General features: G+C 75.0%; 55 protein-coding genes (2 of these 55 running past the window's edge). 22 read left to right on the top strand and 33 right to left on the bottom strand.

Annotated features, from left to right (window positions below):
• The 7 genes from FJQ57_RS10280 to FJQ57_RS10250 all read left to right on the top strand — a co-directional run.
• On the top strand, positions 1-245 hold the 3' portion of the coding sequence (locus tag FJQ57_RS10280; RefSeq protein ID WP_139979854.1) for a nuclear transport factor 2 family protein. Its footprint begins 163 nt before the window's first position; 245 of the gene's 408 nt are visible here — the last part of the coding sequence; its start codon lies beyond the left edge, outside the window; its stop codon occupies positions 243-245.
• A gap of 4 nt (positions 246-249) precedes the next feature.
• A complete protein-coding gene (locus FJQ57_RS10275) occupies positions 250-1,158 on the top strand; it encodes an alpha/beta fold hydrolase (RefSeq protein WP_139979852.1) in 909 nt (302 codons plus the stop codon).
• A gap of 284 nt (positions 1,159-1,442) precedes the next feature.
• Positions 1,443-3,125, top strand: coding sequence for a potassium-transporting ATPase subunit KdpA (gene kdpA / locus FJQ57_RS10270; RefSeq protein ID WP_139979850.1), 1,683 nt, complete (start codon positions 1,443-1,445; stop codon positions 3,123-3,125).
• Positions 3,122-5,143: a potassium-transporting ATPase subunit KdpB gene (kdpB, locus tag FJQ57_RS10265; RefSeq protein WP_139979849.1), complete on the top strand. Its 2,022-nt coding sequence runs from the start codon at positions 3,122-3,124 to the stop codon at positions 5,141-5,143. The genes kdpA and kdpB overlap by 4 nt, the downstream gene beginning before the upstream one ends.
• A gap of 12 nt (positions 5,144-5,155) precedes the next feature.
• Entirely contained in the window at positions 5,156-5,773 is a 618-nt protein-coding gene (kdpC, locus tag FJQ57_RS10260; RefSeq protein ID WP_139979847.1) for a K(+)-transporting ATPase subunit C, read from the top strand.
• A gap of 5 nt (positions 5,774-5,778) precedes the next feature.
• Positions 5,779-8,325, top strand: coding sequence for a DUF4118 domain-containing protein (locus tag FJQ57_RS10255; RefSeq protein WP_246081732.1), 2,547 nt, complete (start codon positions 5,779-5,781; stop codon positions 8,323-8,325).
• Positions 8,322-9,014 carry a response regulator transcription factor gene (locus FJQ57_RS10250; RefSeq protein WP_139979844.1) on the top strand — a complete coding sequence of 231 codons (693 nt, stop codon included), beginning with the start codon at positions 8,322-8,324 and terminating at the stop codon, positions 9,012-9,014. The genes FJQ57_RS10255 and FJQ57_RS10250 overlap by 4 nt, the downstream gene beginning before the upstream one ends.
• A 37-nt stretch (positions 9,015-9,051) precedes the next feature.
• Here the strand turns inward: FJQ57_RS10250 and FJQ57_RS10245 are convergent, their stop codons facing one another.
• Together FJQ57_RS10245 and FJQ57_RS10240 are read right to left on the bottom strand one after the other, a co-directional pair.
• Entirely contained in the window at positions 9,052-10,821 is a 1,770-nt protein-coding gene (locus FJQ57_RS10245) for an MFS transporter (protein WP_139979842.1), read from the bottom strand.
• 65 nt (positions 10,822-10,886) lie between these two features.
• Positions 10,887-11,279, bottom strand: coding sequence for a DUF4446 family protein (locus tag FJQ57_RS10240; protein ID WP_139979840.1), 393 nt, complete (start codon positions 11,277-11,279; stop codon positions 10,887-10,889).
• 74 nt (positions 11,280-11,353) lie between these two features.
• Here FJQ57_RS10240 and FJQ57_RS10235 point away from each other — a divergent pair, with 74 nt between their 5' ends.
• Together FJQ57_RS10235 and FJQ57_RS10230 are read left to right on the top strand one after the other, a co-directional pair.
• Positions 11,354-11,950 carry a TMEM165/GDT1 family protein gene (locus tag FJQ57_RS10235; RefSeq protein WP_139979838.1) on the top strand — a complete coding sequence of 199 codons (597 nt, stop codon included), beginning with the start codon at positions 11,354-11,356 and terminating at the stop codon, positions 11,948-11,950.
• 51 nt (positions 11,951-12,001) lie between these two features.
• Positions 12,002-13,213, top strand: coding sequence for an arginine deiminase (locus tag FJQ57_RS10230; protein WP_139979836.1), 1,212 nt, complete (start codon positions 12,002-12,004; stop codon positions 13,211-13,213).
• Between the two features lie 15 nt (positions 13,214-13,228).
• On the opposite strand, the gene FJQ57_RS10225 is transcribed toward FJQ57_RS10230, so the two are convergent.
• Positions 13,229-13,717, bottom strand: coding sequence for a sigma factor-like helix-turn-helix DNA-binding protein (locus FJQ57_RS10225; protein WP_139979834.1), 489 nt, complete (start codon positions 13,715-13,717; stop codon positions 13,229-13,231).
• Positions 13,718-14,086: 369 nt separating this feature from the next.
• Here FJQ57_RS10225 and FJQ57_RS10220 point away from each other — a divergent pair, with 369 nt between their 5' ends.
• On the top strand, positions 14,087-14,455 hold the full coding sequence (locus tag FJQ57_RS10220; RefSeq protein WP_139979832.1) for a Crp/Fnr family transcriptional regulator: 369 nt from the start codon (positions 14,087-14,089) through the stop codon (positions 14,453-14,455).
• 212 nt (positions 14,456-14,667) lie between these two features.
• On the top strand, positions 14,668-15,501 hold the full coding sequence (locus FJQ57_RS10215) for an adenylate/guanylate cyclase domain-containing protein (RefSeq protein WP_246081731.1): 834 nt from the start codon (positions 14,668-14,670) through the stop codon (positions 15,499-15,501).
• Positions 15,502-15,707: 206 nt separating this feature from the next.
• Here the strand turns inward: FJQ57_RS10215 and FJQ57_RS10210 are convergent, their stop codons facing one another.
• The 4 genes from FJQ57_RS10210 to FJQ57_RS10195 all read right to left on the bottom strand — a co-directional run bounded on the left by FJQ57_RS10210 (position 15,708) and on the right by FJQ57_RS10195 (position 18,351).
• On the bottom strand, positions 15,708-16,637 hold the full coding sequence (locus FJQ57_RS10210) for a DUF5926 family protein (protein ID WP_139979828.1): 930 nt from the start codon (positions 16,635-16,637) through the stop codon (positions 15,708-15,710).
• A gap of 9 nt (positions 16,638-16,646) precedes the next feature.
• Complete coding sequence (locus FJQ57_RS10205; RefSeq protein ID WP_139979826.1) at positions 16,647-17,426, bottom strand: glycerophosphodiester phosphodiesterase family protein; 780 nt, start codon at positions 17,424-17,426, stop codon at positions 16,647-16,649.
• An 88-nt stretch (positions 17,427-17,514) separates the two neighbouring features.
• Complete coding sequence (locus tag FJQ57_RS10200) at positions 17,515-18,012, bottom strand: FxLYD domain-containing protein (RefSeq protein WP_139979824.1); 498 nt, start codon at positions 18,010-18,012, stop codon at positions 17,515-17,517.
• 108 nt (positions 18,013-18,120) lie between these two features.
• A complete protein-coding gene (locus FJQ57_RS10195) occupies positions 18,121-18,351 on the bottom strand; it encodes a hypothetical protein (RefSeq protein ID WP_139979822.1) in 231 nt (76 codons plus the stop codon).
• A gap of 83 nt (positions 18,352-18,434) precedes the next feature.
• On the opposite strand from FJQ57_RS10195, the gene FJQ57_RS10190 reads away from it, so the two are divergent.
• Entirely contained in the window at positions 18,435-19,301 is an 867-nt protein-coding gene (locus FJQ57_RS10190) for an Fpg/Nei family DNA glycosylase (protein WP_139979820.1), read from the top strand.
• On the opposite strand, the gene FJQ57_RS10185 is transcribed toward FJQ57_RS10190, so the two are convergent.
• The 3 genes from FJQ57_RS10185 to FJQ57_RS10175 are packed head-to-tail and all read right to left on the bottom strand — an operon-like array spanning position 19,294 to position 21,220.
• Entirely contained in the window at positions 19,294-19,692 is a 399-nt protein-coding gene (locus FJQ57_RS10185) for an arsenate reductase ArsC (RefSeq protein WP_139979818.1), read from the bottom strand. The two genes, FJQ57_RS10190 and FJQ57_RS10185, sit on opposite strands and share 8 nt — an antisense overlap.
• Positions 19,689-20,813 carry an ACR3 family arsenite efflux transporter gene (gene arsB, locus FJQ57_RS10180; protein ID WP_139979816.1) on the bottom strand — a complete coding sequence of 375 codons (1,125 nt, stop codon included), beginning with the start codon at positions 20,811-20,813 and terminating at the stop codon, positions 19,689-19,691. Before arsB ends, FJQ57_RS10185 begins: the two co-directional genes overlap by 4 nt.
• Positions 20,810-21,220, bottom strand: coding sequence for a metalloregulator ArsR/SmtB family transcription factor (locus FJQ57_RS10175; protein ID WP_342775381.1), 411 nt, complete (start codon positions 21,218-21,220; stop codon positions 20,810-20,812). The genes arsB and FJQ57_RS10175 overlap by 4 nt, the downstream gene beginning before the upstream one ends.
• Positions 21,221-21,285: 65 nt before the next feature.
• Between FJQ57_RS10175 and FJQ57_RS10170 the strand changes: the two genes are divergently transcribed.
• Positions 21,286-21,753 carry a hypothetical protein gene (locus FJQ57_RS10170; RefSeq protein ID WP_139979814.1) on the top strand — a complete coding sequence of 156 codons (468 nt, stop codon included), beginning with the start codon at positions 21,286-21,288 and terminating at the stop codon, positions 21,751-21,753.
• 91 nt (positions 21,754-21,844) lie between these two features.
• Positions 21,845-22,492, top strand: a complete 648-nt coding sequence (locus FJQ57_RS10165) for a DUF305 domain-containing protein (protein ID WP_139979812.1) — start codon at positions 21,845-21,847, stop codon at positions 22,490-22,492.
• Between the two features lie 7 nt (positions 22,493-22,499).
• Here FJQ57_RS10165 and FJQ57_RS10160 read toward each other — a convergent pair whose 3' ends face one another.
• The gene (locus tag FJQ57_RS10160; protein WP_246081730.1) at positions 22,500-23,990 is read right to left on the bottom strand and encodes a SulP family inorganic anion transporter; all 1,491 of its coding nucleotides are present in this window, start codon (positions 23,988-23,990) and stop codon (positions 22,500-22,502) included.
• 166 nt (positions 23,991-24,156) lie between these two features.
• Between FJQ57_RS10160 and FJQ57_RS10155 the strand changes: the two genes are divergently transcribed.
• Together FJQ57_RS10155 and FJQ57_RS10150 are read left to right on the top strand one after the other, a co-directional pair.
• Positions 24,157-24,540, top strand: a complete 384-nt coding sequence (locus tag FJQ57_RS10155; RefSeq protein WP_211348845.1) for a MerR family transcriptional regulator — start codon at positions 24,157-24,159, stop codon at positions 24,538-24,540.
• A gap of 29 nt (positions 24,541-24,569) precedes the next feature.
• A complete protein-coding gene (locus FJQ57_RS10150) occupies positions 24,570-24,905 on the top strand; it encodes a rhodanese-like domain-containing protein (protein WP_246081729.1) in 336 nt (111 codons plus the stop codon).
• Between the two features lie 29 nt (positions 24,906-24,934).
• Here FJQ57_RS10150 and aat read toward each other — a convergent pair whose 3' ends face one another.
• Positions 24,935-25,648 (bottom strand): leucyl/phenylalanyl-tRNA--protein transferase, encoded by a 714-nt coding sequence (gene aat / locus FJQ57_RS10145; protein ID WP_139979811.1) that lies wholly within the window; start codon positions 25,646-25,648, stop codon positions 24,935-24,937.
• Positions 25,649-25,701: 53 nt separating this feature from the next.
• Between aat and FJQ57_RS10140 the strand changes: the two genes are divergently transcribed.
• Positions 25,702-26,394: an EcsC family protein gene (locus tag FJQ57_RS10140; protein ID WP_139979809.1), complete on the top strand. Its 693-nt coding sequence runs from the start codon at positions 25,702-25,704 to the stop codon at positions 26,392-26,394.
• Here the strand turns inward: FJQ57_RS10140 and FJQ57_RS10135 are convergent.
• From FJQ57_RS10135 to FJQ57_RS10105, 7 genes are all read right to left on the bottom strand, one after another.
• Positions 26,355-27,572: a hypothetical protein gene (locus FJQ57_RS10135; protein WP_139979807.1), complete on the bottom strand. Its 1,218-nt coding sequence runs from the start codon at positions 27,570-27,572 to the stop codon at positions 26,355-26,357. The two genes, FJQ57_RS10140 and FJQ57_RS10135, sit on opposite strands and share 40 nt — an antisense overlap.
• On the bottom strand, positions 27,569-28,720 hold the full coding sequence (locus FJQ57_RS10130; RefSeq protein ID WP_139979805.1) for a hypothetical protein: 1,152 nt from the start codon (positions 28,718-28,720) through the stop codon (positions 27,569-27,571). The genes FJQ57_RS10135 and FJQ57_RS10130 overlap by 4 nt, the downstream gene beginning before the upstream one ends.
• Positions 28,717-29,817, bottom strand: coding sequence for a hypothetical protein (locus FJQ57_RS10125; RefSeq protein ID WP_139979803.1), 1,101 nt, complete (start codon positions 29,815-29,817; stop codon positions 28,717-28,719). Before FJQ57_RS10125 ends, FJQ57_RS10130 begins: the two co-directional genes overlap by 4 nt.
• 38 nt (positions 29,818-29,855) lie before the next feature.
• Entirely contained in the window at positions 29,856-32,024 is a 2,169-nt protein-coding gene (locus FJQ57_RS10120; RefSeq protein WP_246081728.1) for an acyl-CoA dehydrogenase family protein, read from the bottom strand.
• A gap of 90 nt (positions 32,025-32,114) precedes the next feature.
• A complete protein-coding gene (locus FJQ57_RS10115; protein ID WP_246081727.1) occupies positions 32,115-33,071 on the bottom strand; it encodes a hydroxymethylglutaryl-CoA lyase in 957 nt (318 codons plus the stop codon).
• Positions 33,072-33,091: 20 nt separating this feature from the next.
• Positions 33,092-34,891: an acetyl/propionyl/methylcrotonyl-CoA carboxylase subunit alpha gene (locus tag FJQ57_RS10110; protein ID WP_139979801.1), complete on the bottom strand. Its 1,800-nt coding sequence runs from the start codon at positions 34,889-34,891 to the stop codon at positions 33,092-33,094.
• A gap of 7 nt (positions 34,892-34,898) precedes the next feature.
• The gene (locus tag FJQ57_RS10105) at positions 34,899-36,422 is read right to left on the bottom strand and encodes an acyl-CoA carboxylase subunit beta (RefSeq protein WP_139980594.1); all 1,524 of its coding nucleotides are present in this window, start codon (positions 36,420-36,422) and stop codon (positions 34,899-34,901) included.
• Between the two features lie 95 nt (positions 36,423-36,517).
• Between FJQ57_RS10105 and FJQ57_RS10100 the strand changes: the two genes are divergently transcribed.
• From FJQ57_RS10100 to FJQ57_RS10090, 3 genes are read left to right on the top strand one after another with little or no spacing between them, the layout of a single operon-like run.
• Positions 36,518-37,804: an O-acetylhomoserine aminocarboxypropyltransferase/cysteine synthase family protein gene (locus FJQ57_RS10100; protein ID WP_139979799.1), complete on the top strand. Its 1,287-nt coding sequence runs from the start codon at positions 36,518-36,520 to the stop codon at positions 37,802-37,804.
• The gene (metX, locus tag FJQ57_RS10095) at positions 37,801-38,898 is read left to right on the top strand and encodes a homoserine O-acetyltransferase MetX (RefSeq protein ID WP_139979797.1); all 1,098 of its coding nucleotides are present in this window, start codon (positions 37,801-37,803) and stop codon (positions 38,896-38,898) included. The genes FJQ57_RS10100 and metX overlap by 4 nt, the downstream gene beginning before the upstream one ends.
• Before the next feature lie 20 nt (positions 38,899-38,918).
• On the top strand, positions 38,919-39,488 hold the full coding sequence (locus FJQ57_RS10090; RefSeq protein WP_139979795.1) for an SACE_7040 family transcriptional regulator: 570 nt from the start codon (positions 38,919-38,921) through the stop codon (positions 39,486-39,488).
• 121 nt (positions 39,489-39,609) lie between these two features.
• Here the strand turns inward: FJQ57_RS10090 and FJQ57_RS10085 are convergent, their stop codons facing one another.
• The 6 genes from FJQ57_RS10085 to FJQ57_RS10065 all read right to left on the bottom strand — a co-directional run bounded on the left by FJQ57_RS10085 (position 39,610) and on the right by FJQ57_RS10065 (position 46,997).
• Entirely contained in the window at positions 39,610-40,308 is a 699-nt protein-coding gene (locus FJQ57_RS10085; RefSeq protein ID WP_139979793.1) for an SWIM zinc finger family protein, read from the bottom strand.
• A gap of 7 nt (positions 40,309-40,315) precedes the next feature.
• A complete protein-coding gene (locus tag FJQ57_RS10080; protein ID WP_139979791.1) occupies positions 40,316-43,060 on the bottom strand; it encodes a DEAD/DEAH box helicase in 2,745 nt (914 codons plus the stop codon).
• Between the two features lie 57 nt (positions 43,061-43,117).
• The gene (locus tag FJQ57_RS10075; protein ID WP_139979789.1) at positions 43,118-43,744 is read right to left on the bottom strand and encodes a hypothetical protein; all 627 of its coding nucleotides are present in this window, start codon (positions 43,742-43,744) and stop codon (positions 43,118-43,120) included.
• A gap of 43 nt (positions 43,745-43,787) precedes the next feature.
• Positions 43,788-44,645: an LLM class flavin-dependent oxidoreductase gene (locus tag FJQ57_RS10070; protein ID WP_139979787.1), complete on the bottom strand. Its 858-nt coding sequence runs from the start codon at positions 44,643-44,645 to the stop codon at positions 43,788-43,790.
• A 1-nt stretch (position 44,646) separates the two neighbouring features.
• Positions 44,647-44,769 (bottom strand): hypothetical protein, encoded by a 123-nt coding sequence (locus FJQ57_RS23580; RefSeq protein ID WP_281284253.1) that lies wholly within the window; start codon positions 44,767-44,769, stop codon positions 44,647-44,649.
• Positions 44,770-44,894: 125 nt separating this feature from the next.
• A complete protein-coding gene (locus tag FJQ57_RS10065; RefSeq protein ID WP_139979785.1) occupies positions 44,895-46,997 on the bottom strand; it encodes a RecQ family ATP-dependent DNA helicase in 2,103 nt (700 codons plus the stop codon).
• A gap of 103 nt (positions 46,998-47,100) precedes the next feature.
• Here FJQ57_RS10065 and FJQ57_RS10060 point away from each other — a divergent pair, with 103 nt between their 5' ends.
• Complete coding sequence (locus FJQ57_RS10060) at positions 47,101-47,355, top strand: hypothetical protein (protein WP_139979783.1); 255 nt, start codon at positions 47,101-47,103, stop codon at positions 47,353-47,355.
• Positions 47,356-47,364: 9 nt separating this feature from the next.
• Here FJQ57_RS10060 and FJQ57_RS10055 read toward each other — a convergent pair whose 3' ends face one another.
• From FJQ57_RS10055 to FJQ57_RS22445, 7 genes are read right to left on the bottom strand one after another with little or no spacing between them, the layout of a single operon-like run.
• Positions 47,365-47,661, bottom strand: coding sequence for a DUF2470 domain-containing protein (locus FJQ57_RS10055; protein WP_246081726.1), 297 nt, complete (start codon positions 47,659-47,661; stop codon positions 47,365-47,367).
• A gap of 7 nt (positions 47,662-47,668) precedes the next feature.
• A complete protein-coding gene (locus FJQ57_RS10050; RefSeq protein WP_139979781.1) occupies positions 47,669-49,192 on the bottom strand; it encodes a TerD family protein in 1,524 nt (507 codons plus the stop codon).
• A gap of 41 nt (positions 49,193-49,233) precedes the next feature.
• Complete coding sequence (locus tag FJQ57_RS10045) at positions 49,234-51,189, bottom strand: M13 family metallopeptidase (protein WP_139979779.1); 1,956 nt, start codon at positions 51,187-51,189, stop codon at positions 49,234-49,236.
• A 37-nt stretch (positions 51,190-51,226) separates the two neighbouring features.
• On the bottom strand, positions 51,227-52,225 hold the full coding sequence (locus FJQ57_RS10040; RefSeq protein WP_139979777.1) for a hypothetical protein: 999 nt from the start codon (positions 52,223-52,225) through the stop codon (positions 51,227-51,229).
• Between the two features lie 2 nt (positions 52,226-52,227).
• Positions 52,228-53,019 carry a 2-phosphosulfolactate phosphatase gene (locus FJQ57_RS10035; RefSeq protein WP_139979775.1) on the bottom strand — a complete coding sequence of 264 codons (792 nt, stop codon included), beginning with the start codon at positions 53,017-53,019 and terminating at the stop codon, positions 52,228-52,230.
• Positions 53,012-53,986, bottom strand: coding sequence for an NADPH:quinone oxidoreductase family protein (locus FJQ57_RS10030; RefSeq protein WP_139979773.1), 975 nt, complete (start codon positions 53,984-53,986; stop codon positions 53,012-53,014). Before FJQ57_RS10030 ends, FJQ57_RS10035 begins: the two co-directional genes overlap by 8 nt.
• A gap of 20 nt (positions 53,987-54,006) precedes the next feature.
• Positions 54,007-54,171, bottom strand: a complete 165-nt coding sequence (locus FJQ57_RS22445; protein WP_170219364.1) for a hypothetical protein — start codon at positions 54,169-54,171, stop codon at positions 54,007-54,009.
• Positions 54,172-54,236: 65 nt separating this feature from the next.
• Between FJQ57_RS22445 and FJQ57_RS10025 the strand changes: the two genes are divergently transcribed.
• Positions 54,237-55,088, top strand: a complete 852-nt coding sequence (locus FJQ57_RS10025) for an alpha/beta hydrolase (RefSeq protein WP_211348844.1) — start codon at positions 54,237-54,239, stop codon at positions 55,086-55,088.
• Positions 55,089-55,098: 10 nt separating this feature from the next.
• Here FJQ57_RS10025 and FJQ57_RS10020 read toward each other — a convergent pair whose 3' ends face one another.
• Positions 55,099-55,874, bottom strand: the 3' portion of a protein-coding gene (locus FJQ57_RS10020; protein ID WP_139979763.1) for a M15 family metallopeptidase. Its footprint extends 451 nt past the window's final position; the window shows 776 of its 1,227 coding nt (coding positions 452-1,227); the start codon falls outside the window, past its right edge; it ends in the stop codon at positions 55,099-55,101.

Genomic DNA, 55,874 nt, shown 5'->3' with positions numbered 1-55,874 from the left:
CCGCCTACCTGCGGGCCGCGATGGTCGTGCTCGGCCCGACCCTGCGCTACCTCGAGGAGTGGTACGGCGACGGGTCGGCCGTGCTGGAGTTCGAGGCCGAGGTGTCCGGCAAGGTCGTGCACGGCGTCGACATGCTGCGGTGGGGCGCCGACGGGCGGCTGACCTCGTTCACCGTCATGGTCCGGCCCGCGAAGGGGCTCGAGGTCGTCATCGCGGCCATGGGCGCCGAGCTGACGAGGGGCTGAGCCGGTGGCCGACCCGGTGCTCCCCGGGTTCGACGAGGTCGACGTCGCGGTCGACGGTGACGAGGGCAGCGTCCGCATCCACGCGCGGGTCGGCGGGTCGGGGCCGCCCGTGCTGCTGCTGCACGGCTACCCGCAGACCTCGGCCATGTGGCACTCGGTCGCGCCCGCGCTGGCCGGGACGCACACGGTCGTCGCGGCCGACCTGCGCGGCTACGGCCGCTCCGAGCGGCCCGCCTCGAGCGCCGACCACACGGCGTACGGCAAGCGGGCGATGGCCGCCGACCAGGTCGGGCTCATGCGGGCGCTGGGCCACGAGCGGTTCGCCGTCGTGGGGCACGACCGCGGCGCCCGGGTGACCCACCGGATGTGCCTCGACCACCCCGACGCCGTGACTCGGGCCGCGGTGCTCGACATCGCCCCCACCCGGCACGTGCTCGGCCACGTCGACCGGCTGCTGGCGCAGGTCTACGAGCACTGGTTCTTCCTGTCGCAGGAGACCGACGTGCCCGAGACCCTCGTCGGCGCCGCGCCCGAGCACTACCTGCGCGCCAAGCTCGCCGCCTGGTCGGGCGAGGGCGCGGTGTTCGACGAGGCGGCCCTGCAGGAGTACGTCGACTGCTTCGACGCCGCCTCGGTGCACGCCACGTGCGAGGACTACCGCGCCGGCGTCACCTGCGACCTGGCCCTCGACGACGCCGACCACGCCGCCGGGCTCCGGGTCACCTGCCCGCTGCTGGTGCTGTGGGGCGCGGCCGGGTTCGTCGGCCTCGCCTACGACGCGCTCGCGGTCTGGCGCGACCACCACGCCGACCCGGCGCTGGTCACCGGCCACGGCGTCCCCGGCGGCCACTTCGTGCCCGAGGAGGCACCCGCGGAGGTGCTCGCCGCGCTGCGGGCGTTCCTGGGCGACTGACCCGCGACCGGACCGCCGGGCTCTGCGGCCCGACCCACGGTGGTCCCGGGCCGCCTGCGGCCTGTCTCGAGACCACGCCGGCCGACCGCGGTGGCGGCGTGACCGGCGCCACCGGGGCGTTCGGGACACGTCAAGGCCGGTGGCCACGCCGTCAGGGAACCATCAAGACGGTCCGCAGCCACCTCGCCGAGGCGCTGCGATGGCCGACGTGAACGACCTCATCTACCTGCTGGTCACGGTGGCGGCCTTCGTGCTGCTCACGCTGCTGGCCCGAGCCCTCGACTGTGAGTGAGACCGGCACGGCGCTGGGCCAGGTCGCCCTGCTCGCCGCCCTCCTCGTCCTGACGGTCCCCTTCCTGGGCCGCGGCCTCGCCGCGACCTACTCCCCCGGCGGCCGCCACCTCGGCGCGGAGCGGGTCGCCTACCGCGTGCTGCGGGTGGACCCCGACGCCGACCAGCACTGGCGCTCGTACGTCGGCGCGGTGCTCGGCTTCTCGCTCGTCGGCGTCCTGGCCCTGTACGCCCTGGGTCGGCTCCAGCAGCACCTGCCGTACTCGCTCGGCTTCCCGGCCCTGCCGGCCGACGGGGCGTGGAACACCGCCGTCTCGTTCGTGACCAACACCAACTGGCAGTGGTACTCCGGCGAGGCGGCCACCGGCCACCTCTACCAGGCCACCGGCCTGGCCGTGCAGAACTTCCTCTCCGCCGCCGTCGGCATGGCCGTCGCGGCCGCGTTCGTGCGCGGCCTGGCCCGCCGGAGGACGGGCGAGGGCGACGGCGCCGGCCGGGTCGGCAACTTCTGGGCCGACCTGGTGCGCACGACGGTGCGGGTGCTGCTGCCGATGGCCCTGCTGCTCGCCGTGGTCTTGGCCGTCCTCGGCGTCGTGCAGAACCTGCACGACCCGCAGGCCGTCACGACGCTCACCGGCGGGCAGCAGTCCATCGCCGGCGGCCCGGTGGCCTCCCAGGAGGCGATCAAGCAGCTCGGGACCAACGGCGGCGGGTTCTACAACGCCAACTCCGCCCACCCCTTCGAGAACCCCGGCCCGATCAGCAACCTGCTGGCGACGTACGCGATGCTCGTCATCCCGTTCGCGCTGGCCTGGGCCTTCGGGATCATGGCCGGCGACCGCCGCCAGGGCGGGGCCGTGCTCGCCGTCATGGCCGTCCTGTTCGCCACCTCGGTGGCCCTGCTGACCTGGGCCGAGATGGCCGGCCCCGGCCAGGCCCCGCAGCTGGCGGGCGGCGCGATGGAGGGCAAGGAGCAGCGCTTCGGCCTCGCCGCGACCGCGCTCTGGGCGGCCACGACCACCGGCACCTCCACCGGCGCCGTCAACGGCATGCACGACTCGCTGACCGCGCCCGGCGGCGGCATCGCGATGTTCAACATGATGCTCGGCGAGGTCATCCCCGGCGGCGTCGGCTCCGGCCTGTACGGGATGCTCGTGCTCGCCGTCGTCACGGTCTTCATCTCCGGCCTCATGGTGGGCCGCACCCCGGAGTACCTCGGCAAGCGCATCGGCCAGCGCGAGATCGTCCTCGTCGCCGGCTACGTGCTCACCACGCCCACCCTCGTGCTCGTCGGTGGCGCGCTGGCCCTGACCACGGCCGACGGCCTGGCCGGGCTGCAGGCCAGCGGCCCCCACGGCCTGTCCGAGGCGGTGTACGCCGTCGCCTCGGCGTCGAACAACAACGGCTCGGCCTTCGCCGGGCTCACCTCGGGCACCCCGTTCTGGAACTCCCTGCTCGGCACCTGCATGCTGCTCGGCCGGTTCGTGCCCATCGTCCTGGTCCTGGCCCTGGCCGGCCGGTTCGCCCGCCAGGGCGTGCGGCCGCCGAGCAGCGGCACCCTGCCCACCCACCGTCCCCTGTTCGTCGTCCTGCTCGCCGGCGTGACGCTGGTGCTGGTCGGCCTGACCTACGTGCCGGTGCTCGCGCTCGGCCCGATCGCGGAGTCCCTGTCATGAGCGCCTCGACCCCCGGTGCGGGCACCGGCGTCCTCACCGTCCCCCAGCTCACCGAGGCCCTGCCCGGCGCGCTGCGCAAGCTCGACCCACGCGAGCTGCTGGCCACCCCGGTGATGCTCGTGGTCGAGGTCGGCGCGGCGGTCACCACCGTGCTCGCGGTCCTCGACCCCAGCACCCTCGGCTGGACGGTCACGGTGTGGCTGTGGCTGACCGTCGTCTTCGGCACGTTGGCCGAGTCGGTCGCCGAGGGCCGGGGCAAGGCGCAGGCCGCGAGCCTGCGCGAGCTGCAGACCGAGACGCCCGCCCGTCGTCGTGTGCCGGACGGGGGCACCGAGGAGGTCTCCTCGACCGCCCTGCGGGCCGGCGACGTGGTCGTGGTCGCCGCCGGCGAGCGGATCCCCGGTGACGGCGACGTCGTCGAGGGCGTCGCCTCGGTCGACGAGTCGGCGGTCACGGGCGAGTCGGCCCCGGTCATCCGCGAGTCCGGTGGCGACCGCAGCGCGGTCACCGGCGGCACCGTGGTGCTCTCCGACGAGATCGTCGTGCGCATCTCCTCCGAGCCCGGCCACTCCTTCGTCGACCGGATGATCGCGCTGGTCGAGGGGTCCGAGCGCCAGCGCACGCCCAACGAGGTCGCGCTCAACGTGCTGCTCAGCGCGCTCACGGTCGTCTTCATCGTCGTGGTCGGCACCCTGTGGGCCTTCGCCGACTACAGCGACGTCGACCTGTCGCCGACCGTCCTGGTCGCCCTGCTCGTCTGCCTCATCCCGACCACCATCGGCGCCCTGCTCTCCGCCATCGGCATCGCCGGCATGGACCGGCTCGTGCGCCGCAACGTGCTCGCGATGTCGGGCCGCGCGGTCGAGGCCGCGGGTGACGTCGACGTGCTCCTGCTCGACAAGACCGGCACCATCACGCACGGCAACCGCCGCGCCTCGGAGCTGCTGGCCCTCGACGGCGTGGGCGCCGAGGAGCTGGAGCGGGCCGCGTTGCTGGCCTCCCTGGCCGACGAGACCCCCGAGGGTCGCAGCATCGTCGACCTCGTCGGGCTCGTCGGTGGTGAGCGACGGGTGCCCGACGGCGCCGCGTTCGTCGAGTTCTCCGCCACCACGCGGATGAGCGGCGTCGACGTCGGTGACCGCGAGGTCCGCAAGGGGGCCGCCTCGGCCGTCACGGAGTGGGTCGGCGAGCGCTCCGCCCAGCTCGACGCCCTGGTGGAGCGGATCAGCGCCTCGGGCGGCACGCCGCTCGTCGTGGCCGAGAAGGTCGGCGGCCGGGCCCGGCTGCTGGGCGTCGTCCACCTCAAGGACGTCGTCAAGGACGGCATCCGCGAGCGGTTCGAGGAGATGCGGGCCATGGGCATCCGCACCGTGATGATCACCGGCGACAACCGCGTCACCGCCGAGGCCATCGCCCGCGAGGCCGGTGTCGACGACGTGCTGGCCGAGGCCACGCCGGAGGACAAGCTGGCCCTGATCCGCCGCGAGCAGGAGGGCGGCCGGATGGTCGCCATGTGCGGCGACGGCACCAACGACGCCCCCGCGCTGGCCCAGGCCGACGTCGGCGTCGCCATGAACACCGGGACGACCGCGGCCAAAGAGGCCGGCAACATGGTCGACCTCGACTCCGACCCGACCAAGCTCATCGACGTCGTCGAGATCGGCAAGCAGCTGCTCATCACCCGCGGCGCGCTGACCACGTTCTCGGTGGCCAACGACGTCGCGAAGTACTTCGCGATCCTGCCGGCACTGTTCCTCGGCACGTTCCCGCAGCTCGACGTCCTCAACGTCATGCGGCTCTCGACCCCGGAGTCGGCGATCGCCTCGGCCGTCATCTTCAACGCCCTCGTCATCGTGCTGCTGATCCCGCTGTCGCTGCGCGGCGTGGCCTGGACGCCGTCGACGGCCTCGGCCCTGCTGCAGCGCAACCTGCTCGTCTACGGGCTCGGGGGGCTGGTCGCGCCGTTCGTCGGCATCAAGCTCATCGACCTCGTCGTCTCGCTCGTCCCGGGTCTCTAGGAGGGACCGACCATGCTCCAGGACCTCTACTCCCTCGCCCGCTACGCCCTCGCCGGGCTGCGGGTGCTCGTCGCCCTGACGCTGCTGCTCGGCGTCCTCTACCCGCTGGCGGTGCTCGGCTTCGCCCAGGCCGCCGTGCCGTGGCGCGCCGACGGCTCGCTCCTCACCGCGACCGGTGGGCACACCACCGACCCCGGCGACGCCGTCGGCTCCGCCCTGCTCGGCCAGCTCGTCGACGACCCGACCCTCTTCCAGCCCCGGCCGTCGGCCGCCGGCGACGGGTACGACCCGCTGTCGTCGTACGGCTCCAACCTGGGGCCTGACGACCCGCGGCTCGTCGACCTCGTGCGCGAGCGTCAGGCCGAGGTCGCCGAGCGGGAGGGCGTGGCCGTCGCACAGGTGCCGCCGGACGCCGTCACCGCGTCGGGCTCGGGCCTGGACCCCGCCATCTCGCCGGCGTACGCCGCGCTGCAGGTGCCGCGGGTGGCCCGCGAGAACGGCCTGGGCGAGGACGAGGTGCGCGACCTGGTCGCGGAGCACACCACCGGCCGGGCGCTGGGCACCCTGGGCGAGCCGGCGGTCGACGTGCTCGAGCTCAACATCGCCGTCCGCGCCGCTGCGGGACAATGACTGGTGTGGAGGACCAGCCGGGGCGTCGCGGGCGGTTGAGCGTCTACCTGGGTGCGGCCCCCGGGGTCGGCAAGACCTACGCCATGCTCGGCGAGGGCTGCCGGCGCCGGGAGCGGGGCACCGACGTCGTCGTCGGGTACGTCGAGACGCACGGGCGGCCCGCGACCGAGCGGATGATCGGCGGCCTGGAGGTCGTGCCGCGCCGCGAGGTGCACCACCGCGGAGCCGTGCTGACCGAGATGGACGTCGACGCGGTGCTCGCCCGCAGGCCCGCGGTGGTGCTGGTCGACGAGCTCGCCCACACCAACGCCCCGGGCAGCAGGCACGCCAAGCGCGCCGGTGACGTCGAGGAGCTGCGCGCGGCCGGGATCGACGTCGTCACCACGGTCAACATCCAGCACCTCGAGTCGCTCAACGACGAGGTCGAGCGGATCACCGGCGTGCGCCAGCGCGAGACGGTGCCCGACGAGGTCGTCCGCACCGCCGACCAGATCCAGCTGGTCGACATGGCGCCCGAGGCGCTGCGGCGCCGGATGGCGCACGGCAACGTCTACCGGGCCGACCGCATCGACGCCTCCCTCACGTCGTTCTTCCGGGTCGGCAACCTCACCGCGCTGCGCGAGCTGGCGCTGCTGTGGGTGGCCGACCGGGTCGACGACGCGCTCGGCGACTACCGCCGCGCGCACGACATCGAGCACCCCTGGCCGACCAAGGAGCGCATCGTCGTCGCTGTCACCGGCGGCCCCGAGAGCGAGACCCTGCTGCGCCGCGGGGCCCGGCTCGCCCAGCGGGCGGCGGGCTCGGAGCTGCTGGCCGTGCACGTCATCGCCTCCGACGGCCTGCTCGACGGCGGCACGTCCGACCCCACCCGGATCGCCCGGGCCCAGCAGCTGGTCGCCTCCCTCGGCGGCACCTGGCACCCCGTGGTCGGCGAGGACGTCGCGGCCGCCGTGGTCGACTTCGCCACCGGCGCCAACGCGACGATGGTCGTCGTCGGCGTCTCGCGGCACTCGCGGCTGCGGCGCCTGTTCGCCGGCACCACCGGCGACCGGATCGCCTCCCTGGCCGGGTCGATCGACGTCCACCTCGTCACCCACGACCAGGTCGCCCGGGGCGCACGGCGCCGGGGCACGGTCTCCCCGCTCAGCCCCCGCCGCCAGGTCGCGGGCTGGGTGCTGGCCCTCGCCCTGCCCGCGGTGCTGACCTTCGTGCTCCAGGCCTTCGACGACACCGACCAGCTGCCGCTGGCCGAGATGCTGCTGCTCGCCGGCGCGGTGGTGGTCGCCCTGGTCGGCGGCCTGCTGCCGGCCCTGCTGGCCGCCCTGGTCAGCTTCCTCGCCCTCAACTGGATCTTCACCCCGCCCACCGGCACCCTCACCGTCGCCGAGCCGGCCAACCTCCTCTCCCTCCTCGTGTACGTCGCCGTGGCGGCCGGCGTGGCCACGGTCGTCGACCGGGCCTCCCGGCGGGCCGGGGAGTTCGTCCGGGCCCGGACCGAGGCCGCCACCCTGGGCTCGCTGTCGCGCTCGGTGCTCACCGGCCAGGACACCGCCGAGGCCATCGTGGAGCGGGTGCGCGAGACGTTCGGCCAGGACGCGGTCTCCCTGCTCGCCCGCTCCCCCGCCGGCTGGGACCTCCTCGCCTCCTGCGGGCCCGACCCGGCCCGCGACCCCGCCGAGGCCGACACCCGCGTCACCGTCGACGACGACCGTGCCCTGTGCCTGCGCGGCGAGCCGCTGCGCGCCTCCGACCAGCGGGTCGTCGAGGGGTTCGCGGTGCAGACCAGCCTGGTCCTGGAGTACCGCCGGCTGCGCGAGCGCGAGCAGCGCGCGGCCGCACTGGAGTCGGCCGAGGCCACCAGCACCGCCCTGCTCCGCGCCGTCTCCCACGACCTGCGCACGCCGCTGGCCACCATGCGGGCCTCGGTCGACGGGCTCGTGCACGGCGGCGACCTCGACGACGGCGACCGGGCCGCGCTCCACGACTCCCTCGACTCCTCCACCGACCAGCTCGAGTCGCTCATCGACAACCTGCTCGACCTCTCCCGGCTGCAGACCGGCCTGCTCGTGCCCCGGCTGGCCGACCGCAGCCTCGACGAGGTGCTGCCGCTGGCCGTCTCCGGCCACGCCCCCGGCGCGGTCGAGCTCGACGTCGACGAGCCCGCCCCCGTCGTCCGCACCGACGCGGGGCTGCTCGAGCGGGTCGTGGCCAACCTGGTCGCCAACGCCGTCCGCGTCTCCGGCGGCTCCGGCGGCTCCGGCGGCTCCGGTGCGGCCGAGGGGACGCCGGTGCGGGTGCTGGCCCACGAGCTGCCCGACCGCGTCGAGGTGATGGTCGTCGACCGCGGCCCCGGCGTGCCCGAGGCGCAGCGCGAGCGGATGTTCGCACCGTTCCAGCGCCTCGACGACACCAGCCCCGGCGGCCTGGGGCTCGGGCTCGCCGTGGCGCGCGGCCTGGCCGAGGCCGTCGGCGGCGACCTCAGCGCCGAGGACACCCCCGGCGGGGGCCTGACCATGGTGCTCTCGCTGCCGCGGGCTGCGCGGACCCCGTGAACGCCGTCGCCGCCCACACCGTGCTCGTCGTCGACGACGAGCCGGCCCTGGCCCGCGCCCTGGCCATCAACCTGCGCGCCCACGGCTGGGAGGTCGTCACCGCCGCCGACGGGCGCTCCGCGCTCGAGGCCGCGGCCAGCACCCACCCCGACGTCGTGGTGCTCGACCTCGGGCTGCCCGACATGGACGGCACCGAGGTCATCGCCGGCCTGCGCGGCTGGACGTCGGTGCCGATCGTGGTGCTCTCGGCCCGCCAGCACGGCGAGGACAAGGTCGAGGCCCTCGACCTCGGCGCCGACGACTACGTCACCAAGCCGTTCGCCATGAACGAGCTCATGGCCCGCCTGCGCGCCGCCGTACGCCGCTCGCAGGACGCCCCGCCCACCGAGAGCGTCGTGGCCGTCGGCGACCTGAGCATCGACCTGGCCCGCAAGCGGGTCGCCAAGGCCGGCGCCGACGTGCGGCTCACGCCCACCGAGTGGGCGTTCCTCGAGCTGCTCGCCCGCCACCTCGGACGTCTCGTGCCCCGCGAGCAGGTGCTGCGCGAGGTGTGGGGCCCGGGCTACGAGCACGAGACGCACTACCTGCGGGTCTACGCCGCCCAGCTGCGCCGCAAGCTGGAGGACGACCCCTCCCACCCGCGGCACCTGCGCACCAGCGCCGGCCTCGGCTACACCCTCGAGCCCTGAGCCACCCCGACCCCGCCCGCGCTGACCCGTCGGGGCCCTACGACGGCTCGGTGGCCCGGGGGGCGGCGTGGGTGCCCGCAGCGTGCGACCCGCCCTCGATCGGGGCCTCGTGGGCCTCGGGGTCGACGTGCCGGGCGTGGCCCGGCCCCTGCTCGTCCGCTTGCTCCGCGCCCGGCTGCTCCGCGCCCGGCTGCTCCGCGGGCGGCTGCTGGGGGCCGCCCCGGCTGGCGAAGTCGCGCTGCCGGATGAGCACCACGCTGACGACGGCGCAGGCCAGGCAGAGGACGGCACCGATGAGGAGCACGGTGTTGAGGCCGTCGACGTAGGCCATGACCCCGACGCGGGTCACGGCCTCCTCGGCCGCCCGGGCCGCCTGGTCGCCGCCGCCCTGGCCGGCCTGCTCGGACGCCGCCGACGCCGCGGCCTGCACCTGGCCGCTGGTCAGGGCCTCGGTCAGCCCGCCCAGGGCCTGGTCGGGCACCTGGCCGCCGAGGCCGCGCTCGACGTCGCGGGTGACCTGCTGGGCCAGGATCGAGCCGAGGGCGGCGATGCCGGTGGCGATGCCGACCTGCCGGAAGGTCGAGTTGGCCCCGGACGCCATGCCGGACTGGGCGGGCGAGACGACGCCGACCGCGGTCGAGGCCAGCGCGGGGTTGATCATGCCGACCCCGAAGCCGGCGACGAGCAGGCCGGGCACCAGGTGGGTCCACTCGCCGCGTGCCGTGGAGTAGTCGACGCCGAGCATCAGCAGCAGGCCCACGCCGGCGACGACGAAGCCGGGCGCGATGAGCCACTTGACCGGCACACGCTCGGTGAGCCGGCCCGCGACGATCGCGGCGACGAGGGACGTGCCCGACAGGCACAGGAAGACCAGGCCGGCCTCGATGGCGTCGAAGCCGAGCACGCCCTGGAGGTAGAGGACGAGGTAGGTGAAGAGGGCGAAGACGCCCGCGGAGATGCCGAAGGCGGCGACCAGGCCGCCGACGAAGGTCGGCTTGCGCAGCAGCCCCAGGTCGAACATCGGGTCGCGGCGCAGGCGCTGGGACACCACGAAGGCGACCAGCAGGACCACCGAGGCCACGAAGCAGGCCACGACCCGGGTCTCGCCCCAGCCGAGCTGCCCGGCCTCGATGAGGCCGTAGACCAGGGCCCCCAGGGCGCCCGAGAAGGTGACGAACCCGATCCAGTCGGGCCGCCCGGCCCGCGGGTCGTGCGACTCCTGGACCTTGGTCAGGGTGACGAGGAGGGCGATGGCGCAGATGGGGATGTTGACGAAGAAGATCCACCGCCACGACAGGCCGGTGGTGAGCACGCCGCCCAGGACCGGCCCGACGGCCACCGACACGCCGGTGGTGGCCCCGAAGACGGCGAACGCCGTGCCGCGGTCCTTGCCGGTGAAGGCCGAGGCCAGCAGGGCCAGCGCGGTGGCGAACATCGCCGCCCCGCCGATGCCCTGGGCCGCGCGGGCCAGGGACAGGAACAGGACGTCGCCGGCCAGGCCGCACAGCGTCGACCCCGCGGTGAACAGCAGCAGGCCGATGACGAACACCCGCTTGCGGCCGAACAGGTCGGCCAGCGACCCCGCCGTCAGGAGCAGCGCGGCCAGGCTGAGGGCGTAGGCGTCGATCACCCACTGGACGTCGGACAGCGTGGCGTCGAGGTCGGCCTGGATGTCGAAGAGGGCGACGTTGACGATGGTGACGTCGAGCAGCAGCATGAAGACGCCGGTGCAGACCGCGACGAGGGTCCACCACTTGGCGTCGGCGGCGGGGCGGGTGCCCGGGCGCTCGACCTGGTCCTGGCTCATGGCTCCACTATGGAGCCGACCGGGGACAGTGCCCCCGCCCCTTCCGGGTGGGGGTCGGCCGGGCGTCAGGGCTTGGCGCGGCCCACGGCCTCGGTCTCCTCCGGGGAGAGCTGCTGGTCGCTGGTCCAGGCGGCGACGTTCTTGGCGTAGGTGCGGGCCTCGCTGCGCCCGTGGATCGAGCTGAGGACGACCCCGTCCCCGCGGTCGTCGAGCAGGGCCAGGCTCCACGACAGCTGCCCGCCCGAGTCGCCGAACGCGTCGTACCGGACGACCGCGACGTGCCGCAGGCCGTCGCCCGCCTCGGCCCGCAGCGCCGCCACCTCGCGCCGGAGCCCCAGCAGGTCCGACGGCAGGTCGGACCCGTCGCTGCGCCGCTGGGTGCGGCGCACGGCGACCGCGGCCGCGCCCAGGGACGCGAGCGCGACCAGCAGGGCGACGACGGCCAAGACGGTGGGCATGGGGGAACGCTAGGCGGGTACGCGGCCGGACCCGCGGGGACGCGCCGGACGGACCGGGTGGACCATGGACCCTCGTGGACCTGACCGCCCTCGTGCTCACCTTCGGCGCGATCTTCGTCGTCGAGCTGCCGGACAAGACGTTCCTGGCGACGCTCGTGCTCGCCACCCGCTACCGCCCGGTGCTGGTGTGGATCGGCGTCGGGCTCGCCTTCACGGTGCAGACCGGCATCGCGGTCGCGCTCGGCCACGCCGCGTCGCTGCTGCCGACCGAGGTGGTCCGGGGCGCGGCCATCGTGATGTTCGTGCTGGGCGCGGTCATCCTGGTCCGCGAGGGCCGCTCCCACCAGGCGGCCCAGGACGAGGACGAGGAGGTGCAGGACAGGTCCCCCGGCGCGACCGGGTGGCGTGCGGTGCTGGCGTCGTTCCTGGTGCTCTTCGCCGCCGAGTGGGGCGACCTGTCGCAGCTGCTGACCCTCTCGCTGGTCGCCCGCTACGAGGCGCCGCTCGCGGTGTTCATCGGCGCCCTGGGCGCGCTGCTGACGGTGAGCGCGCTGGCCGTCGTCGTGGGTCGGAGCCTGCTGCGCTTCGTGCCCGTGCACGTCCTGCACTACGTCGGGGCCGGCGTCTGCGCCGTGCTCGCGGTGCTGACCGCGGTCGAGCTGGCCCGCTGACCGACGCCGCGAGAATTGTCTGACAATCCTCGCGGCCCTAGGCTCGCGGGCATGGTGCACGGAGCGGACAGCGAGGTCGGACGACTGCGGACGGTGATGTTGCACCGCCCCGGGCCGGAGCTCAGCCGGCTGACCCCCCGCAACAACGACCGGCTGCTCTTCGACGGCATCCCGTGGGTCGCCCGGGCGCAGGAGGAGCACGACGCCTTCGCGCAGGCCCTGCGCGACCGCGACGTCGAGGTCCTCTACCTGACCGAGCTGCTCACCGAGACCCTCGCCGACGACGAGGCGCGCGCCGCGGCGGTCGAGACCGTGCTCGGCGGCCTCGAGCTGGGCGACACCATGCGCCACCACCTGCGCGGGTTCCTCGGCGAGGCGGCACCGGCCGACCTGACGACGTACCTCACCGCGGGCATCCGCAACGACGAGGTGCGCGGCGGCTTCGGGCTGGTGACCTCGTTGCTGGCCGGCGACGCGTTCCTCGTCGACCCGCTGCCCAACCTGCTCTTCACCCGCGACTCCTCGGTGTGGGTGCGCGACCGCGTGGCCATCACCAGCCTGGCCATGCCGGCCCGCAAGCGGGAGACCGAGCTGACCGAGCTCATCTACACCCGGCACCCGCGCTTCGCCGGCACCCCGCGCATCCACGGCTCGCACTACGAGCACGTCGAGGGCGGCGACGTGCTGCTCCTCGGGCCCGGCGTCGTCGCGGTCGGCGTGGGCGAGCGGACGACCCCGGCGGGCGCGGAGCGGCTGGCCCGCCAGGTCTTCGACGACGGCCTGGCCCACACCGTGCTGGCCGTGCCCATCGCCCAGGAGCGGGCGACCATGCACCTCGACACCATCTGCACGATGGTCGACGTCGACCTCATGGTCGTCTACGAGAACGTCGCCGACTCCCTCGTCGCCCACACCGTCACCGCGGCCGGGCAGGACGACTCCGGCTCGCTGCTGCTCGACGTGTCGGGCCCGCGCCCGTTCCTCGAGGCGGCCGCCGACGCGATGGGCCTGGAGAAGGTGCACCGCATCGCCACCGGCCTCGACCCGGTCGAGGCCGAGCGCGAGCAGTGGGACGACGGCAACAACACCCTCGCCCTCGGGCCGCGCATCGCGGTCGCCTACGAGCGCAACGACGGCACCAACGCCCGCCTCGAGGACGCCGGCATCGAGGTCGTCCGGATCGCCGGCTCCGAGCTCGGCTCCGGCCGCGGTGGCCCCCGCTGCATGAGCTGCCCGGTCGAGCGCGACCCCCTGCCGGCCTGAGGGCGCCCGGCCGGCTCAGCCCTCCGGCACCCGCTCGCAGCGCTCGGCGACCACGTCGCACCGTGCCAGGACCGGGTCGTCGGGGCTGAGGTCGGCCCACCCGAGCACCAAGACCTCGGTGTCGGACTCCCAGCCGTGGACCGACCGCTCGTACAGCGGCGCGGGCAGCGCCACGTCGGCCTCGCCGCCGCCGGTGGGCCACGGGCAGCACGTCGCGGTCGCCGGCGCTGTGCGTGTAGCGCGTGCTGTCGGGCGACCAGCGACGGTCCAGGAAGGTGCCGGCGTCGAGACGTCCTCGGCGATCTCGGCCTCGCTGTGGTCACCGAGGTAGCGCAGCACCACCACGGCCCGCTGCCGGGGTGGCAGCTCGCGCACCAGCGGCCACAGGGTCAGGCCGAGGTCGGGGTCGCCGGCGGCACCGGCCCGCTCCGGCGCCGCCTCCACCAGCTGCTCCCGGGTGAACCGGGCCGGGCGCCGGCCCGAGACGAACGCGTTGACCAGCACCCGGTGGGCGTAGGCCTCGACGGACCGCGCCCGCCGGGCCCCGCCGCCAGCCGACGTACAGCTTGACGAGGGTGACCTGCACGAGGTTCCTCCGCGTCGTGGCGGGTGCCGGTCAGCAGGTACGCCGTCCGGTACAGCGCGCCCGAGCGCGCCCGGACGAACTCCTCGTAGGTCGCCGGGGGCTCAGCCACGGGCGCCTCCTGCAGTGTGCTCACACCCCGACGACGCCGCGACCGGGCGAGGTGGTCCAGTCGAGGTCACAGCGGGTTCCCTGGACACCCGGACCGCGGCTCCGCGAGGATCGTCCCGCTCCCTCCCGCTGCCTGCGCAGCACCACCGGCCCGTCGACGGCCACGAAAGGCTGACCCCATGGCGACGTTCTACGACTCCTTCTCCCCGCGCGAGGTCGCGCAGATCAGCGCGCACGGGCGCCGGGTCAGGCTGCCGGAGGGCTGGTCGCCGATCTGGGAGGACACCCCGGCCGACAAGGCCTACATCATCCTCGAGGGCACCGTCTCGGTCCGCCGCGACGGCAAGGAGATCGCCCAGCTCGGCTCGGGCGACATCGTCGGCGAGGCCGCCATCGTCGGCCACACGCTGCGCACCGCGTCGGTGGTCGCGCTGACGCCGCTGGTCGCCATCCACTTCACCGACTCCGACATCAACGAGCTGATCAAGGACATGCCGTCCTTCAAGGAGAAGCTGACCGCGGTCGTCGAGTCCCGGGTCAAGGGCTGACCCTGGCCGAGGACACGCCCGCCGACCCGCCGCGGCCCGAGGCGCCCGACCAGGACCGGCTCGACCGGCTGGACCGGCTGGACGCCTACCTGCTCGGCGGGCCCCCCGCACTGACCCGTCAGCAGGTCGCCGAGCGCGCCGGCGTACCGCCGGAGGAGGCTGCCCGGCTGTGGTCGCTGCTCGGCTTCGCACAGGTCGAGGACGACGAGGTCGTGTTCACCGACGCCGACGTCGAGGCGCTGCGGGGCGCCCGCGAGCTGGAGGACCTCGGCATCCTCTCCCCCGAGCGCCAGGCCGCCCTGGTGCGCACCTGGGGCCGCAGCTTCGCCCGGCTCGCCGACTGGCAGTCCAGCCTGCTGGCCACGGTGGCCGTCGAGAGCGGCGCCGACCCCGACGAGACCGTCGCCGCGCTGGCCGCCGAGGTGGTGCCGCGCGTCGAGGCCCTGCAGTCCTACGTCTGGCGCCGCCACCTGGTCAGCGCCGGCGGACGCCGCCTGGCCTCCGCCGACCCCGGCCGCCCGTCGGCGCCGCTGAGCGTGGTGTTCGTCGACATCGTCGGCTACACCTCCCGCAGCCGCACCCTCGGCGAGGACGAGCTGGTCTCGTGGCTGGAGGGCTTCGAGGACACCACGACCGCGCTCGTCGTCGAGCGCGGCGGCCGGATCATCAAGAACATCGGCGACGAGGTGCTCTTCGTCGCCGACGACCCCCGCGCGGCCGTCGACGTCGCCCTCGAGCTGTGCCGCCGCGGGGCGTCGGAGGACGACGACTTCCCCGAGGTGCGGGCCGGCGTCGCCCACGGCGAGACCGTGCGACGCCTCGGCGACGTGTACGGCGAGACCGTCAACATCGCCGCCCGCCTCACCTCCGTCGCCCGCGCCGGCTCCGTGCTCGTCGACCGCGGCGCCTACGAGGCCCTGACCGGCCGCGACGGCGACGGCGAGCACGAGGACGACGACGCGGCCGAGCTGACCTTCCGCCGGCTGCGCCGCGTGTCGGTCAAGGGCTACTCGCGGCTCGCTGCCTGGGCGGTCCGGCAGCGCTGACCAGGGAGAATCTCCGGTTAACCGGAGAATCTCCCACTCCTGGTGGGGAACTACCGCCCAGGAGTGGGAGTTCCGTGCCAGGAGTGTGCGGCACCGGCAGATTCTCCGCTTGACCGGAGAATCTCCCACTCCTGGCGGGGAACTACCGCCCACGGGCAGGAGCCCCGGGGCCCGACGGCCACCCGCGACCGGGTTGCCGCACGCCGTCAGCGGATGGTGACCTGGCGGGTGGCGAGGCCCTGGCGGGCCGAGCGCTGCTCGGGGGTGAGGTCGGAGGTGTCGGCGAGGGCCTCGTCGAGCTTGGCCTTGAACGCGGCCGCGGGGTCGTCGAGCACGTCGCCGCCGGTGCCGAGGGGCAGGTCCCAGACGGGGGCGAGCAGGCCGTGGGCGCGGAACATGCCGACGAACCGCGCGTCGGGCACGATCACGTCGTCGCCGGTGACGTGCAGCCGGGCGAGCGCGGTGAGCAGCTGGTCCTCGGGCTCGGGCATCACCCAGCGCAGGTGCTCCTTGGTGCCGACGTCGGTCCAGTACGCCGCCTCGACCGAGGTCAGGCGGGTCGTGGGCGTGTGGGCCTCGTTGGCGCGGGCGAGGGCGTCGGCCATCATCTCGCTGTCGGCCAGCCAGTAGTCGAAGCCGTCGTGGACGGTGACGTCGAGGGTCTCGTCGAGCACGAGGTCCTGCAGGCGCGGGCCGGGGCCGGGCGGGTCGGTGAGGCCGACGACGTCGGGCTCCTCGAGGGCCAGGGCGCGGGTGAGCGCCTCGGCCAGGTCACGGGACGGGTCGCCGAAGTGGTGCTGCACCTGCAGGCCGAGCCAGACCTGGCCGCTCTCGCGCGACATCGCGGGCACGGCGCCGGGCAGCAGGGTGCACAGCTGCACGGTGCGGTCCTCGGAGCCCTTGATCCGCAGCGGCGCGGTCGCGGCCGGCACGAGCTCGCGCATCGCCACGACGTCGCACTCGCCGGGCAGGCCCTCGAACGGCCGCGCGACGTATACGTCACCGCCGCCGGGGGCGCCGTGGCAGGCCTTGTAGCGCTTGCCGGACCCGCACGGGCAGGGCTGCCGGGGGCCGACCTCGCCGGGCGCCGGGGTGGTGGCCTGCTCGCGGGACCGCTGCCGGGACTTCTTCGCCATGGGGCGAACCTATCGACCGAGCGTCTCCAGCAGGTACGCCGGCCGGTCGGTGATGACCGCCTTGACGCCCGCGTCGAGGCACAGCTGCAGGTCGCGCTCGGTGTTGACGGTCCACACGTGGATGTCGTGGCCGCCGGCCGTGATGCGGCGGGCCATCTTCTTGTGCTCGCGCAGCAGCTCGATGCCGGGGCCCACGATCCAGTCGGGGCCGATGACGCGGCGCAGCATCTTCCAGTACTGGTAGCGGTCGACCAGCTGCACCAGCTGGATGCCGGGCGCGATCCGCTCGACGCGCTGCAGGGCGGTGAAGGAGAAGCTCATGACCCGCACGGGCGCGCCGGGCTGGTCCCAGCCGAAGTCGGTGAGCATCTCGACGAGCCGGCGCTCCACCAGCCCGCCGTACCGGGTGGGGTGCTTGGTCTCGATGGCCACCTCGACGCGGCGGTCGTAGTCGGCGACGGTCTCGAGGAGGCGGCGCAGCGTCAGCACGCCGTCGAGCGACTCGTCGCGCTCGGGCGCCTCGTCGTCGAGGTCGGCCCACGGGTTCTTCCAGGAGGCGAAGTCGAGCTCGTTGAGCTGGGCCAGCTCCATCGTGGAGACCAGGCCGCGCCGCTGCGCCGTACGACGCAGGTCGCGGTCGTGCACGCAGACCAGGTGCCCGTCGGCGGTGAGCCGGACGTCGCACTCGAGGCCGTCGGCTCCGGCCTCGAGGGCCGCGACGTAGGCGCCCAGGGTGTGCTCGGCGTTGTCGTGACTGGCCCCCCGGTGGGCCACGACCTGTGGGGTCACGAGGCCCAGTGTGCCGCAGCGGCCTCGATCCACGTGGATCGAGGCCGCTGCGCTGGGGTCAGGTCTCGGGGTCAGGACCGGGGGCGGGTCAGGGGCGGGGCAGGCTGCCGCGCTGGGCGAAGATCGTGCACTGCGTGACGCCCTCGGGCACGTCGGCCTGGACCTCCCAGTCCTCCGCCTCGCCGGGCTGCGCGCCTCGGACGGTGGCGAAGTTGGAGGCGAGGACGTCGGAGGTGGCGTTGGTCCAGTTGATCTGGATGACGTAGCCGGTGGGGTCGTCGGTGGAGTTGGTGACCGTGCCCGCGACCGTCTGCTCGCCCGGCGTGGTGCCGCACTCGGACTGGTCCCACTCGACGTCGGCCACGGCGCCCTGCGCCTGGCCGATCTTGGGCAGCTGGGGCAGGTTCTTCGGCGAGATCGTGCCGGTGGTCGGCGCCTCGCTCGGCGTGCTGGACTCCGACGCGGTCTCGGACTGGCCGCCGGCCTCGCCGTCGCCGTCGTCGCCGCTGCACCCCGCGACCGCGAGCAGCAGGGTCGGCACCACCACGATCGGCGCCCAGCGCCCCATGCGGTTCATCGTCCTCATGGCGCACATCGTGCCCGAGGGCCCCGGTCGCGATGCGGACCCACCCCGAACCTTCACGTGCTTCTCAGACGCCTCACAGGTCACGGGTCGGCCGGACCGGCGGGACGGTCAGGCCGTGCGGTCGGCGAACCGGACGTCGAGGCCCTCGCGCAGCAGCGCGATCAGGTCGGCGACCTCGTCGACCCCGAGCCGGAACGTCGCGGTGCACACGTTGTCGCGCCACAGCGAGAGCACGACCAGCTCGTCCTCGGCGTGCCAGGAGACCCGCAGCGCCCGGTCGGACCCGCGGGGGTCGAGGAAGATCGCCCCCGGCGTGGTGAGCGTGCGTGGCGCGGCCATCGGCCTATCATGCTCCGCCGCTGCAGGCCTGTCACCGGTTCGAGGGGGTCGAGGTGGGGGTGGTCGTCGCTACGCTCGTCGGCATGCCCGAGCTGCCCGAGGTGGAAGCGCTGGCGCTCGACCTGCGAGGTCGGCTCGCCGGACGCGCGATCGAGGTCGTCCACGTGGCGGCGTTCAGCGCCCTGAAGACCTTCGACCCACCGGTCACCGCGCTGCACGGCACGCTGGTCGACGGCGTCACCCGGCACGGCAAGTACCTCGACGTCGAGGCCTCCGGCCTGCACGTCGTCCTCCACCTGGCCCGGGCCGGGTGGGTGCGGTGGCGCGGGGAGGTGCCGGCCCTCCCGCCCCGGCCCGGCGGCAAGTCGGGCCTGGCCGTGCGCATCGTGCTCGACGACGGCAGCGGCCTCGACGTCACCGAGGCCGGCACCAAGAAGGGCCTGGCGATGTACGTCGTCCACGACCCCCAGGACGTCCCGGGCCTCGCCACGCTCGGTCCCGACCCGCTCACCGACGACTTCACCCCGGCGGTCCTGAGCGAGATCCTCGACCGCGAGGGCCGCAAGCAGGTCAAGGGCGTGCTGCGCCACCAGGGCACCATCGCCGGCATCGGCAACGCCTACTCCGACGAGATCCTGCACGCCGCTCGGATGTCGCCCTACAAGCCGGCCAGCAGCCTCGACGAGGACGACCGGGTGGTGCTCTTCCGGGCCATCCGCGAGACGCTCGGGGCCGCCGTCGACCGCTCGCGCGGCCTGGCCGCCAGCCAGCTCAAGGGCGAGAAGAAGAGCAACCTCGCCGTCCACGGTCGCACCGGCCAGGCCTGCCCGGTGTGCGGCGACACCGTGCGCGAGGTGTCCTTCGCCGACTCCAGCCTGCAGTACTGCCCCATCTGCCAGACCGGCGGCAAGCCGCTCGCCGACCGGCGGATGTCCAAGCTGCTCAAGTGAGCTCGGCCAGCAGCGTCCGCACCCGTCGGTCGATCTCGTCGCGGATCTCCCGCACGGCGTCGGGGCCCCGGCCCGAGGGGTCGGGCAGCGCCCAGTCCTCGTAGCGCTTGCCGGGGAAGATCGGGCAGGCGTCGCCGCAGCCCATCGTGACGACGACGTCGGAGGCGGCGACGTCCTCGGTCAGCAGCTTCCGCGGTAGCTCTCGGGAGATGTCGATGCCGAGCTCGGCCATGACCGCGACGACGGCGGGGTTGACGCTGTCGGCGGGCGCGGAGCCGGCGGAGCGGACGCGGACGCGACCCCGGGCGTGGTGGTGGAGGAGGCCGGCGGCCATCTGGGAGCGGCCCTGGTTGTGGACGCAGACGAAGAGCACCTCGGGGACGGTGGTCATGCGGAGGTCCTCCAGCTCGGGACGGTCGTCGGGCCGGTCGGCCCGTCGGTGGGCCCGTGTGTGGCGGGGAAGCGGCGCCGCGCCCAGAGGGCGACGTACACGAGGCCGACGAGGACGGGCACCTCGATGAGCGGCCCGACGACGCCGGCCAGGGCCTGGCCGGAGGTGACGCCGAAGACGCCGATGGCGACCGCGATGGCGAGCTCGAAGTTGTTGCCGGCCGCGGTGAACGCGAGCGTCGTGGTGCGCTCGTAGGTCAGGCCGAGGGCCGCGCCGAGGGCGAACGACCCGGACCACATGAGGCCGAAGTAGGCGAGCAGCGGGAGCGCGATGCGGGCGACGTCGAGGGGGCGGTCGGTGATCGTGTCGCCCTGGAGGGCGAAGAGGACGACGATGGTGAACAGCAGCCCGTAGAGGGCCGTGGGGCCGATCCGGGGCAGGAACCGGGTCTCGTACCAGTCGCGGCCCCGGGCCCGCTCGCCGAGGGTGCGGGTGAGGAACCCGGCCAGCAGCGGGACGCCGAGGAAGACCAGGACGGAGGCGGCGACCTGCCACACCGAGACGTCGAGGCCGCCGCCCGCGCCACCGGCGTCGGTGAGGCCCAGCCAGCCGGGCAGCAGCTCGAGGTAGAACCAGCCCAGCCCGGCGAAGGCGACGACCTGGAAGACGGAGTTGACGGCGACGAGGACGGCGGCGGCCTCCCGGTCGCCGCAGGCGAGGTCGTTCCAGACCAGCACCATGGCGATGCAGCGGGCGAGGCCCACGATGATGAGTCCGGTGCGGTACTCCGGCAGGTCGGGCAGCATCAGCCAGGCCAGGACGAACATGAGCGCCGGGCCGAGGACCCAGTTGAGGACGATCGACGCGCCGAGGAGGCGCCGGTCGGCGGTGACGTGCCCGAGCTCGTCGTAGCGGACCTTGGCCAGCACCGGGTACATCATCACCAGCAGGCCGACGGCGATCGGCAGGGACACCGACCCGACCTCGACCGCGGCCAGCGCGTCGTCCAGGCCGGGGACCAGCCGGCCGAGCAGCAGCCCGGCGGCCATCGCGGCGACGATCCAGACCGGGAGCAAGCGGTCGAGGGTGGAGAGCCGGGCCGCCACGGCGTCCGTGCTCATGCGCCCGCCCCGGCCGCGGTGGGGGCGGCGGGGGTGACGGGGGTGGCAGGGGTGGCGGACGGCGCTGCTGCGAAGAGCTGGGTCATCGCCTCCAGGGCCTCGGGGCGCGCGCGGTAGTAGACCCAGACCCCACGCTTCTCCCGGTGCAGCAGCCCGGCCTCGTGCAGCACCTTGAGGTGGTGGCTGATGGTCGGCTGGGTCAGGTCGAACGACGGCTGCAGGTCGCACACGCACGCCTCGCCACCCTCGTGGGAGAGCACCAGCGAGAGCAGGCGGATCCGCACCGGGTCGGCCAGGGCCTTGAGCAGCGGGACGACCTGCGCGGCCTGCTCGGCCGTCATCGGCTGGCGGGCCAAGGGCGTGCAACAGGCCAGATCGTCGTCGGCCGGGCCGCAGGACATCGACATGCGTCGATAGTGACAGGCGTCGATGTGTTGGGGTAGCCCGCCCCCGGTTCCGTATCCTGCAGACCGTGCGACCGCCCGCCCCGACGACCGCCGCGCGCCCGCGGGCCGCGCGGCTCGTGCTCGCGGCCGCCGTCGCGCTGGTCGCCCTGGGCGTCCTCGGCATGCACGCGCTCGGCCTCGACGCCGCGCACGCCGCCGCCCACCACCCCGGCCCGCACCACGCTGCCACCCACGCCGCCACCCACCACGGCGCCACCGACCACGGTCCCGTCCACCACGTCGGTGTCGCGATGCCCGACGGGGCCGCGGGCGACGAGCAGCAGGACGGCCACCACGGAGGCATGGCCATGCTCTGCGCCGCGATGCTCGCCGCCGCGTCGGCGTTCGTCCTGGCGCTGCGCCGCCTGCGCGCGGGCCTGCCCGCCGGGATGACGCCGCCGCGGTCGCCGGCCGGGCGTGCCGACCCGCCCGCCGTCGTACGACGGAGCACGGGTCCTCCGGCCGTGTGGCGCTTCTCCGTCGTCCGGTGCTGAGGGACTGACGGCCCGGGGCACGGCCGCGCCCAGGCGCGCCGTGGCCCCCGGGCACGCGCACCCACCCCAGCCCCACCGACAGGAGAAACCCATGAGCACCCACCCGTACCGCCGCGCCCTGGCCGCCCTGGCCGCCGGCGCCGTCCTCGCCCTCGGCACCACCGCCTGCGGCGACGACCCCGGACCCCAGGACCGCACGGTCGAGGTGTCCGACACCGAGCACGGCGTCGCCGACGTCGCCTTCGCGACCGACATGGTCCAGCACCACGCCCAGGCCCTCTCGATGGTCGACCTGACCGTCGGGCGCGACCTCGACCCCGAGGTCGAGCAGCTGGCCGAGGCGATCCGGGCCGCCCAGGGCCCCGAGATCGAGCAGATGGCCGACTGGCTGACCGAGTGGGGCGAGGACGTGCCCGAGACGATGCGCGACCACGTCAACGCCGGTCACGACCACGGCGGTGTCTCGGCCGGCGAGGCCCTGGCCGAGTCGATGGAGGGCATGGACACCGACATGCCCGGGATGATGTCGGCCGACGACATGGCCGCCCTGGCCGACGCCCCCGACGAGGAGTTCCGGACGAGGTGGCTGGAGATGATGGTCGAGCACCACGAGGGCGCGGTCGAGATGGCCCGCACCGAGCAGGCCGAGGGCCGCTACCGGCCGGCCGTCGAGCTCGCCGTGACCATCGAGCGGACCCAGCAGACCGAGATCGAGACCATGCGCGGCCTCCTGGGCTGACCGGGGGTCAGTGCCCGCCGAGCCGCCCGGTCAACCGGGCGTGCCGCTCGGCGCTCGGCCCGGCCAGGCCGACGACCTCGACGGTCGCCCCGCGCCGCGCGTACTTCGTCTCGATGGCGTCGAGCGTGGCGACCGTCGAGGCGTCCCACACGTCGGCCTCGCTCAGGTCGAGCACCACCCGGGCCGGGTCGTCGGCGTACCGCAGCTGCGAGACGAGGTCCTGGGAGGAGGCGAAGAACAGCGCCCCGGTGACCCGGTAGACGGCGGTCGGCCCGTGCTCGGGGTCGTCGACCTCGCTGCGTCGTACGGCGGTGACGTGGGCGACCCGGCGGGCGAACAGCGCGGTGGCGACGAGGACGCCCGCGACCACGCCGAGGGCCAGGTTGTGGGTGGCGACCGTGACCGCGACGGTCGTGAGCATGACCGCGGTCTCCGAGCGCGGCATGCGGCGCAGCGTGGCCGGTCGCATCGAGTGCCAGTCGAAGGTGCCGACCGAGACCATCACCATCACCGCGACCAGCGCGGCCATCGGGATCAGCGCGACGACGTCGCCGAGGCCGACCACGAGCACGAGCAGGAACGCCCCGGCCAGGAAGGTCGAGATCCGGGTGCGGGCACCCGAGACCTTCACGTTGATCATCGTCTGCCCGATCATCGCGCAGCCGCCCATGCCGCCGAAGAAGCCGGTGACCACGTTGGCCGCGCCCTGGCCCCAGGACTCGCGCGTCTTGTCCGACGGGGTGTCGGTGATGTCGTCGACGAGGGTCGCGGTCAGCAGCGACTCCAGGAGGCCGACCAGCGCCACGGCCAGGGCGTACGGCGCGATGATCCGCAGCGTCTCCCAGGTCAGCGGCACGTCGGGGAGCAGCAGCGACGGCAGGCTGTCGGGCAGCTCCCCCTGGTCGCCGACGTCGGGGACCGCCACCGCGCCCACCACCGTGAACGCCGTCAGGCCGACGATCGCGACCAGCGGTGACGGCACGACCCGGGTCACCCGCGGCAGCAGCACGATGGCGGCGATGCCGACGGCGGTCATCGGGTAGACCGGCCACGGGACGTCGACGAGGTAGGGCAGCTGGGCGACGAAGATGAGGATGGCCAGGGCGTTGACGAACCCGACCATCACCGACCGCGGCACGAAGCGCATCAGCCGGGCGAACCCCCCGAGCCCGAGCGCGACCTGGAGCAGGCCGCCGAGGATGACGGTGGCCACCAGGTAGTCGTAGCCGTGGTCGCGCACGACGGGCGCCACGACGAGGGCGACGGCGCCGGTCGCGGCCGAGATCATCGCCGGTCGGCCGCCGAGGAAGGCGATCGAGACGGCCATCGTGAATGACGCGAACAGCCCGACCCGCGGGTCGACGCCCGCGATGATCGAGAACGAGATGGCCTCGGGGATGAGCGCCAGCGCGACGACGAGGCCGGCCAGGACCTCGGTGCGCAGCAGCGCGGGGCTGCGCAGGGCGGCGCGCACGGTCGGCGCGGACGGGGTGGGCACGGCAGGACTCCAGGACGGGGCGCGGGACGAGCGGGGAGGGGCGCGACCGGTGACCGGACGCACGGGTTGCGCCACCATGGGGGACGGCGGCACGAGGTCGGCCGCCGTGGACGACGTCAACCCTACCGCCGCGTGAGGGTTGGTCCCGCATCGAGAGGAGCCGCCCGTGGGTGCCCACGACACCGCTGCCGTGCACATCGGCGAGGTCGCGGCCCGCACCGAGCTCTCGCTGCGCAGCCTGCGGCACTGGGAGGAGGTCGGGCTGATCACGCCCTCGGCGCGCACCGAGGGCGGGTTCCGGCTCTACACCGAGGACGACGTCCAGAAGATCCTCTTCGTGCGGCGGATGAAGCCGCTCGGGTTCAGCCTGGAGGAGATGAAGGCGGTGCTCGCCGACGTGGAGGCGCTGGCCGCGGGCGGGGACCGGGGCGCCACTAACCGGCTGCAGGCCGTGCTCGCCGAGACCCGGGAGCGGCGGGCCCGGCTGGCGCGCGACGTGGCCTGGGCCGACGAGTTCCTCGGCCTGCTCGGCGACCGCCTGGCCGACTGAGCCCGGCCCCGCCGCCGTACGCTGGGGACGTGCCTGCCGTGCCCACCGTGTCGATGTCCGGGGTCCCCGACCCGCTGCCCGAGGGCCTGCACGTCCTCGACGTGCGCGAGCAGGTGGAGTGGGACGCCGGGCACATCGAGGGCGCGCAGCACGTGCCGCTCGGCGAGCTGACGCAGCGCCTCGACGAGCTCCCCGAGGGCCAGGTCCTGGTGGTCTGCAAGGTCGGCGGCCGGTCGGGGCAGGCGGTGGCCTGGCTGCACCAGCAGGGCCACGACGTGGTCAACCTCGACGGCGGCATGCTCGAGTGGGAGGCCGCGGGCCGACCGATGGTGAGCGAGACGGGCCAGCCGCCCGCGGTGGTCTGACCTCGTCCGACCTGCCCCGTCCGGCCCGACTACCGCCAGGGCTCCGGCAGCGGGACGTCGAGCAGGCCGGGCAGCCGGTCGAGGTAGGCGTCGCGGTCGAGCTCGACGGCGCCCAGCGACGCCAGGTGCGGGGTCACCCACTGCACGTCGACCAGGCGGTCGGCCGCGTGCTCGTCGCGCAGCACGTCGAGCAGCCCGACGAGTGCGACCTTGGAGGCGTCGCGCGCCCGGTGGAACATCGACTCCCCGGCGAACAGGCCCCCGATGGCGAGGCCGTAGAGCCCGCCCTCGAGCCGGCCGTCGCGCCAGGTCTCCACCGAGTGCGCCCAGCCCAGCTCGTGCAGCCGGCAGTACGCCGCCCGGATGCGCCGGTCGATCCAGCCGTGCGGCCGGTCGGGGTCGGCACAGGCGTCGATCACCTCCTCGAAGGCGGTGTCGACCCGCACCTCGAAGTCGCGGCAGGCCCGCCGCAGCGACCGGGAGACCTTCAGGCCGTCGAGCTCGATGACGCCGCGCTCGACCGGTGACCACCAGCCGACGGGGTCACGACCGAGCCGGGAGGCCAGCGCACCCGGCTCGCCCAGCGGCATCGGGAACAGCCCGGAGCGGTAGGCCGCGAGCACGGTGCCCGGCTCCAGGTCGGCCCCGACCCCGACGAGGTCGTCGGCCTCGTCGTCGTCGGCCGCGACCAGCGACTCCCGACCGGGCAGGACCCAGCGGGAGGGCGGGGGCTCGACGGGCATGGGGCGAGCGTAGGCCCCGGGGCGCCCGCCCGTGGTCCACCTACGATCGGGGCATGGGTGTCTCCCGGACCATCGGCAAGCAGCTCGGCGCCGCGCTGGCGCCACGGGTCACCGACGTCGCGCCCGGGCTGACCACCTCCTTCGTCCGCGAGGCGCTGCAGCGGGCGCTCGACGGCGCCGGTCCGCTGCCGCCGGCCCGCACCACGGCCGAGCGCTACCGCGACGACCGCGACGGTGACGTGGGCGCGGCGGCTCGAGCCCTGGTCGACCAGCACACCCGGTACGCCGGCGGGTCGGGCTTCCTGACCAACCTGGGCGGCCTGGTGACGATGCCGGTCGCGGTGCCGGCCAACCTGGCCGGTCTCGCGCTCATCCAGTGCCGGATGGTGGCGGGCGTGGCCCACCTGCGGGGCTACGACCTCACCGACCCGCGCACCCACAACGCCGTGCTGACGACGCTCCTCGGCGAGGAGCAGGTGACCCGGCTGGTCGCGTCCCGGACGCTGCCGGCGCCGCCGATGGCCCTGGCCACCGCGCCCGTGCACGACGCCACCATCGACGCGACCGTCTCCACCGCGGTGGCCCGCCACCTCATCAGCCGGCTCACCGGTCGCCGCCTCGCGGCCAGCGTCGGCCGGCGGGTGCCGGGGCTCGGTGGCGTCGTCGGCGGCGGCGCCGACGGGTGGGCGACCTTCCAGGTGGGCCGCTACGCCGAGCGGGAGCTCCTGCCGCGCAAGGCGCGGTAGCCCGCCATCACCTTGCGGCCGCCCTCGCTGGTCTCGAGGCGGCGCACGACCTTCTCGCGGGCCTTGTACGTCGGGCGGAGGTAGGCGCGCTCGAGGGCCGCGCGGGCCTCGTCGAGCTCGGCGCGCAGCCGCTCCTCCTCGCCCATCAGCCGGGCGTTGTCGAGCAGCAGCACCCGGATGGCGTCGAGGCCGGCCCACGCCACGGCCTTCTCGGCCGGCTTGTCGGGGTCGGCCCAGCGCTGCGTCGTGGTGCCGACGAGCTCCTCGACGTCGCCGACGACGTCGTACCCGCGGCGCGAGACCTCCGCGACCCAGCTCCGCTCGAGCTCCTCGACCCACGGCCGCAGGTCGGGGGGCAGGCTCAGCCGGGGCGAGTCGCGCCGCTGGGAGAGGGTCTGGTGGGCCAGCATCTCGCGCACGAGCGGTCGGTAGTGCGCGGGTGCGAGCTCCTTGTTGGTCATCCGGTTGATGCGGCGCACCAGCGCGATCTCCGGGACGCCCAGCGAGGGGTTGGACCGGTCGGTCTGGAGGTCGAGGTCGATGCCGTCGAGCCCCAGGGCCCGGCTGAACCGCTTCCACAGCAGGTCGGGGGCGCCGCCCGGCGGCGGCACGGTCACGAGGTGGACCCGCTCGGGCGGGAGGTCGCCCGCCCAGCGGTCGAGGATGTCGGGGATCTCCTGCACGCCCCAGAACCAGGTGGCGATGCGGCTCTCCCGCTCGGGGTCGCGGATCAGCTCGAGGAACCGCTCGTAGGTGAACGTCCGGCGGTGCTTGACGTTCTCCTGCCACTCCGCGGGGATCTGGCGCACCAGGTCGCGCACCGAGAGCACCACGTGGATCTCGGGCTCGTCGGCCCGACCGAGGCCGAGGGAGTCGAGGGCGCGGCCGACCTGCGAGCGGGAGGCGGTGGCCAGGATCTCGTGGCTGATGATCGCGGTGCCGGGATGGGCGCGCACGGTGGCGGCGAGCCGGTCCCAGGCGCCGATGGCCTCGCTCTGCAGCCCGCCCCACGGCAGCCGCATCAGGTCGAGCGCGGCCAGGAAGTGCGCGTCGAACCGCTCCGCGGGGTAGAGGATGCCGTGCTCGAGCAGGGTCGGCCGGTTCTTGAACAACACGTCCTGGACGTACGACGTGCCGGTCTTCGGCGTGCCGACGTGGAGGACCACCTTGCGTGTCACCTGCGTGCCACCGCCGCTCCTGTCGTCCGCTCGCCGCGCTCCAGCAGCAGCCGGACCGCGAGCTCGAGCACCCGGTCGTCGTCGGGGCCGGCCGAGCCCTGGGTGCGCGCCGCGGGCGCCGGCACCAGCAGGTCGGTGCTGCCGAGCACAGCGTACTCAGCGTCGCGGAGGGTGCGCGCCATGCGCCCGGCCAGGTCGGCGGCCCAGGCCCGCTGCTCGACGTCGAGGCGCACGGGCGGCCCGGGGTGGCGCAGCAGCCAGGGCAGCAGGGTGCGGCGGAGGAGCTCGGCCTGCTCCTGGGGCAGCACGAGCAGCCCGAGCGGGGCGGTCACCCAGCGGGCCAGCTCGGCCGCGTCGGCCGACGGCACCGGGGCGGGCGCGAGGGCCCGGCGGGTGCCCAGGGCGTAGGGCAGCCGGTCGTGGTCGAGCACGACCTGCACCCGGTGGGCGCCGAGGCCACCGGCCCAGGTGGCGGCCATGTCGGGCAGGTCGGCGCGCGGCGGCGGCGTCGGCCGCCGGGTGGCGCCGCCGATCCACGACGACCAGTCGGGGCCACCCTCGTCGAAGCAGCGCGAGACCCAGGCCAGCTCGACCATCGTCGCGACGTCGGCCCCGACGATGGTCGCGACGAACCCGCGGCCACCGGGCCGCCGTCCGCGCCGGACCATCTGGTCGCGCACGGGCCCGGCCAGCCAGCGCACGCCGGCGACCTCGTAGGGCCGCCACGGCCGGTTGAGCCGCGGCACCTGGACCTCCGGCAGCCCGGCCGCGACGACGTCCTCGGCGATCAGGTTGGTGGCGACGCGGAGCAGCTCGGTGGCGGGCAGGTCGCCGGGATCGACCGGACGCGGGCCGTACGACGTCGGCCGGCTCGCCCCGGCCAGCAGCAGGTCGGGGCGGCCGCGGCCGGGGGCACTGGCGGCCAGCACCCGCTCGACCAGCGCGGGACCCGGTCGCCCGAGCAGGTTGACCCGGCGCAGGAGCTCGAGCTGCTGGGCGCCGGGCAGGAAGCGGCTGCCGCGCTCGGCCTCGTCGCGCCAGTCGGCCCACGGGGTCGTGCCGCCCGCGCGCAGGGAGGCCACCCAGCCCCAGGCGCGGCGCTCCCCCGCCCCGTCGGGCCCGTCGGGCCGGTCGGTCGGGTCGCTCATCGGCGCAGCCGGTCGTGGAGGCGGTCGGTCACGCGCTCGCGCAGCCGCACCCGCAGCCGGGCGTCGGGGTCGTCGCGGCGGGCCGCCTCGCCGGTCATCACCGCGAGGGCGTCGAGCGCGGCGCCGAGCTGGGCCTTGGGCGAGACCCGCTCGGGGTCGACGTACGACGCGGCGTCGGTGGGCCGGGGCAGGAGGTCGTCGAGGTCGCCGACGACGTGGACGCCCGACTCGCGCAGCCAGGCGGTCCAGCGCTCGGCCTCGGCGACGGCCCACGGGTGCATGTCGGGCGGCAGCTGGACGCGGGTGCCGCGCCGGTTGGCCAGCATCCCCTGGACGAGGGTCTCGCGGACGACGCGGTCGTAGGAGGCGTCCTTGCGCGAGGCGTCCTCGAGGCGGCGGTTGAGGCGGCGGAGCACCGTGGTCTCGGCGACGCCCATCGACCGGTTGACGGCCTCGCTGTCGCGCGGCGCCCAGGCGGGGTCGATGCCGAGCGCGGCGCACGAGCGCAGCCACAGCTCGTCGCCCCGCGCCTGCGGCACGGTGACGACGTGGACGCGGTCGCGCGGCAGCCCGCTGCCCCACGTCTCGAGCACCCGGGGCAGGTCGAAGGCGCGGGCGAAGAAGATGTTGCCGCGGGTCATCAGCCGCGTGTAGCGGCGGTAGGTCGACAGGCCGCCCTGCTTGATCGCCTCCTGCCACGCGGCCGGCACCTGGCGGGCGGGGTCGCGCACGGAGTAGACGACGTGGACCTCGGTGCCGCCGAGTGCGGTCAGGTCGGCCATCGCGCGCTGCACGTGCTCGGCGGCGGCCGGGGCGAGCACCTCGTGGCTGACCACGACGGTGCCCTCGAGGCGGCCGATGCGGCGCACGAGCGCGGGCCAGGCGCCCTTGGCGTGGCCCGGCGGACCACCCCAGTCCTGGCCCATCAGGTCGATCGCGGCGCGGAACTGGCTCAGCGCCGGGTCGGCCAGGGCGTGCCGGCTCGGGAAGTGCACGCCGTGGTCGGCGAGGGTGGCCGCGTTGAGTGCCAGGCGGTCCTGCAGGTAGGTGGTGCCGGTCTTGGGTGCCCCCACGTGGAGGTAGACCTTCCGGCTCACGCGGTCAGGCTACCGGCGGGTCAGGTGGGTCAGGCGGGTCAGGTCAGCAGCGGGTCGCGGGGCAGGCCGAGGATGCGCTCGCCGATCTGGTTGCGCTTGATCTCCGAGGTGCCGCCGGCGATCGAGATCGCGCGGTGCATCAGCACGAGCATGCTCGACATCGCGCCGCCGTCCTCGGTGAGCAGCACCTCCTCACCGGCCAGCTCGGCCATGATCGCCGCGGCGTCGTGGCCGAGCTCGGAGAGCGCGAGCTTGGTGATCGCGCCCTCCGGGCCGGGCTCGCCGCCCTCGACCGAGCGCTGGGCGCTGCGCAGGTCGAGCAGCGAGACGGCCTGCAGCCCGGCGACGTAGGCGCCCACGCGGGCGCTGCCGCCGACGAGGCGGTCGGGGTGGTCGTCGTGTGCCGCGAGGAGGAGGTCGGCGGGGAAGGACAGGCTGGTGGCGCTGCCGCCGATGCTGACGCTCTCGTTGCCGAGCGTGGCCCGGGCGACGGTCCAGCCCCGGTCGACCTCGCCGACGACCTGGTCGTCGGGCACGTGGACGCCGGTGAGGAAGACCTCGTTGAAGTCGGACGCGCCGTTGGCCTGCACGATGGGGCGCACCTCGACGCCGTCGGCGTGCATGTCGACGACCATCGTGGTGATGCCGCGGTGCTTGGGCGCGTCGGGGTCGGTGCGCACGGTGGCGAAGCCCCAGGCCGAGCGGTGGGCGCCGGAGGTCCACACCTTCTGGCCGTCGAGCACCCAGCCGCCGTCGGTGCGGACGGCCCTGGTGGTCACGCCGGCCGCGTCGGAGCCCGCGGCGGGCTCGCTGAAGAGCTGGCACCACTGCTCCTCCTGGCGCAGCGCGGGGCCGACCCACCGCTCGGCCTGCTCGGGGGTGCCGTGCTGGAGGACGGTGAGGACGTTCCAGGACGTGATGCCGTACGAGGGCCGCCTGACCCCCGCGTCGGCGAGCTCCTGCTCGATGACGAGCTGCTCGACCGCCCCGGCGGCGCGGCCCCAGGGCCGGGGCCAGTGCGGGACGGCGTACCCGGTCTCGAGGAGGCGGTCGCGCTGCTGCGCCTCGTCGAGGTCGGCGAGGCCGGCGACGACCTCGCGCACCTCCGCGCGCACCTGCGCGGCCTCGGGCGGCAGCTCGACGCCGCGGGCCCGGACGGTGCCGGCCCGCACGGTGGAGCACAGGTCGTCGGTGGCCGTGGGGGCGTCGAGGAGGTGGGCGATCGTGGTGGCGCGGCGCTGGACGAGGTGGGCGTCGTGCTCCCAGGTGATGGCGATGCCGCCGTGGACCTGGGTGCCGAGGTTGGCGCACCGGTCGACCGCGGGGGCGGCCACGGTGGCGGCCACCGCGGCGGCGTAGGCGAGCTGGTCGCCGCCGGACGCCGCGGCGCGGGCGGCGTCCCAGGCGGCCGCGGTGGTCAGCTCGGTGGCGGCGGCCATGTCGGCGCAGTGGTGCTTGACGGCCTGGAACATCGCGATGGGGCGGCCGAACTGCTGGCGCTCCCGGGCGTACGCCGCCGCCTCCTCGGTCGCGGTGCGGGCCAGGCCGGCCGCCTCGGCGGCCAGCAGCGTGCGCCGCAGGTCGCGGGCGGTGGCCGCGGCCCCCGGCACGACCTCGACGGTCGCGCCGTCGAGCGTGACGCGGGCAGACCGGCGGCCGCGGTCGAGGCACTGCGGCCGGGTGATGGTGACGCCCTCGGCGGTGGCCTCGACGACGACGAGGTCGTCACCGGCCCGCAGCACGAGCAGGTCGGCGAGGCCGCCGCCGAGCACGAGGCCCGCGTCGCCGCTGGCGGTGGACCCGTCGAGGCGGAGGTCGCCGGCCAGGGCCAGGGCCCCGACCGTCGTGCCGGCGGCGAGGCCGGGCAGCCACCGCCCCTGCTGCTCGGCGGTCGCGGTGGCCGCCAGCGCCGCGCTCGCGGCCACGGTGGGGACGAAAGGGCCGGGCGCGATGGTGCGGCCGTGCTGCTCCACCACCACGGCCAGGTCGAGCAGGGAGAACCCGGACCCGCCGTGCTCCTCCGGCAGGTGCAGCCCGGTCCAGCCGAGCTCGCACGTCTCGGCCCACCAGGGCGGGAGGCTCTCCTCCTCCGCGTCGAGCAGGGCCCGGCCCGCGGCGCGGGCGCCGCGGCGCTCGAGCAGGTCGGCCGCCACCTGGGCGAGCTCGCGCTGGTCCTCGGCGATGGCGATGGGTGAGAGCAGCGTCACGTCCCCCACCGTAGGTCGCCTCGCCAGGGGCGGTAGTCCCTGGCGAGGATCACGGGTCTGCGGACCGGCACCCGTGATCCTTGCCAGGGACTACCGCCGTCCCGGGGTCAGGCGGGGGGTGCCGAGGGCGCGGACCACCGCGGACGGGCTGGGGCGGCCGAGGTGGCCGGCGACCCAGGTGCTGGTGGCCACGACGGCGTCGAGGTCGACGCCGTGCTCGATCCCGAGGCCGGTCAGCATCCACACCAGGTCCTCGGTGGCGAGGTTGCCGGTGGCCGACTTGGCGTAGGGGCAGCCGCCCAGGCCGCCCGCGCTGGCGTCGTACGTCGTCACGCCGGCGCGCAGGCCGGCCTGGACGTTGCCGAGCGCCTGGCCGTAGGTGTCGTGGAAGTGAAGGGCCAGCCGGTCGGGGCCGACGCCCGCGTCGCCGAAGGCGCGCACCAGCGCGGTGACGTGGCCGGGGGTGCCGGTGCCGATGGTGTCGCCGAGGCTGAGCTCGGAGGCGCCCAGGTCGAGCAGCCGCCGGCCCGCGGCCACGACCTGGTCGATCGGCACCGCGCCCTCCCAGGGGTCGCCGAAGCACATCGAGACGTAGGCGCGGACGTCGAGGCCGGCGTCGAGCGCCCGGGTGACCGTCGGCTCGAACATCGCGAACTGCTCGTCGTAGGACCGGTTGAGGTTGCGCTGCGCGAAGGTCTCGGTGGCCGACCCGAACACCGCCACGTGGCGCAGCCCCAGCTCGAGCGCCCGGTCGAGGCCGCGCTCGTTGGGCACGAGCACGGGCAGGTGGGTGCCGAGGTCGCCGAGCCGGGTCATCAGCTCGGCGGCGTCGGCCAGCTGGGGCACCCACCGCGGGTGCACGAAGCTCGTCGCCTCCACGGTCGTGAGCCCGGCGGCGAGGAGCCGGCGGACCAGCTCCTCCTTGACCTCGACCGGGATGGTGGCGGACTCGTTCTGCAGGCCGTCGCGGGCGCCGACCTCGTAGATCGTCACGCGCTCGGGCAGCCCGGGCTCGGGGACCACCATGGGCAGCGGTCGCTGGTTCACGGGGTACTCGGACCCGGCGGTCACGCGTCACCCGCCGCATCGGCCTCGACCACGAACAGCGGCGCGCCGAGGGGCACCTGGGCGCCGGCGGCGGCGCCGACGTCGGTGACCGTGCCGGCGAAGGGGGCGGTGAGGGAGAGCTCCATCTTCATCGCCTCCATCGTGCCGAGCACCTGGCCCTCCGCCACCGCCTCACCCGCGGCGACGCGGACGTCGAGGACGGTGCCGGGCATCGGGGCCAGCAGGGTGCCGTCGCCGACCGCGGCCGACGGCGCACGGGCGTCGGCGGGCTCGAAGACGAAGCGCTGGCCCTCGAGCGCGACCTCGACCCGGCCCGGGGTGACGAGCGCCGCGGCGGGCACGGGCGTCGGGCCGTCGAGGACGACCCGCTCGTCGAGGTCGACGACGACGGGCGCGGGGGGCCCGCCGAGGCGGAACCCGTCGGAGGCGAACGGTCCCCGGCGCTCGCGCTGCGCGTCGTGCAGGGCGCGGGCCGCGGCTCGCCGGGCGGGGCCTGCGTCGGGGGCGGGGACCTCGTGGTGGTCGAGCCAGGCCGTGTCGATGGTGGCGTCGCGGAACTCCTCCGAGGCCGCCAGCACCCGGAGGAACCCGGCGTTGGTCGTCAGGCCCAGCACCGCCGTCCGGTCGAGCGCGGCGACCAGCGTGCGCCGGGCCGCTTCGCGGTCGGGGCCGTGGGCGACGACCTTGCCCAGCATCGGGTCGTACGCCGTCGAGACGGTCTGCCCGCTCTCGAGCGCCTGGTCGACCCGGACGCCGGGTCCGGTCGGCCAGACCACGGTCGTGGCGCGACCGGCCTGCGGGAGGAACCCGCCGAAGGAGTCCTCGGCGTACACCCGGGCCTCGATGGCGTGCCCGGTGAGCACGACGTCGTCCTGGGCCAGCGGCAGCGGCTCGCCGGCGGCGACCCGCAGCTGCAGCTCGACGAGGTCGAGGCCCGTCACCAGCTCGGTGACCGGGTGCTCGACCTGCAGCCGGGTGTTCATCTCCAGGAAGTAGAACTCGCCGGTCGCGTTGTCGAGCAGGAACTCCACCGTGCCGGCGCCGGTGTAGCCGACGTGCGCGGCCAGGTCGACCGCGGCCTGCCGCACCCGGGCGCGGGTGGCCTCGTCGAGGGTCGGCGCGGGCGCCTCCTCGAGCACCTTCTGGTGGCGGCGTTGGGTGGAGCAGTCGCGCTCGCCGAGGTGGAGCACGGTGCCGTGGACGTCGCCCATGACCTGCACCTCGACGTGCCGGCCGGACTCGACGTACTTCTCGACGAGCATGGTGTCGTCGCCGAATGCGCTGGCCGCCTCGCGCTGGGCCGCCGCGGTCGCCTCGGCCATCTCCGCCTCGCTGCGCACGACCCGCATGCCCTTGCCACCGCCACCGGCGGCGGCCTTGACCAGCACCGGGTAGTCGGCCTCGGCGCCGGTCGGCACGACCGGCACTCCGGCGGCGACCGCGACGTCGCGGGCCAGGTCCTTGCGGCCCATCTGCTCCATGACCGCGGCGCTCGGGCCGACCAGGGTGACCCCGGCCGCCTCGAGCGCGGCCGCGAAGGCCGAGCGCTCGGAGAGGAACCCGTAGCCCGGGTGCACCGCGTCGGCCTCGGTCTCGATGGCGGCCGCCACGACCGCGTCGACGTCGAGGTACGACGGCACGCGAACCGCGTGGTCGGCGGCCCGGACGTGGGGGGCGTCGGCGTCGAGGTCGGTGTGGACCGCGACGGTGCGCACGCCGAGGCGGGCCGCGGTGCGCATGATGCGCAGCGCGATCTCGCCGCGGTTGGCGACCAGCAGGGTCTGCATCTGCAGGCTCATCAGCGCCTCACATCCGGAAGATGCCGTAGGAGGGCTGGGGCACGGGCGCGTGCGACGCCGCCTCGAGCCCCATGCCGAGCACCCGGCGGGTGTCGACGGGGTCGATGACGCCGTCGTCCCAGAGCCGCGCGGTGGCGTAGTACGGCGAGCCCTGGGTCTCGTACTGCTCGCGGATCGGGGCCTTGAAGTCCTCGTCGTCCGGTCGGCCGGCCACGGTCGCCAGCACCGACGCGGCCTGCTCGCCGCCCATGACCGAGATGCGCGCGTTGGGCCACATCCACAGGAAGCGCGGGTCGTAGGCGCGCCCGCACATGCCGTAGTTGCCGGCGCCGAACGAGCCGCCGATGACCACGGTGAGCTTCGGCACGACCGAGCAGGCGACCGCGGTGACCAGCTTGGCGCCGTCGCGGGCGATGCCGGCGTTCTCGTACTCCTTGCCGACCATGAAGCCGGTGATGTTCTGCAGGAAGACCAGCGGGATGCCGCGCTGGTTGCACAGCTCGACGAAGTGCGCGCCCTTGCGTGCCGACTCGCTGAACAGGATGCCGTTGTTGGCCACGATCCCGACCGGGTGGCCCCACACGTGGGCGAAGCCGCAGACCAGCGTCTCGGCGTACAGCGCCTTGAACTCCTGGAACCGGCTGCCGTCGACGAGCCGCCGGATCACCTCACGCACGTCGTACGGCGTGCGCGTGTCGGCCGGGACGACGTCGTACAGGGTGGCCGGGTCGAGGGCGGGCTCCTCCGGCTCGCGGACCTCCCACGGCGCGGCGGCCGGCCGCGGGAGCGTGTCGACGATGCCGCGGACGATCGAGAGCGCGTGGGCGTCGTCGTCGGCCAGGTGGTCGACGACCCCGGACCGGCGGGCGTGCACGTCGCCGCCGCCGAGCTCCTCGGCCGTGACGACCTCGCCGGTCGCGGCCTTCACGAGCGGCGGCCCGCCGAGGAAGATCGTGCCCTGCTCCTTGACGATGACGGTCTCGTCGCTCATCGCCGGCACATAGGCGCCGCCCGCGGTGCAGGAGCCCATCACCGAGGCGACCTGCGGGATGCCGCGGGCGGAGAGGTTGGCCTGGTTGAAGAAGATCCGGCCGAAGTGCTCGCGGTCGGGGAAGACGTCGTCCTGCATCGGCAGGAACGCGCCGCCGGAGTCGACGAGGTAGACGCAGGGCAGGTGGTTGTCGCTGGCGACCTGCTGGGCGCGGAGGTGCTTCTTGACCGTCATCGGGTAGTAGGTGCCGCCCTTGACGGTGGCGTCGTTGGCCACGACCACGACGTCGCGGCCGTGGACGCGCCCGATGCCGGTGACGACGCCGGCGCTCGGCACCGGACTCTGGCCGGGGGCGCCGTACATCCCGTCGGCGGCGAGCGGGCTCAGCTCCAGGAACGGGCTGCCGGGGTCGAGCAGCCGGTCGACCCGGTCGCGGACCAGCAGCTTGCCGCGGTCGGTGTGCTTGGTGCGGGCGGCCTCGCTGCCGCCCTGGCGGGCAGCGGCCAGGCGCTCGCGCAGCTCGTCGACGAGCTCTCTCATGTCGGGCACACGAGCAGGTTAACGATCGCTAACCGAGCCGTCCACCGGGCGGAGGTCCTGGTCAATGTCGGGTGACTTGATCTAGTTTGTCGCCCATGACCCACCGCCCCGAGACCCTCGCCGTCCACGCCGGGCAGGAGCAGGCCGACCCGACGACCAACGCCCGCGCCGTCCCGATCTACCAGACCACGTCCTACGTCTTCGACGACACCGAGCACGCGGCCAACCTGTTCTCGCTGGCCGAGCCCGGCAACATCTACACCCGCATCATGAACCCGACCCAGTCGGTGTTCGAGGAGCGCATCGCCCAGCTCGAGGGCGGCGTCGGGGCGCTGGCCACCGCCTCGGGCTCCGCCGCGACGACGTACGCCGTGCTCAACCTGGCCGGCGCCGGCGACAACATCGTCGCCCTCTCCACCCTGTACGGCGGCACCTACGCGCTGTTCGCCCACACCCTGCCCCAGTTCGGCATCACGGTCCGCTTCGTCGACCCCGAGGACCCGGCCGGGCTGGCCGCCCACGTCGACGACCGCACCCGGCTCGTCTTCGCCGAGACCGTGGGCAACCCGCGCATCAACGTCGTCGACGTCCGGGCCTGGGCCGACGCCGCCCACGCCCAGGGCCTCCCGCTCGTCGTCGACAACACCGCGCCCACGCCGTACCTCGCCCGGGTCCTCGACCACGGCGCCGACGTGGCGGTGCACTCGGCGACGAAGTTCATCGGCGGCCACGGCACCTCGATCGGCGGCGTCATCGTCGACGCCGGCACCTTCGACTGGGCCGCCCACGCCGAGCGGTTCCCGGGCCTGACCGGTCCCGACCCGGCCTACCACGGCGTCGTGTGGACCGAGGCCGTCGGCAACCTCGCCTACATCATCCGCGCCCGCACCGTGCTGCTGCGCAACACCGGCGCCGCGATCACGCCGATGAACTCCTGGCTGTTCCTGCAGGGCCTGGAGACGCTGCACCTGCGCATGGAGCGCCACAGCGCCAACGCCCTGGCCGTCGCCGAGCACCTCGCCGCCCACTCCGAGGTGTCGTGGGTGAGCTACCCGGGGCTGCCCGACTCGCCGTACAAGGAGGTCGCCGACCGCATCCTCACCGGACGGGGGTACGGCGGCCTGCTCAGCTTCGGCCTCAAGTCCGGCCGCGAGGGCGGGAAGCGGTTCATCGAGTCCCTCGAGCTCTTCAGCCACCTGGCCAACATCGGCGACGCCAAGTCGCTGGCCATCCACAACGCCACCACGACGCACTCCCAGCTGACGCCGGAGGAGCTCGAGGCCGCGGGGGTCCCGGAGGACATGGTCCGGCTCTCGGTCGGCATCGAGCACGTCGAGGACCTCCTCGCCGACCTCGACCAGGCCCTCGCCGCGAGCAAGTGACCCTGCTCGTCGGGACGCAGCGGGCCGTCGTCGCCACGGCCGACGACCCGCTGCTGCTCGAGCACGGGCGGCGCCTCGACCACGTCGAGGTCGCCTACGAGACCTGGGGGACCCTCGCCCCCGGCCGCGACAACGTCGTCGTGGTCTGCCACGCCCTCACCGGCGACGCGCACGCTGCCGGTGAGGGTGGGTGGTGGTCCTCCCTCGTCGGTCCCGGCCGGCCCGTCGACACCGACCGGTGGTTCGTGGTGTGCAGCAACCTGCTGGGCGGTTGCCGGGGCACGACCGGGCCGTCGTCGCCCCACCCCGGCGACCCCGCCCGCGCCTGGGGCCTCGACTTCCCGCTGCTCACCGTCCGCGACCTGGTCAGCGTGCAGCGGCGGCTGCTCGGCCACCTCGGGATCGAGCGGGTGCACGCCGCCGTGGGCGGGTCGCTCGGCGGCATGCAGGTGCTGCAGTGGGTCCTCGACGACCCGGCCGCGATCGACCGGGCCGTGGTCGTGGCCGCCTCCTCCCGCCTCACCGCCCAGAACATCGCCTTCTCCGCCGTCGCCCGCGAGGCGATCCTGCGCGACCCCGACTTCCGGGACGGCCAGTACGCCGCGGCCGGCGTCCGACCCGACCGCGGCCTCGCGGTCGCCCGCCGGATGGCCCACATCACCTACGTCTCGGAGGAGTCGCTCGAGCGCAAGTTCGGCCGCGACCGCGTCGGGGCCGCCGCGGGCGACCCGCCCCGGCACGGCACCGACTTCCAGGTCGAGGCCTACCTCGACCACCAGGCCGAGGTCTTCCTGCAGCGGTTCGACGCGCTGAGCTACCTCTACCTGACCCGGGTCATGGACTACCTCGACCTGTACGCCGACCCCGCGGCCGCCGCCCGCCAGGCCGCCGGCGGCACCCGCTTCCTGCACGTCTCCTTCGACTCCGACTGGCGGTTCCCCACCGCCCACACCGCGCGCACGCACGCGCTGCTGGCCGCCGCCGGGGCCGAGACCCGGCACGTCGAGGTGTCCTCGCCGTGGGGGCACGACTCGTTCCTGCTCGACCCGCCGGGCTACCACGACGTGGTCCGCTCGTTCGTCGAGGCCCGTTAACGCTCGCTAACCTGGGGCCCGTGACCCAGACCGCCGCCGCCCCGACGCGCCGCGAGCAGATCCTCGCCACGGCGGCGGAGCTCTTCGCCCGGCGGGGCTTCCACGGCGTCTCGGTCGCCGACCTCGGCACCGCCTGCGGCGTCTCCGGACCCGCGCTCTACAAGCACTTCGCCTCCAAGGACGCGGTGCTCGCCGAGATGCTGGTCGACATCAGCGAGCGCCTGCTGCGGGTCGGCCGCGAGCGGGTCGCCGCCGCCACCGACCCGCGCGACGCCGTACGCCGGCTGGTGGCGTGGCACGTCGACTTCGCCCTGCGCCACCAGGCCCTGATCGTGGTGCAGGACCGCGACTGGTCCTCGCTGCCCGACGACGCCCGCGAGCGGGTGCGCACGCTCCAGCGTGAGTACGTCGACCTGTGGGCCGCCCAGCTCCGCCTGCTCGACGACCGGCTGGCCCTCGACGCGGCCCGGGCGCAGGCCCACGCGGCGTTCGGCCTCATCAACTCCACGCCCCACAGCGGCAAGCTGCCGCCCGAGGCGATGCGCGGCGTGCTCACCGAGATGGCCCTGCGCGCGCTGCTCGGCTCCTGACCGGGACCGCTCCGGACGGGCGTCCGCCGGAGGCGGTTCGGCGGGACGTCATCCGGGTCGGTCGCCCCCACCGCCCCCTCGAACGACGTCCCCGCGCGAGCCCCGGTCGGGTGCACCGGGGTCAGAGCAGGTGGTCGACGCTCGCGTCGTCGTCGCGGTCGAGCAGCTCGAGGATGCGCGCCGCCCGCACGGCCGCGTCGAGCGCGGTGTCGAGGTGGGCCGCGTCGAGCTCGTCGGCCGGCTCGGGCTGGGCCGACCGTGCGTGCAGCCGGGCCAGCAGGTCGTCGCGGGGCAGGCCGCGCAGGTGCAGCAGGACGAGCGGGTCGGCGTCGACCAGCCACGCGACCTGGGAGAGGACGGCCAGGGCGTGCGGGCACGGGTCGAGCCAGCCCACGCACGTGCAGGTCGTCTCCATCTCGGTGCCGTAGGGCAGCAGCTCGACGCCGGCCTCGTCGGCGTGCTCGACCAGGCCGTGGGGCAGGTCGCCCGCGAGCAGGGCGCCGATGCGGCCGGCCTCGGCCGCGACCACCTCGACGAGCGCGGCCCGGCCCTCGGCGTCGAGCACCGGCACCCGGACCTCGACGGTGTGCAGCTCCTCGTCGCGGCCGCGGACCTGGTCGGCCACGGCCGCGACCACGCGGCCGGTGGTGATCGAGATGCCCCCGACGGCACCGCTGCGGGCCAGCGACCGGGCGCGGCGCAGGTCGGTCTCGGCGTACGCCGCCTCCTCGAGCGCGCGCACCCACGCCTTGCCCCACCACGTGGTCGCGCGCGCGGCGCCGCGCCGGGGCGCGAGGGGTGGGTGGGAGGTGACGGTCACGGGGGCCTCAGGCGCGCGGCCGGTAGGTGACGAGGTCGCGCAGCTCGTCGTCGCCGAGCTCGGTCAGCGCGGCCTCGCCCCGGCCGAGCACCGCGTCGGCCAGCGCGCGCTTGCGGGCCAGCAGCTCGGCGACCCGCTCCTCGACGGTGCCGCGCATCAGCATCCGGTGGACCTGGACGGGCCGGGTCTGGCCGATCCGGTAGGCGCGGTCGGTGGCCTGGTCCTCGACGGCGGGGTTCCACCACCGGTCGACGTGGACGACGTGGTCGGCGCGGGTCAGGTTGAGCCCGGTGCCGCCCGCCTTGAGGGAGAGCAGGAACACCGGCACCTCGCCCGCCTGGAACCGGGCCACCATCCGCTCCCGCTCGGCGACGGGCGTGCCCCCGTGCAGCAGCTGGTGGGTCACCCCACCCCGGGACAGGTGGGTCTCGAGCAGCCGGGCCAGGGCGACGTACTGGGTGAAGACGAGGACCGCGCCGTCCTCGGCGAGGGCGGTGGAGACCAGCTCGTCGAGCAGGTCGAGCTTCTCCGAGCGACCCGCCAGCCGCACCGCGCCCGACTGCTTGAGGAACTGCGCCGGGTGGTTGCAGATCTGCTTGAGGCCGGTCAGCAGCGAGAGCACGAGGCCGCGGCGGGCGTCCTCGTCGGCGCGCTCGATGCGCTCCATGGTGTCGCGCACGAAGGCCTCGTAGAGGACGACCTGCTCCCGGCCCAGGGTCAGCGGGTGGTCGGTCTCGGTCTTGGGCGGCAGCTCGGGGGCGATGCCGGGGTCGGACTTGCGCCGGCGCAGCAGGAAGGGGCTGACCAGCTCGGCGAACTGGGCCGCCTTGCGGGGCTCCTGGCCCGACTCGATCGGCGCGGCCCAGGCCTTGCGGAACGCGCCGCGGCTGCCGAGCAGGCCCGGCACCACCCAGTCGAGGATCGCCCACAGCTCGGTCAGGTCGTTCTCGACCGGGGTGCCGGTGAGGGCGACCCGGGCGGTGGTCGGCCCGGGGACGGCCCGCAGCGCGCGGGCCGTGGCCGAGGCGGGGTTCTTGACGTGCTGGGCCTCGTCGGCGACGACGAGGTCCCACGGCACCGCGGCCAGGTCGTCGCGACTGGTGCGCAGGGTGCCGTAGGTGGTGAGGACGAACCCGTCGTCGCCCCCGAGGAACCCGCCCAGGTCGCGGGCACCACCGTGGAAGCGGCGCACGGGCGTGCCGGGGGCGAAGCGCTGCACCTCGGCCTCCCAGTTGCCGAGCAGGCTGGCCGGGCAGACGACCAGGGTCGGGCCGGTGCGGCCGGCGGCGCGACGGTGCAGGTGGAGGGCGATGAGGGTGACCGTCTTGCCCAGGCCCATGTCGTCGGCCAGGCAGGCGCCGAGGCCGAGGTCGGTCAGCTCGGCCAGCCAGGTCAGGCCGTGACGCTGGTAGTCGCGCAGCTGCGCCCGCAGCGCCGCGGGCGGGTCGACCGGGTCGGTGGTCGCGGCGGCCAGCAGCCGCTCGCGCACCTTCATCAGCGAGGCGCCGACGACGACCGCGGTGTCGGTGCCGGGCTCGACCTCGAGGACGCCGGTCAGCGTCGAGGCCACCGCCTGGGCCGGCGCGACGGTGCGGATGAGCCGCTTGCGGGCCCGCCGGGCGGTGGCGGGGTCGACGACCGTCCACGCCCCGCGCAGCCGCATGACCGGCGACGCCGCGGTGGCCAGCTGGTCCATCTCCTCCTCGCTCAGCGGGTCGCCGTGCAGGGCGAGCTGCCACCGGAAGCTGAAGAGCGCCTCGGTCGACAGGACGGGCTGGTTGAGGGGCTCTTCGCGCACCCGCCCGGACGTCGTGCGCCGGGGCGCGGCGACGTCGAGCACGGCCGAGGAGGTCAGGTCGCGCCCCAGGGAGCGCGGCCACATCACGTCGACGCCGCGGGCGCCGAGCGCCTCGACGCCACCGTCGAGCAGGGTGACCAGCCCGTCGTGGTCGAGGGTGATCTCGTCGGGCACCCGCAGCTCGAGCAGCCGGTCGAGGGCCGGCCAGGCCTCCGCGGCCGCGCGCAGCGCGATGACGGCGTGGGTGCGGGCGCGCTCGCCGAACCCGTGCTCGGCCGGCTCGGCCGTGAACAGCACCGCGGCGTCGCACAGGTGGAGCGGGTCCTGCTCGTCGTGCACCTGGAGGACGACCCGGAGCGACCCGGCGGCCAGCTCCTCCTCGTCGGCCTCGACCCGCAGCGAGAGCCGCACCAGCTGCGGCAGCTCGGAGCTCGGCCCGGCGCGGTGGCGGGCGATCCGGGACTGCAGCCGGGCCGCGAAGTCGGGGTCGGTGGTGACCGGCCGGGGCTCGGTCTGCCGGCCGCTGGGCCGGCCGCTGGGCCGGTCGGCGGGTCGGTGGGTGCCTCGGGGCGAGGGTGAGGGTGCCGCGCGGGGCACGGTGTCAGCCACCGCGTCGAGCACCCGCCGGACCACCTCGACCTCGGTGTCGTGGGACGCGGCCAGCTGGGCCACCCGGTCGGTGTCGGTGGCGTCGAGCGGCGCGATGCGCCACGACCCGTCGTCGGGCCGCAGCTTGCCGTCGGCCACGAGCCGCAGCCCCAGCAGGGTGGCGCCGCACAGCAGCCGGACGCTGGGCTGGAGGTCGTCGCGCCCCCGTGCCCTGGCCAGCACCGGCAGCGCCGCCCGCATCGGCAGCTCGACCGTGCGGCGCGTGTCGCTGAGCTCGACCACGCTCTCGCGCGGCGGGTCGGCCGGCCGGAAGACGGCCGTGCCGGTGATGGGGACGAAGCTCACCCGCGCGACGGTAGCCACCGCCGCCGACAGTGCCGGCACTCGCTCCCGGGAGCCGCGTCAGGACTGCTGCCCCGCCCGCTCCCGCTCGCGCTGGGCGCGCCTGGCCGCCTTCCTCCTGCGGCTCGCCTCCTGCTGCTCGGCCTCGCGCTCGGCCACGACCTCCTCGGTGGTCCGCCAGCCGCTGCCGTGCACCATCGACCGGAACCGGTCGCGCCGCGACCGGTCGGGTCCCGTCTCCACGGGCTGCCCGACGACCTTCGTGAGCAGGAACCACGCCAGCGGAGCGTTGGCCGCGAACAGCGCGACGCCCGCACCGAGGTACAGGCTCCCGGTGGCGCCGGTCCCGCTGCCGCCGTAGCGGGAGCCGAAGTCCAAGGTGGTCAGCGCCTGCTCCTGGTCGGCGAGGCAGAACACCGCGAAGAGGGTGAGGGCGGCGTAGGCCCCGAGGGCCGAGAGCGCGAGGCCCCAGTCACGACCCACGACGGCGGTCACGGCGAAACCGAGCGGGACGCCCCCGAAGGCCCGGTAGGCCCAGCCGTCGTCGAAGTCGGCCCACGTGGCGTCGGGCAGGGTGAAGAACGCGGCGGCGATCGCGAGCGCGACCACCGCGACGACGACCCGCACCAGGACGCCGCCTCGGTGCTCCGTCGCCGGACGGTCCTTCGCGGCAGGGTGGGAGCGCACGGGCCCAGCCTGCCCACGGCCGGCGAGCCCGAACCCGCGGCGCTCAGCGCAGGCCGGGCAGCACCTCGGTCGCGACCTCCTCGAGCACGGCCACGTCGCCGGCGTACGGGCTGTCGTCGCGTGGCCAGTGGGTGACGAGGTCGGTGAAGCCGAGCTCGGCCGCGCGTCCCGCGACGTCCTCGAAGAAGCTGCGGCTCGACAGCGCGAACCGGTCGGTGGAGTCGGTGAGCAGGTAGCGCGGCTGCGGGTCGCGGCCGGCCTCGGCCAGGGCCTCGGCGTACGTCGCGGCGGCGGTGGCGAGGCCGCTCCACCACTCCTCCAGCGAGCCACCCCAGGCGCCCGTGGTCACCCAGCCGTCGCCGACGCGGGCGGCGTAGCGCAGGGAGCGCGGGCCGTTGGCGGCGACGACGACCGGGGTGCGCCGCAGCGGGGGCAGCGTGCGGGCGTCGGCGAGGGAGAACCAGCGGCCCTCACGGCTGACGTGGTCGCCGTCGCGCAGGGCGAGCAGGGTGTCGGTGAGCTCCTGGAACCGGTCGACCCGCTCGCGCGTGGTCAGGTCGGCCTGGCCGAGCACCCGGGAGTCCAGGTCGCCGCCGGTGCCGACGCCGAGGAGGAAGCGCCCGTCGCTGAGGTCCTCCAGCGCCTGGGCGTCGCGGAAGAGCTGGTAGGGGTGGCGGAAGTTGGGCGAGGCCACCAGCGTGCCGAGGCCGATGCGGGTGGTGACCTGGGCGGCCGCGCCGAGCACCGGCGTCGAGGTCGTCCACGGCGCGTCGGGCAGTCCGCCCCAGACCAGGTGGTCGTAGGTCCAGGCGTGGTCGAAGCCGAGCTCCTCGGCCGCCTGCCAGCGGGGTCGGGCCTCGGCCCAGGGGAGGTCGGTGAGCAAGGTGATGCCGACGCGCACGTCACTCCCCCCGCTCGTGCCGGGTGGCCAGGATCTCTCGGGGCACGGGGATCACGCGGTGGTCCTTCGGTCGGTGGGCGGCCTGCTTGCTGCGGATGACGTGGACGAGGGAGGCGGTGGGCACCCTCGAGCTGCCGAGGTCACCGTAGGGGTCGTCGGCTCCCCACCGGCCGCGATCGAGGTGGCGTCGCGGTCGAGCGCGACGCCGTCGTCGCCCTGCACCGACGGCACTCGTGCTGTCCCCCGTCATCAGCCGAGGCCGAGCACGAGCGGCAGGACGGCAGCGGCGCCGCGGCGCCGCAGGGCGACGGCGGCGCGGGTGAGGGTCCAGCCGGTGACGACCTGGTCGTCGACGAGCAGCAGCGACATCGCCGAGACGTCGACGCCGTCGTCGAGCTCGAGGGCCATCCGGCGCCCGACGGCCGAGACGCGCTGGGCGGAGTTGGCCTGGCCGCGGCCGGGCTCGACGTCGGGGTCGACGACGGCGTACCGGCCGACGACGGGGACTTGCAGGAACCGGCCGAGGTTGCGCGCGAGGTCGTCGGTCAGCGCCGGGCGCCGGACCGACTCGACCTGGACGATGCCGTCGACGCGGGGCTGCCAGTCCATCAGCACGTCGACCACGGCCCGGGCCAGTCCGTCGGGCACCGGTCCGTCGCCGGCGCCGTCGCGGAACAGCTCGCGCAGTGCGCCGCCGTGGCCGAGGTCGGTGAGCCGGGCCACTGCCCGTCCCTCGTCGGCGCCCTCGCTGATCTTGCCCTTGAGGTCGATGCCGATGGCGGCCAGCCCGGTGGGCCACATCTTGCGGGGCTCGACCGGCACCCCGGGGCGCGCGAGCCGGTCGGCGGCCTCGGCCACCGCGGACTCCGAGACGGCCCGGTCGAGGGCGAGGCCGCCGCAGTTGTCGCAGCGGCCGCAGTCGGTCGCGTCGGGGTCGTCGAGCTGCTCGCGGAGGAAGCGCATGCGGCACCGGTCGGTGTCGAGGTAGTCGAGCATCGCCCGCTGCTCGCGCTCGCGCGCCTCGCGGACCCGCTGGTAGCGCTCCTCGTCGTAGTGCCACGGGCGGCCGGTGGACTCCCAGCCGCCGCGGACCCGGCGTACGGCGCCGTCGACGTCGAGGACCTTGAGCATCTGCTCGAGGCGGGTGCGGCTGAGGTCGACGTGGGTCTCGAGCGCGGCGGTCGACAGCGACCGTCCCTCGGCCGCCAGCACCTCGAGCGTCTGGCGGACGAGGGTCTCGGGCGGGAAGGACAGCGAGCCGAAGTAGGCCCAGATGTCGCGGTCCTCGGTGGCGGGCAGCAGCACGACGGTCGCGCCCGGGTCGGCCGGCACGCCGCGGCCGGCACGGCCGACCTGCTGGTAGTAGGCGACGGGAGACGCGGGGGCGCCGAGGTTGACCACGAACCCGAGCCGGGCGTCGAAGCCCATGCCGAGCGCGCTCGTGGCCACCAGCGCCTTGACCTCGCCCGCGATGAGCGACTGCTCGAGGGCGAGCCGCTCGGTGGTCTCGGTCTGGCCTGAGTAGGCCGCGACCTGGTGCCCACGGGAGCGGAGGTAGTCGGCGACCTCCTGGGTGGCGGCGACGGTCAGGCAGTAGACGATGCCGGAGCCGGGCTGCTCGGCCAGGTGGTCGGCCAGCCAGGCGAGCCGCTGCTGGGCGGTCGCCAGGCGGACCACACCGAGCCGCAGCGAGGCGCGGTCGAGCGAGCCCCGCAGCACGAGCGCGTCGCCGCCGAGCTGCTCGGCGACGTCGGCGGTGACCCGCGCGTTGGCCGTGGCGGTGGTGGCGAGCACCGGGATGCCGTCGGGCAGCTCGCCGAGCAGGGTGCGGATGCGGCGGTAGTCGGGGCGGAAGTCGTGGCCCCAGTCGCTGATGCAGTGGGCCTCGTCGACCACCAGCAGCCCGCACGTCGCGGCGAGGCGGGGCAGCACCTCGTCGCGGAAGCCGGGGTTGTTGAGCCGCTCGGGGCTGACCAGCAGGACGTCGACCTCGCCGGCCGCGATGGCCCGGTGGGTCTCGTCCCACTGCTCGAGGTTGGTGGAGTTGATGGTGACCGCGCGGATGCCGGCCCGCTCGGCCGCCGCGATCTGGTTGCGCATCAGCGCGAGCAGCGGCGAGACGATGACGGTGGGACCGGCACCCTCGGCACGCAGGAGCAGGGTGGCCACGAAGTAGACCGCCGACTTGCCCCAGCCCGTCTTCTGCACGACCAGCGCCCGGCGCCGGCCCACGGCCAGGGCCTCGATGGCGGTCCACTGGTCCTCGCGCAGGGTCGCGTCGTCGCGCCCGACCAGCGCACGCAGGTGGGCCTCGGCGGCCTCGCGGGTCGCGGTGGCGGCAGGAGCGGTCATGCCCGCCTGTCTACCAGCGGCCGGGGACAGGGCTCACCGGACGTCGGGCTCGTCCACAGGTTTCACGCAGGATTCCGGAAGGCCGCTGCGGACAGTGGTCCTCATGACCCGCACCGCCCCCCTCCGCACCGTCCCGACGCCCGGCCGCGCACCCCGCCGACGACGCCCCACCGGCCCCGCCGCCGACCGACCCGCCCGCCACCCCGACCTGCGGGCGGTCGCCCTCGACGACCCGGCCACGGCGCCCGTGGCGGAGCCCGCGCGCGTGCTCTTCGTGACCAACGCCGTACGCCGCCCCGGCGGCCTGCGTGCGCGGGCCGACGGGCAGCGCCCGCTGCTGGCCCTGCTCACGCCCTGACGCCGGCGCTCAGCCGAGCCGGCGCTCGGCCTCCTCGTGCAGGGCCACGACCTCGCGGCGGATCGCTGCGCGGTCGGTGATGGTGCCCGACGGCCAGGCCACCCGGAGCTCGGACCCGTCGCCGCCCCCCTCGTCGACGGTCTCGACCCACCAGACGCCGCCGTGCTCGTCGAGGCCGACCATCTCGGCCGCCGTGGCCTGGGGCCGACCGAAGGCGCGGACGATGCGCAGGCTGTCGTCGCGGTGGTCGTCGTTCATGTGCGCGAGCACGGCCTCGACGACCTCCGGCGCGAACCCGTCGGTCACCGGCGCGTCACCACGACGGCCGGTTGAGCTGCGCGGCCTGCTGGCGCCACACGTGGGCGGCGTACCCGGCCATCTCCTTGACGGTCTTGCCGTCCTGGAAGGCACCGAGCGCGGTCATCGCCCAGCCCGGGCCGCTGCGGTGCACCAGCGCCATCATCACGCCGGTGCTCGGGGCCCCGGTGCCGAGGTCGTAGCGCACCATCTCCGAGCGCGTGCCGTCGTCGACGAGCCGGCACCAGGCGTTGCGGACCTGGGTGAACCGGTGCCCGGAGTAGGAGTTGACGCAGAAGACCAGCGCCTCGACGTGGTGGGGCAGGGCCTGGAGGTCGACGAAGATGAGCTCGTCGTCGCCGCCACCGTGGCCCGACAGGTCGTCGCCGGAGTGGCGGATCGCGCCGCGGAACTCGTCCTTGTCGCGGTACCAGCAGCGGCCGAGCTCGCGTCCGCCCGCACCGAGCGCGAGGCAGGAGGCGTCGAGGTCGATGCGCGCGCCGCGGTCGGCGGGGTCCCAGCCCAGGCCCATGATGACCCGCTGCAGCCAGGGCTGGCCGCCCTTGGACAGGTTGACCGTCTGGTCCTTCTGGAGCCGCACCGGACCGTGGTCGAGGGTGTACGGCGCCGGGCCGGGCTGCGCGGGCGGCTGGCCGTAGCCGGGGCCGGCCGGGGCGGCCGGCGCCTGGCCGCCGCCGGGCGGCTGGAAGAACCCGCCGACCTGCGGCTGCTGGGGCTGCTGCGGCTGCTGGGCGGGCGGCGGCGTGGGCTGGAACGGCTGGGCCGGGGGGTGCGCACTGCCCGGGGGCTGGAAGAACCCGCCCTGCTGGGGCTGCTGGTGCTGGGGCTGCTGGTGCTGGGGCTGCTGGTGCTGGGGCTGCTGGTGCTGGGGCGGGTGCTGGTAGGCCTGGTGCTGGGCCGGCTGGTGCTGGGCCGGCGGCGGCGCCGGCTGGAAGCTCTGCTGCGGCGGCGCCTGGTGCTGCGGCGGCGCCTGGTGCTGCGGCGGCGCTTGGTGCTGCGGCGGGCCGGCGGGCGGCGGGGCGCTGCCGTCGAGCACGCTGACCCCGAAGTCGGTGGCGATGCCGGCCAGGCCGCTCGACCAGCCCTGCCCGACGCCGCGGACCTTCCAGGCGCCCTGGCGGCGGTAGACCTCGACCAGCATCAGCGCGGTCTCGGCGCCGAGGCCGTCGGGGGTGAAGTGCACGGCGTCCTGGCCGCCCGCGGTGACCGCGACGACGAGGGGCCCGACCGCGCCGAAGGTCGACGGGGTGCCGGGGGTGGCGTCGACGCTGGCCACGACGACGACCTTCTCCACGTCGGGCGGCACCGCGGCCGGGTCGACCTCGAGGGCCGCGCCGGCCAGCCGGACGCCGGGGGCGGCGGGCTGGTTGAAGAAGACGAAGTCGTCGTCGGAGCGCACCCGGTCGGCGGCGGTGACGAGCAGCGCGGACAGGTCGAGGGGGACCCCGGAGCGCACCTCCACCCGCAGCGGTCCTGGGGGCAGGGGCGCGTTGGCCCCCTTGCCGAGCTGGGTGACCATGGCGACTCCTTCGTCGGGGGGTGTGCCGCGTGGGAGGAGGTCTACCAGATCCGCACCCGGTCGGCCGGGTCGAGCCAGAGCCCGTCGCCCTCGCGGGTGCCGAAGACCTCGTGGAACTCGTCGAGGTTGCGCACGATGTTGGCGCGGAACTCCGGCGGGCTGTGCGGGTCGATGGTGAGGTACTGCTGCTCCTGCTCGCGGCGGCGCTTGGTGCGCCACACGAACGCCCAGTTGAGGAACAGGGTCTGGCGGGCCTCGTCGGTGACCTCCTCGCCCCGGCGGGCGCAGGCGATGGCGTAGGCCTTCAGGGCGATGGTGAGGCCACCGAGGTCGCCGATGTTCTCGCCGACGGTCAGGGCGCCGTTGACCTTCTCGCCGGGCAGCGCGCGCGGCTCGAAGCCGTCGTACTGCTCGACGAGGGCCTTGGACTTCAGCTCGAAGGCGGCCTTGTCGTCGGGGGTCCACCAGTCGTTGAGGTTGCCCGCGCCGTCGTACTGCGCGCCCTGGTCGTCGAAGCCGTGGCCGACCTCGTGGCCGATGACCGCGCCGATGCCGCCGTAGTTCTCGGCCGCGAGGGCGTCGGGGGCGAAGAACGGCTTCTGCAGGATGCCGGCGGGGAAGCAGATCTCGTTGGTGCCGGGGTTGTAGTAGGCGTTGACGGTCTGCGGGAGCATGAACCACTCGTCGCGGTCGACCGGCGAGCCGATCTTGCCGAGCTGGCGGGCGGTCTCGAACCGGGACACCGCGTGCACGTTGCCGAGCAGGTCGTCGCGGCTGACCTGCAGCGCGGAGTAGTCGCGGAACTCCTCGGGGTAGCCGATCTTGGGCCGGAACGTCGCGAGCTTCTCGTAGGCCCGCTGCTTGGTCGCCTCGGTCATCCAGTCGAGCTGCTCGATGGAGGAGCGGTAGGCGGCCAGCAGGTCGTCGACGAGCTCGTCCATGAGCGCCTTGGACGTGGGCGGGAAGTGCCGGGCGACGTACTCCTTGCCGACGGCCTCGCCGACCGCGCCCTCGACGAACGAGACGCCGCGCTTCCACCGGGCACGCAGCTCGGGGGTGCCGTTGAGGGTGCGGCCGTAGAAGTCGAAGTTGGCCTCGACGAAGTCGTCGGTCAGGTAGGCGGCCGAGGCGCGCAGCACGTGGCTGAGCAGCCAGTCCTGCCACTGCGCGAGCGGCACCTCGTCCAGCACCGTCGAGAGGTGCTGGAGGTAGGACGGCTGGCGCACGCACACCTCGGCCACGGTCTCGCGGGTGCCGCCGAGGTTGCGGATGTAGGCGTCCCAGTCGAAGGCCGGGCACAGCGCGACCAGCTCGTCGTAGGTGAGCAGGTTGTAGGTCTTCTGCACGTCGCGGGTGGCCGAGCGCTCCCAGTGGCCGGCCGCGAGGCGGGTGTCGAGGTCGAGCACGGTGCGGGCCGCGGTCTCGGCGTCCTCGTGGCCACCGAGGGTCAGCAGCCGGGTCAGGTAGGCGACGTAGGCCGCGCGCTGGTCGGCGAACTTGTCCTCGCGGTAGTAGGACTCGTCGGGCAGGCCGAGGCCGCCCTGGAAGACGTTGACGACGTAGCGGTCGGAGTCGCGGTCGTCGTTGTCGACGTAGGAGCCGAACAGGCCGTGGCCGCCGATGCGCTCGAACTCGCCGAGGAACGCCGCCAGGTCGCGCACGTCGCGCAGGCCGCGCACGGCGTCGACCAGCGGCCGCAGCGGCTCGGTGCCGCGGGCGGCGATGGTCTCGGTGTCCATGAACGAGGCGTAGAGGTCGCCGATGCGGTGGGCGTCGGCGGGGTCGGCGCCCGCGTCGGGGTCGGCGGCCAGGGTCTCGATGATCTCGCGCACGTGGGCCTCGGCCGCGTCGGCCAGCTGCACGAAGGGGCCCCAGCTCGACCGGTCGCTCGGGATCTCCACCGTCTCCAGCCAGCGGCCGTTGACGTGGCCGAAGAGGTCGTCCTGGGGGCGGGTGTCGAGGTCCATGCCCTCGCGGGCGTCGTCGAGGATGCTCACCCGCGCGACTGTAGTCGGCGGCCCCGACACCCCGCGGTCAGCGGCGCCCCTGCACCAGCCACCGCACCACCGCGCCGACCACGGCGAGGGCACCCAGCACGACCAGGCCGACGACGAACCGGGCCGACTGCTCGTTGCCGAGGTCGTCGTCGACGGCGGAGAAGAAGACCGCGATGGCCACCGGCCCGACCACGAGGAGGGCAACGGCGGCCAGCGCGGTGGCCACCGGACCCCGGCCGCGGCGCGGCGCGAGGTCCGCGCGGGTGCGCCCGGTCGGGCCGGTCGGGCCGTTCGGGGGCAGCGCCTCGGGCGCCGCCGGCGTCGTCGTCGTCGTCGACGGGGCCACCCAGGCCACGAGGGCGTCCGCGAGCGCGAACGCCTCGGCCACCCGGGCCGGGTCGCGGACCTCGAGCGGCCGGCTGCCGAGCACGGTGAGCTCGGCCCCGGCGACCTCGACCCGCACCGGCTCGGTCCCGGTGCCGGACAGGGCCTGGGCCCGGTCGCGCAGCGCGGCGGGCAGCGCCTCGACCGGTGGCCAGGGCCGGTGCAGCAGGACCCGCAGGTAGACCTCGGGCCGGCGCCCGTCGGGGCGCGACCCGGGCGTGGTGACCCGGAACCGCTCGCCCACCTCGACGTACGACGGACCGCGAGTGCGCACGGCCTGCCGCACCACGTGGGTGCCGGCCGCGAAGTCGGACCCGGCGTACGACGGGGCCGCGACCCCCGTGACCAGCTCGAGCCCGTTGCAGCGGGCGAAGGCGGCGAAGCCGCCGCTGGCGCCCGCGGTGCGCCCGAGCTGGCCCACGACGTAGGCGCCGGCCGCGACGAGCATGGCCAGGAGGACCAGCGCACCTCCGTCGGAGGTGTTGCCGGTGGCGAGGAGCCCGACCAGCACGGCCAGCGGCACGAGGAGCAGGAGCAGGCCGACCACGGCGGTGAGCACGAGCAGGTTGTCGGCCCCGATCGCGCGCAGCCGGCCCCCGAGGCCGACGCCGTCGGTCAGCGGGCCGAGGTCGAGGTCGCTGGTCGGGCGCACGCTCAGTCGGCCTCGCCCGCCGCGACGAACCGGTCGCCCGCGAGCACCGGGACGACGTGGCTGGTGTCGTGGGCGGCGGCGACCTGCACGTCGGCGCGGAAGTCGCGGTCGACCAGCTCGCGCCCGGACGCGCAGCCGAGCAGGGCGTCGGCCAGCCGGTCTCGGACGGCGCGCCAGGCCGCGACCGCCATCCGGGCCTCGGGCGAGAGGTCGGCGTGGCGGCCCAGGGTGGCGAGCACGGCCCCCGCGCCCCAGAGGTCCTCGACGGCGGGGCGGAGGGAGCCGTCGGGCCACCGCTCCCCCGCCGGGCAGACGGCCACCACGGCCCCGGCCGCGACGCGGGGGGCGAGCCAGCGGCCGACCGCGCCGGCGTTGCGCAGGCTCGCGCCGACGACGGTGCAGCCCGCCTCGCGCAGGCCGAAGGAGATGGCCGAGCCGTTGGGCGAGGGCAGCACGAGGCGCTCGACGCCGCTCACCGAGGCCATCGCGGCGGGCGAGAGGCTCACGCCCGACCCGGCCCCGTCGCGGCGGGCCTCCAGGCGGCCGACGGCGAGCACGGCGTCGTGCTCCTCGGCGTACGCCGCCGCGCGCTCGTCCCTCCAGCGGAACGGGAGCACGGTGGTGCCGCGGTCCAGGGCCACGGTCAGCGTCGTGGTGAACGACAGCACGTCGACGACCACCGCGACGTCGGCGTCGTCGGCCAGGGCGGCCGCGCCGGTGGGCCCCCACTCGAGGCGGACCCGGTGGCCGGCCTGGCGGTGGGCCGGCTCGAGCGCCGGGCCGCCGTCAGTCACGGACCCGGACGACGGACTTGCCGAGGGTGCGGCGCTCGTCCATGTCGACCAGCGCCTGCCCGAAGTCCTCCAGCTCGTAGACCTTGCCGACCGGCGGGCGCACCGCGCCGGCCTCGATCATCGGCACCAGCCGCGCCCACTGCTCGTGCATGTAGTCGGGGCGGACCATGGCGTAGGCGCCCCAGCCGACCCCGCGGACGTCGACGTTGTTGAGCAGCAGCCGGTTGACCTTGACCTCGGGGATGCCCGTGCCGGAGGCGAACCCCAGCACCAGCAGTCGGCCCTGGGTGGCCAGCGAGCGCAGGGAGTCGGTGAACGCGTCGCCGCCGACGATGTCGGCCACCACGTCGACGCCCCGGCCGTCGGTGAGCTCCTTGACCGCGTCCTTGAACCCGTCGAGCAGCACGACGTCGTCGGCGCCCGCGTCGAGCGCGGTCTGCTTCTTGGCCTCGGTGCTGACGACGCCGATCGCGCGCGCGCCCATGCCCTTGGCGACCTGGATCGTGGCCGTGCCCAGGCCGCCCGCGGCGCCGTGCACGAGCACGGTCTCGCCCTCGCGCAGCCGGCCGCGCTCGAACAGCGCGAACTCGGCGGTGAGGTAGTTCATCGGCAGCGCGGCGCCCTCGTCGTACGACGTGGCGTCGGGCAGCGCGAAGGTCCAGGTGGCGGGCACCGCGACCCGCTCCTGCGCGCCGCCCCAGCCGCCGCAGGCGGCGACGCGCTGGCCGGGCTCGAACCCGGACCCGTCGGGCGCCGAGACGACCGTGCCGGCCACGTCGACGCCGAGGCTGAACGGCGGCTCGGGCTTCATCTGGTACTCGCCGCGGCTGAGCAGCAGGTCGGGGAAGCTCACCCCGACCCGGTGCACCTCGACGAGCACGTCGCCCTCGCCCGGGGTCGGCTCGTCGACCTCGCGGACGACGACGTCGGTGGGACCGGTGGTGGTGACGACCTGGGCTGCGCGCATGGCCTCATCCAAGCAGGCGGTCAGCCGTAGTACTGGACGCTCATCCAGACGAGGACCGCGGCCATCAGGACCAGCACCAGCACCCCGACGCCGAGGGCGATGAGGCCGCCGTAGGCGAACACCTCGGTCGCCAGCTCGCCGTCCTCCCAGTCGCTGTCCTCGTCGTACGCGTCGAAGCTGCTCACCGAGCCATGGTGGCACGGGCGTGGGTGGCGCCCGTCCGGGCCACCGTCGGCTCCGAACACCCGGCGTGCGCCTCTCCGACCGCCTCAGCGCGATGACCATGCACGCGACGGCGCGCTTCTCGGTCCGCTACGGGCAGGACCTCCAGCTCGCCGGCCGCGACCTCCCCCGGCCCCGCAAGCGCGTCGACGAGACGCGGCACGGCCGGGTGACGTCGTACGAGCACGGCGAGGCGGGGGCGCCGGCGCTCGTGCACTTCCACGGCGGCGCCTGGCTGATGCGCTACCCGCAGATGGACGACTGGTGGTGCCGGTACGTCGCCGCCACGGCCGGGGTGCGGGTCGTCAACGTCGACTTCCGCACCGGCCCGTACGTCGCCTACCCGGTCGCCCAGCACCAGTGCCACGACGTCGCGGCCGCCGTGGCCGCGGAGGGTGGCGCGACGCCGGTCGCGGTCGGCGGGTTCTCCAGCGGCGGCGGGCTGGCGGCGTCGGTGGCGCTCCAGGCCCGTGACCTGGGCTCTTTCGTCCCGCGGCTGCAGGTGCTCGGCGTGCCGGCCCTCGACCTCGCCTCCGACCTGCCGACGGGCGCGGGCATGATCTCGCCGTCGCTGCGGGCGCTGGTGCGGCGCGTCTACTTCCCCGACCCGGCGACCCGGTCGGAGCCCTACGCCTCCCCCGTGCTGGCCGAGGACCTCTCCGGCCTGCCGCCGGCGGTCGTGCTGACCGCCGAGCGCGACACCCTGCGCCGCGACGGCGACCTCTACGCCCGGCGGCTCCGCGAGGCCGGCGTCGACGTGGTGCACGACGTCACCCCCGGCGTCGACCACTACTTCCTGACCGAGGACCCGGTCCGCGCGCGGGAGACGATGGCGATGGTCGCGGCGCGGGTGCGGGAGGCGCTGGTGGGTGGCACGTAACCGACCGCCCTCAGCCCGGCGCCTTGAGCTGCGCCAGCTCGAAGTGCATCGGGTCGGTGAAGCCCCAGTCACCACCCCAGGCGAAGCCCCAGTACTTGAAGATGGAGACGACCTCGCGGTTCATCTCACCGACCGTGCCGCGCTGGTTGCCGGGGGTGTTGAGGTCGAGGGCCAGGCCGAAGGAGTGGTTGGACAGCGTCGTCGAGCCGGCGATGTAGCGCGGGTAGTAGCACCCGGCGTACTGGTCGGGGTCGATCTCGGCCTCGAGGCCGCGGGTGACGACCTCGGCGAGCGCGGCCTTGAGCTGCGGCATGAGGTACTTGTTGCACGTCACCGAGCCCAGGATCGGCACGGTCTCGGTGACGATGTGGCTGCTGACCCACACCGGGTCGGGCGTGATGCGGCCGCCGGCGGCGGGGGTGTAGTTGAAGACGCCGACGGCGTCGGCGAAGTCGCCGACGAGCACGGCCGACTCGAAGGCGTCGGGGTCGAGCCCGAAGCGGGCGACGGCGTCGAGGTTCTGCACCGACGCCTCGCCGCCCAGGGCCTGCTGGATCGGGCCGCGCAGCGCCTCGGGGGCGGCGCGCCCGGTGTGCACGAGGAGCGCGTTGCCGGGGGTCATGCCGAGGGCCTCGCCGCGCTTGGCGTTGACGACGAGGTCGATCTTGCCGGCCTGCTCGACCAGCGCGCCGACGTGCACGCGGCCGGCCGGGGTGTCGTCGAGGTCGACGAAGTCCTGGTCGTCACGGGGCAGCCGCTGCACGAGGTCGGTGGAGACGGCCATCT

It is taken from the genome of Nocardioides litoris, from assembly GCF_006346315.1.
In the GTDB taxonomy this organism is placed as follows: Bacteria; Actinomycetota; Actinomycetes; order Propionibacteriales; family Nocardioidaceae; genus Nocardioides; species Nocardioides litoris.
The sequence above is the reverse complement of the archived record's forward strand: the minus strand, read 5'-3'. Positions and strand labels throughout refer to the sequence as shown.

Excerpts from the sequence above, each read along its gene's own strand:
- FJQ57_RS10060 (WP_139979783.1), top strand. The coding sequence starts at position 47,101 with ATGACCCGCACCGCCCCCCTCCGCACCGTCCCGACGCCCGGCCGCGCA.
- FJQ57_RS10195 (WP_139979822.1), bottom strand. The coding sequence starts at position 18,351 with ATGGCCGCGCCACGCACGCTCACCACGCCGGGGGCGATCTTCCTCGAC.
- FJQ57_RS10165 (WP_139979812.1), top strand. The coding sequence starts at position 21,845 with ATGAGCACCCACCCGTACCGCCGCGCCCTGGCCGCCCTGGCCGCCGGC.
- kdpB (WP_139979849.1), top strand. The coding sequence starts at position 3,122 with ATGAGCGCCTCGACCCCCGGTGCGGGCACCGGCGTCCTCACCGTCCCC.
- FJQ57_RS10030 (WP_139979773.1), bottom strand. The coding sequence starts at position 53,986 with ATGCGCGCAGCCCAGGTCGTCACCACCACCGGTCCCACCGACGTCGTC.
- FJQ57_RS10050 (WP_139979781.1), bottom strand. The coding sequence starts at position 49,192 with ATGGTCACCCAGCTCGGCAAGGGGGCCAACGCGCCCCTGCCCCCAGGA.
- FJQ57_RS10210 (WP_139979828.1), bottom strand. The coding sequence starts at position 16,637 with ATGGCGAAGAAGTCCCGGCAGCGGTCCCGCGAGCAGGCCACCACCCCG.
- FJQ57_RS10245 (WP_139979842.1), bottom strand. The coding sequence starts at position 10,821 with ATGAGCCAGGACCAGGTCGAGCGCCCGGGCACCCGCCCCGCCGCCGAC.
- FJQ57_RS10065 (WP_139979785.1), bottom strand. The coding sequence starts at position 46,997 with ATGACCGCTCCTGCCGCCACCGCGACCCGCGAGGCCGCCGAGGCCCAC.
- FJQ57_RS10105 (WP_139980594.1), bottom strand. The coding sequence starts at position 36,422 with ATGAGAGAGCTCGTCGACGAGCTGCGCGAGCGCCTGGCCGCTGCCCGC.
- FJQ57_RS10240 (WP_139979840.1), bottom strand. The coding sequence starts at position 11,279 with ATGCCCACCGTCTTGGCCGTCGTCGCCCTGCTGGTCGCGCTCGCGTCC.
- FJQ57_RS10175 (WP_342775381.1), bottom strand. The coding sequence starts at position 21,220 with ATGTCGATGTCCTGCGGCCCGGCCGACGACGATCTGGCCTGTTGCACG.
- kdpC (WP_139979847.1), top strand. The coding sequence starts at position 5,156 with ATGCTCCAGGACCTCTACTCCCTCGCCCGCTACGCCCTCGCCGGGCTG.
- FJQ57_RS10185 (WP_139979818.1), bottom strand. The coding sequence starts at position 19,692 with ATGACCACCGTCCCCGAGGTGCTCTTCGTCTGCGTCCACAACCAGGGC.
- FJQ57_RS10100 (WP_139979799.1), top strand. The coding sequence starts at position 36,518 with ATGACCCACCGCCCCGAGACCCTCGCCGTCCACGCCGGGCAGGAGCAG.
- FJQ57_RS10110 (WP_139979801.1), bottom strand. The coding sequence starts at position 34,891 with ATGAGCCTGCAGATGCAGACCCTGCTGGTCGCCAACCGCGGCGAGATC.
- FJQ57_RS10230 (WP_139979836.1), top strand. The coding sequence starts at position 12,002 with ATGGTGCACGGAGCGGACAGCGAGGTCGGACGACTGCGGACGGTGATG.
- aat (WP_139979811.1), bottom strand. The coding sequence starts at position 25,648 with ATGCCCGTCGAGCCCCCGCCCTCCCGCTGGGTCCTGCCCGGTCGGGAG.
- FJQ57_RS10200 (WP_139979824.1), bottom strand. The coding sequence starts at position 18,012 with ATGAGGACGATGAACCGCATGGGGCGCTGGGCGCCGATCGTGGTGGTG.
- arsB (WP_139979816.1), bottom strand. The coding sequence starts at position 20,813 with ATGAGCACGGACGCCGTGGCGGCCCGGCTCTCCACCCTCGACCGCTTG.
- FJQ57_RS10140 (WP_139979809.1), top strand. The coding sequence starts at position 25,702 with ATGGGTGTCTCCCGGACCATCGGCAAGCAGCTCGGCGCCGCGCTGGCG.
- FJQ57_RS10220 (WP_139979832.1), top strand. The coding sequence starts at position 14,087 with ATGGCGACGTTCTACGACTCCTTCTCCCCGCGCGAGGTCGCGCAGATC.
- FJQ57_RS10130 (WP_139979805.1), bottom strand. The coding sequence starts at position 28,720 with ATGAGCGACCCGACCGACCGGCCCGACGGGCCCGACGGGGCGGGGGAG.
- FJQ57_RS10190 (WP_139979820.1), top strand. The coding sequence starts at position 18,435 with ATGCCCGAGCTGCCCGAGGTGGAAGCGCTGGCGCTCGACCTGCGAGGT.